This is a genomic window from Stenotrophomonas sp. SMYL8, from assembly GCF_036320065.1.
Taxonomy (GTDB): domain Bacteria; phylum Pseudomonadota; class Gammaproteobacteria; order Xanthomonadales; family Xanthomonadaceae; genus Stenotrophomonas; species Stenotrophomonas maltophilia_A.
This window is the reverse complement of the sequence record NZ_JAWIRR010000001.1, coordinates 222573-279549: the sequence shown is the minus strand read 5'-3', so window position 1 is coordinate 279549 and position 56977 is coordinate 222573. Positions and strand designations below refer to the sequence as shown.

At 66.1% G+C, this 56977-nt stretch carries 49 protein-coding genes; 18 read left to right on the top strand and 31 right to left on the bottom strand.

Annotated features, from left to right (window positions below; translation table 11 throughout):
- Positions 1-139 precede the first annotated feature (139 nt).
- Both V3B25_RS01420 and V3B25_RS01415 read left to right on the top strand, forming a co-directional pair.
- The gene (locus V3B25_RS01420; RefSeq protein WP_010486834.1) at positions 140-352 is read left to right on the top strand and encodes a hypothetical protein; all 213 of its coding nucleotides are present in this window, start codon (positions 140-142) and stop codon (positions 350-352) included.
- Positions 349-594 (top strand): hypothetical protein, encoded by a 246-nt coding sequence (locus tag V3B25_RS01415; RefSeq protein ID WP_049420905.1) that lies wholly within the window; start codon positions 349-351, stop codon positions 592-594. The genes V3B25_RS01420 and V3B25_RS01415 overlap by 4 nt, the downstream gene beginning before the upstream one ends.
- A gap of 149 nt (positions 595-743) precedes the next feature.
- Here the strand turns inward: V3B25_RS01415 and lpdA are convergent, their stop codons facing one another.
- The 6 genes from lpdA to purB all read right to left on the bottom strand — a co-directional run bounded on the left by lpdA (position 744) and on the right by purB (position 10888).
- On the bottom strand, positions 744-2180 hold the full coding sequence (lpdA, locus tag V3B25_RS01410) for a dihydrolipoyl dehydrogenase (protein WP_008264626.1): 1437 nt from the start codon (positions 2178-2180) through the stop codon (positions 744-746).
- Positions 2181-2243: 63 nt separating this feature from the next.
- Complete coding sequence (gene sucB / locus V3B25_RS01405; RefSeq protein WP_049420906.1) at positions 2244-3446, bottom strand: dihydrolipoyllysine-residue succinyltransferase; 1203 nt, start codon at positions 3444-3446, stop codon at positions 2244-2246.
- 40 nt (positions 3447-3486) lie between these two features.
- Entirely contained in the window at positions 3487-6318 is a 2832-nt protein-coding gene (locus tag V3B25_RS01400) for a 2-oxoglutarate dehydrogenase E1 component (RefSeq protein WP_032129626.1), read from the bottom strand.
- Between the two features lie 186 nt (positions 6319-6504).
- Positions 6505-7401, bottom strand: coding sequence for a GNAT family N-acetyltransferase (locus tag V3B25_RS01395; protein ID WP_049420908.1), 897 nt, complete (start codon positions 7399-7401; stop codon positions 6505-6507).
- A 9-nt stretch (positions 7402-7410) separates the two neighbouring features.
- Entirely contained in the window at positions 7411-8823 is a 1413-nt protein-coding gene (locus V3B25_RS01390) for a cupin domain-containing protein (RefSeq protein ID WP_329809879.1), read from the bottom strand.
- A 697-nt stretch (positions 8824-9520) separates the two neighbouring features.
- Positions 9521-10888: an adenylosuccinate lyase gene (gene purB / locus V3B25_RS01385; protein WP_110712836.1), complete on the bottom strand. Its 1368-nt coding sequence runs from the start codon at positions 10886-10888 to the stop codon at positions 9521-9523.
- 294 nt (positions 10889-11182) lie between these two features.
- Between purB and V3B25_RS01380 the strand changes: the two genes are divergently transcribed.
- The gene (locus tag V3B25_RS01380) at positions 11183-12610 is read left to right on the top strand and encodes a class II fumarate hydratase (protein ID WP_329809878.1); all 1428 of its coding nucleotides are present in this window, start codon (positions 11183-11185) and stop codon (positions 12608-12610) included.
- Positions 12611-12714: 104 nt separating this feature from the next.
- Here V3B25_RS01380 and V3B25_RS01375 read toward each other — a convergent pair whose 3' ends face one another.
- From V3B25_RS01375 to V3B25_RS01350, 6 genes are all read right to left on the bottom strand, one after another.
- A complete protein-coding gene (locus V3B25_RS01375; protein WP_125892130.1) occupies positions 12715-13140 on the bottom strand; it encodes a hypothetical protein in 426 nt (141 codons plus the stop codon).
- Positions 13141-13246: 106 nt separating this feature from the next.
- Positions 13247-13852 (bottom strand): hypothetical protein, encoded by a 606-nt coding sequence (locus V3B25_RS01370; protein WP_071227453.1) that lies wholly within the window; start codon positions 13850-13852, stop codon positions 13247-13249.
- 31 nt (positions 13853-13883) lie between these two features.
- The gene (locus V3B25_RS01365) at positions 13884-14771 is read right to left on the bottom strand and encodes a DUF4097 family beta strand repeat-containing protein (protein ID WP_329809877.1); all 888 of its coding nucleotides are present in this window, start codon (positions 14769-14771) and stop codon (positions 13884-13886) included.
- 25 nt (positions 14772-14796) lie between these two features.
- Complete coding sequence (locus V3B25_RS01360) at positions 14797-15825, bottom strand: ABC-2 transporter permease (RefSeq protein WP_329809876.1); 1029 nt, start codon at positions 15823-15825, stop codon at positions 14797-14799.
- Positions 15822-16697 carry an ABC transporter ATP-binding protein gene (locus V3B25_RS01355; RefSeq protein WP_032130455.1) on the bottom strand — a complete coding sequence of 292 codons (876 nt, stop codon included), beginning with the start codon at positions 16695-16697 and terminating at the stop codon, positions 15822-15824. The genes V3B25_RS01360 and V3B25_RS01355 overlap by 4 nt, the downstream gene beginning before the upstream one ends.
- Complete coding sequence (locus V3B25_RS01350; protein WP_006453095.1) at positions 16697-17056, bottom strand: GntR family transcriptional regulator; 360 nt, start codon at positions 17054-17056, stop codon at positions 16697-16699. The genes V3B25_RS01355 and V3B25_RS01350 overlap by 1 nt, the downstream gene beginning before the upstream one ends.
- 616 nt (positions 17057-17672) lie before the next feature.
- Between V3B25_RS01350 and V3B25_RS01345 the strand changes: the two genes are divergently transcribed.
- The 6 genes from V3B25_RS01345 (at position 17673) to V3B25_RS01320 (ending at position 23766) form a co-directional block, all read left to right on the top strand.
- Positions 17673-18260 carry a glutathione peroxidase gene (locus V3B25_RS01345; RefSeq protein WP_019337359.1) on the top strand — a complete coding sequence of 196 codons (588 nt, stop codon included), beginning with the start codon at positions 17673-17675 and terminating at the stop codon, positions 18258-18260.
- 96 nt (positions 18261-18356) lie between these two features.
- Positions 18357-19334, top strand: coding sequence for an FKBP-type peptidyl-prolyl cis-trans isomerase (locus tag V3B25_RS01340; RefSeq protein ID WP_019337358.1), 978 nt, complete (start codon positions 18357-18359; stop codon positions 19332-19334).
- A 23-nt stretch (positions 19335-19357) separates the two neighbouring features.
- Complete coding sequence (locus tag V3B25_RS01335; RefSeq protein ID WP_032127659.1) at positions 19358-20707, top strand: UDP-glucose/GDP-mannose dehydrogenase family protein; 1350 nt, start codon at positions 19358-19360, stop codon at positions 20705-20707.
- Positions 20700-20939: a SlyX family protein gene (locus tag V3B25_RS01330; protein ID WP_019660397.1), complete on the top strand. Its 240-nt coding sequence runs from the start codon at positions 20700-20702 to the stop codon at positions 20937-20939. Before V3B25_RS01335 ends, V3B25_RS01330 begins: the two co-directional genes overlap by 8 nt.
- Before the next feature lie 10 nt (positions 20940-20949).
- Positions 20950-21645, top strand: a complete 696-nt coding sequence (locus tag V3B25_RS01325) for a DUF2058 family protein (protein WP_049400226.1) — start codon at positions 20950-20952, stop codon at positions 21643-21645.
- Positions 21646-21693: 48 nt separating this feature from the next.
- On the top strand, positions 21694-23766 hold the full coding sequence (locus V3B25_RS01320) for an acyltransferase family protein (RefSeq protein ID WP_329809875.1): 2073 nt from the start codon (positions 21694-21696) through the stop codon (positions 23764-23766).
- Between the two features lie 212 nt (positions 23767-23978).
- On the opposite strand, the gene metH is transcribed toward V3B25_RS01320, so the two are convergent.
- The 3 genes from metH to V3B25_RS01305 are packed head-to-tail and all read right to left on the bottom strand — an operon-like array spanning position 23979 to position 28755.
- Positions 23979-26663 carry a methionine synthase gene (gene metH, locus V3B25_RS01315; RefSeq protein ID WP_049422066.1) on the bottom strand — a complete coding sequence of 895 codons (2685 nt, stop codon included), beginning with the start codon at positions 26661-26663 and terminating at the stop codon, positions 23979-23981.
- Positions 26664-26720: 57 nt separating this feature from the next.
- The gene (locus V3B25_RS01310; protein ID WP_049422067.1) at positions 26721-27812 is read right to left on the bottom strand and encodes a homocysteine S-methyltransferase family protein; all 1092 of its coding nucleotides are present in this window, start codon (positions 27810-27812) and stop codon (positions 26721-26723) included.
- A 13-nt stretch (positions 27813-27825) separates the two neighbouring features.
- Complete coding sequence (locus V3B25_RS01305; protein WP_032127664.1) at positions 27826-28755, bottom strand: metalloregulator ArsR/SmtB family transcription factor; 930 nt, start codon at positions 28753-28755, stop codon at positions 27826-27828.
- 153 nt (positions 28756-28908) lie between these two features.
- Here V3B25_RS01305 and V3B25_RS01300 point away from each other — a divergent pair, with 153 nt between their 5' ends.
- The gene (locus V3B25_RS01300; protein ID WP_049422068.1) at positions 28909-30057 is read left to right on the top strand and encodes an acyl-CoA dehydrogenase family protein; all 1149 of its coding nucleotides are present in this window, start codon (positions 28909-28911) and stop codon (positions 30055-30057) included.
- A 42-nt stretch (positions 30058-30099) separates the two neighbouring features.
- Here the strand turns inward: V3B25_RS01300 and V3B25_RS01295 are convergent, their stop codons facing one another.
- The 4 genes from V3B25_RS01295 to V3B25_RS01280 form a co-directional block, all read right to left on the bottom strand.
- Entirely contained in the window at positions 30100-31017 is a 918-nt protein-coding gene (locus V3B25_RS01295) for a hypothetical protein (protein WP_154352926.1), read from the bottom strand.
- A gap of 358 nt (positions 31018-31375) precedes the next feature.
- Positions 31376-34549, bottom strand: a complete 3174-nt coding sequence (locus tag V3B25_RS01290) for a multidrug efflux RND transporter permease subunit (protein WP_049400218.1) — start codon at positions 34547-34549, stop codon at positions 31376-31378.
- Between the two features lie 15 nt (positions 34550-34564).
- Complete coding sequence (locus V3B25_RS01285; protein WP_329809874.1) at positions 34565-35833, bottom strand: efflux RND transporter periplasmic adaptor subunit; 1269 nt, start codon at positions 35831-35833, stop codon at positions 34565-34567.
- On the bottom strand, positions 35833-36489 hold the full coding sequence (locus V3B25_RS01280; RefSeq protein ID WP_032127669.1) for a TetR/AcrR family transcriptional regulator: 657 nt from the start codon (positions 36487-36489) through the stop codon (positions 35833-35835). The genes V3B25_RS01285 and V3B25_RS01280 overlap by 1 nt, the downstream gene beginning before the upstream one ends.
- A 250-nt stretch (positions 36490-36739) precedes the next feature.
- Between V3B25_RS01280 and V3B25_RS01275 the strand changes: the two genes are divergently transcribed.
- The 3 genes from V3B25_RS01275 to V3B25_RS01265 all read left to right on the top strand — a co-directional run bounded on the left by V3B25_RS01275 (position 36740) and on the right by V3B25_RS01265 (position 43865).
- Positions 36740-41716, top strand: coding sequence for an NAD-glutamate dehydrogenase domain-containing protein (locus V3B25_RS01275; RefSeq protein WP_329809873.1), 4977 nt, complete (start codon positions 36740-36742; stop codon positions 41714-41716).
- Positions 41717-42099: 383 nt separating this feature from the next.
- The gene (locus V3B25_RS01270; RefSeq protein WP_329809872.1) at positions 42100-42873 is read left to right on the top strand and encodes an NAD kinase; all 774 of its coding nucleotides are present in this window, start codon (positions 42100-42102) and stop codon (positions 42871-42873) included.
- A 47-nt stretch (positions 42874-42920) separates the two neighbouring features.
- Positions 42921-43865 (top strand): 5'-nucleotidase, encoded by a 945-nt coding sequence (locus tag V3B25_RS01265; protein ID WP_005417414.1) that lies wholly within the window; start codon positions 42921-42923, stop codon positions 43863-43865.
- Between the two features lie 52 nt (positions 43866-43917).
- Here the strand turns inward: V3B25_RS01265 and V3B25_RS01260 are convergent, their stop codons facing one another.
- From V3B25_RS01260 to asnS, 12 genes are all read right to left on the bottom strand, one after another.
- Positions 43918-44469, bottom strand: coding sequence for a DUF2939 domain-containing protein (locus tag V3B25_RS01260; RefSeq protein WP_049422073.1), 552 nt, complete (start codon positions 44467-44469; stop codon positions 43918-43920).
- Positions 44470-44511: 42 nt separating this feature from the next.
- A complete protein-coding gene (locus tag V3B25_RS01255; protein ID WP_329809871.1) occupies positions 44512-45492 on the bottom strand; it encodes an aldo/keto reductase in 981 nt (326 codons plus the stop codon).
- The gene (locus V3B25_RS01250; RefSeq protein WP_329809870.1) at positions 45492-46178 is read right to left on the bottom strand and encodes a DUF2461 domain-containing protein; all 687 of its coding nucleotides are present in this window, start codon (positions 46176-46178) and stop codon (positions 45492-45494) included. Before V3B25_RS01250 ends, V3B25_RS01255 begins: the two co-directional genes overlap by 1 nt.
- Complete coding sequence (gene sbcB, locus V3B25_RS01245) at positions 46175-47614, bottom strand: exodeoxyribonuclease I (RefSeq protein ID WP_329809869.1); 1440 nt, start codon at positions 47612-47614, stop codon at positions 46175-46177. The genes V3B25_RS01250 and sbcB overlap by 4 nt, the downstream gene beginning before the upstream one ends.
- Positions 47614-48981, bottom strand: coding sequence for an NAD(P)/FAD-dependent oxidoreductase (locus tag V3B25_RS01240; protein WP_049422075.1), 1368 nt, complete (start codon positions 48979-48981; stop codon positions 47614-47616). Before V3B25_RS01240 ends, sbcB begins: the two co-directional genes overlap by 1 nt.
- Positions 48982-49012: 31 nt before the next feature.
- Positions 49013-50287, bottom strand: a complete 1275-nt coding sequence (kynU, locus tag V3B25_RS01235; RefSeq protein ID WP_032127677.1) for a kynureninase — start codon at positions 50285-50287, stop codon at positions 49013-49015.
- Between the two features lie 162 nt (positions 50288-50449).
- On the bottom strand, positions 50450-50971 hold the full coding sequence (locus V3B25_RS01230) for a 3-hydroxyanthranilate 3,4-dioxygenase (RefSeq protein WP_049422134.1): 522 nt from the start codon (positions 50969-50971) through the stop codon (positions 50450-50452).
- 19 nt (positions 50972-50990) lie between these two features.
- Positions 50991-51653, bottom strand: a complete 663-nt coding sequence (can, locus tag V3B25_RS01225) for a carbonate dehydratase (protein WP_014037740.1) — start codon at positions 51651-51653, stop codon at positions 50991-50993.
- 72 nt (positions 51654-51725) lie between these two features.
- The gene (locus V3B25_RS01220; protein WP_329809867.1) at positions 51726-52364 is read right to left on the bottom strand and encodes an FMN-binding negative transcriptional regulator; all 639 of its coding nucleotides are present in this window, start codon (positions 52362-52364) and stop codon (positions 51726-51728) included.
- Between the two features lie 6 nt (positions 52365-52370).
- Positions 52371-52685: a hypothetical protein gene (locus V3B25_RS01215; protein WP_014037738.1), complete on the bottom strand. Its 315-nt coding sequence runs from the start codon at positions 52683-52685 to the stop codon at positions 52371-52373.
- Positions 52686-52692: 7 nt separating this feature from the next.
- Entirely contained in the window at positions 52693-52992 is a 300-nt protein-coding gene (locus tag V3B25_RS01210) for a hypothetical protein (protein WP_005417403.1), read from the bottom strand.
- Between the two features lie 30 nt (positions 52993-53022).
- Positions 53023-54417 (bottom strand): asparagine--tRNA ligase, encoded by a 1395-nt coding sequence (gene asnS, locus V3B25_RS01205; RefSeq protein ID WP_197611390.1) that lies wholly within the window; start codon positions 54415-54417, stop codon positions 53023-53025.
- 128 nt (positions 54418-54545) lie between these two features.
- Here asnS and V3B25_RS01200 point away from each other — a divergent pair, with 128 nt between their 5' ends.
- From V3B25_RS01200 to rplI, 5 genes are all read left to right on the top strand, one after another.
- On the top strand, positions 54546-54884 hold the full coding sequence (locus V3B25_RS01200; protein WP_049422077.1) for an iron-sulfur cluster assembly accessory protein: 339 nt from the start codon (positions 54546-54548) through the stop codon (positions 54882-54884).
- Between the two features lie 78 nt (positions 54885-54962).
- A complete protein-coding gene (locus V3B25_RS01195; protein ID WP_049422078.1) occupies positions 54963-55505 on the top strand; it encodes a CbrC family protein in 543 nt (180 codons plus the stop codon).
- 161 nt (positions 55506-55666) lie between these two features.
- Complete coding sequence (gene rpsF, locus V3B25_RS01190; RefSeq protein WP_005410228.1) at positions 55667-56104, top strand: 30S ribosomal protein S6; 438 nt, start codon at positions 55667-55669, stop codon at positions 56102-56104.
- 11 nt (positions 56105-56115) lie between these two features.
- Positions 56116-56346, top strand: coding sequence for a 30S ribosomal protein S18 (gene rpsR, locus V3B25_RS01185; RefSeq protein ID WP_002804494.1), 231 nt, complete (start codon positions 56116-56118; stop codon positions 56344-56346).
- A 104-nt stretch (positions 56347-56450) separates the two neighbouring features.
- Positions 56451-56900, top strand: a complete 450-nt coding sequence (rplI, locus tag V3B25_RS01180; protein WP_005410227.1) for a 50S ribosomal protein L9 — start codon at positions 56451-56453, stop codon at positions 56898-56900.
- The last annotated feature ends 77 nt before the right edge of the window (positions 56901-56977 follow it).

Here is a 56977-nt window from a genome sequence, read left to right as displayed (position 1 = left end):
GGCAACCTGATCAATCTCCGGTTTCCCCACCACCGGTTTCATCGCCCCCAGCCCGGTTTCGTCGCAAACCGTTTGCCGGCGGTGGGGCGCGGCGCCAAGGTGTCCGAAGGCGGCAAGGTGCCGCCACAAGGAGACCGTGATGAAGACCCTGTTCGCGCTCGGTGTGTGGTGCCTGCTGTTCGTGCTGTGCTGGCCGCTGGCGATCCTCGCCCTGATCGCCTGGCCGTTCGTGTGGCTGCTGAGCCTGCCGTTCCGCCTGGTCGGCATCACCTTCTCGGCCCTGTTCGCGTTCCTGCGCGCGCTGTTCATGCTGCCGGCGCGCCTGCTCGGTGGCCGGGCGGTGGCTGCATGAGGACGGTGTTGCTGGTGGGTCTGGTCCTGCTTGCGGGTCCGGTACTGGCCACACCGGTGCCGCCGTCCGCATGGCTGGAACGCCAGCAGGCCGCCGCTGCCGATGAGGCGGATGCTGCAGCGGCCAAGGCGGTCAAACCCAAGGAGCGCTGCCGGGTGGTGAAGGAGTGGAAGGGCGGTGAAACCGTGGTCCAGCACCGCATCTGTGACGATCCGCCGAAGAAGCCGGCTGGAAAGGTGTAGCGCCGAGCCGATGCTCGGCTGCTTTTCCCGGGATAGCCGAGCGTGGGCTCGGCTCTACATCATCAACGCCAACAAAAAACCCCGCCGAGGCGGGGTTCTTTGTTTGCAGGCGCGTGCCGACCAACGGTCGGCACCTACCCGGATGCAGATCAGTTCGCCTTGTGGATGGCGCGCTTGCTGACCGCCATTGCTGCGTCGTGGATCACTTCCGACAGCGACGGGTGGGCGTGGCAGATGCGGGCCAGGTCATCGGCCGAGCCGCTGAACTCCATGGTCAGCACGCCTTCGTGCACCAGCTCGGAGACGTTGGCGCCGACCAGGTGCATGCCGAGGATGCGATCGGTTTCGGCATGGGCCAGGATCTTCACGAAGCCTGCCGGCTCGATCATCGCCACGGCGCGACCGTTGGCGGCGAACGGGAAGCTGCCAGCCTTGTACGGAATGCCTTCGGCCTTCAGCTGGGCTTCGGTCTTGCCGACCCAGGCCAGTTCCGGCTCGGTGTAGATGACCCACGGGATGGTGTCGAAGTTGACGTGGCCCGGCAGGCCGGCGATCAGCTCAGCCACCGCGATGCCTTCCTCGAAGCCCTTGTGCGCCAGCATCGGGCCGCGCACGCAGTCGCCGACCGCCCACACGCCGTTGACGCCGGTGTGGCAGTGCGCATCGACTTCGATCTGGCCGCGCTCGTTGATCTTGACGCCGGTGCCTTCGGCCAGCAGGCCCTTGGTGGCGGCGCGACGGCCAACGGCCACCAGCAGCTTGTCCACGGTCAGGGTCTTTTCGCCTTCGCTGTCGGTGTAGGTGACAACGACTTCCTTCTTCTTGCCCTTGCCGGTGATCTCGGTCTTGGAGACCTTGGCGCCGAGGCGGATGTCCAGGCCCTGCTTCTTGAATTCCTTGGCAGCGGTCTTGGCCACTTCGGCGTCGGCCACGGCCAGGAACTCCGGCAGTGCTTCCAGGATGGTGACTTCAGCGCCCAGGCGCTTCCACACGCTGCCCAGTTCCAGGCCGATCACACCGGCGCCGATCACCGCCAGGCGGTTCGGCACTTCGGTGAAGTCCAGGCCGCCGACGTTGTCGACGATGGTCTCGCCGTCGAACTTGGCGAACGGCAGTTCGATCGAATCCGAACCGGCCGCGATGATGACGTTGGTGCCCTTCAGCTCGACGATGGAACCGTCATGCTGGGTGACCTTGACCACGTTGCCCGGCTGCAGCTCGCCAAAACCATAATAGGCGGCCACCTTGTTGGCCTTGAACAGCATGCCGATGCCGCCGGTGAACTGCTTGACGATCTTGTCCTTGCGGCCAACCATCGCCTCGACGTCGATCTTGGCATCCTTGAAGCTGATGCCGTGGTCGCCAAAGATGTGGCCCATATTCCAGAACTGGCGCGAGGAATCCAGCAGCGCCTTGGACGGGATGCAGCCCACGCGCAGGCAGGTGCCGCCCAGTGCCGGCTTGCCGTCCTTGCCCAGCGCTGCGTCGATGCAGGCGGTCTTCAGGCCCAGCTGGGCCGCGCGGATGGCAGCGTGGTAACCGGCCGGGCCGGCACCGATGACGACGACGTCGAATTGTTCAGCCATTGAATTATTCCTTGATGCATTACCAGAACCCCTCCGCGCAGGCGCGGAGGGGCGGGAGGTGTCTTACAGGCCGAACAGCATGCGGCCCGGGTTTTCCAGCTGGTTCTTGATGTCCACCAGGAACTGCACCGAATCCTTGCCGTCGATGATGCGGTGGTCGTACGACAGCGCCAGGTACATCATCGGCGCGATCACGACCTGGCCGTTCTGGGCGATCGGACGTTCCTTGATGGCATGCATGCCCAGGATGGCGCTCTGCGGCGGGTTGATGATCGGGGTCGACAGCAGCGAACCGAAGGTGCCGCCGTTGGTCACGGTGAAGGTGCCGCCCTGCAGTTCTTCCAGGCCCAGCTTGCCGTCACGGGCCTTCTTGGCGTAGTCGGCGATGGTCTTCTCGATGTCGGCGAACGACATGCGCTCGACGTTGCGCAGGACCGGCGTGACCAGGCCCTTTTCGGTCGACACCGCGATCGAGATGTCCGAGTAGCCGTGGTAGATGATGTCGTCGCCGTCGATCGAGGCGTTGACCAGCGGGAAGCGCTGCAGCGCGTTGGCAGCGGCCTTCACGAAGAAGCTCATGAAGCCCAGCTTGATGCCGTGTGCCTTGACGAACTCGTCCTGCAGTTCCTTGCGCGCCGCCGAGACCTTGGACAGGTCGACTTCGTTGAAGGTGGTCAGCATGGCGGTGGAGTTCTTCGACTCCATCAGGCGCTCGGCGATGCGCTTGCGGATGCGGGTCATCGGCACGCGCTCTTCCGGACGTGCGCCACCGGCCTTGCCGGCGCCGCCGTTGCGGGCGAAGTTGACGATGTCTTCCTTGGTTACCGCGCCGCGACGGCCGGTGCCGTCGACGTCGGCCGGGTTCACGCCTTCAGTGATGGCGGTGAAGCGGGCGCCCGGCGGCAGCGCGTCGGCAGCCGACTTGGCAGCCGGGGCCGGGGCAGCGGCTGCGGCCGGCGCAGCGGCGGCCGGGGCCGCAGCGGCAGCCGGAGCGGCTTCAGCAGCCGGGGCCGGGGCAGCTGCGACGGCGCCTTCCTCGATGATCGCCACGACCTGGCTGGAGGTCACGGTCGAACCTTCGGCAAACTTGATTTCCTTGAGCACGCCGTCGACCGGCGACGGCACTTCCAGGACGACCTTGTCGGTTTCCAGGTCAAGCAGGTTTTCGTCGCGCTTGACGGCGTCGCCCACCTTCTTGTGCCAGGTGGCGATGGTGCCGTCGGCGACGGATTCGGGCAGTACCGGGGCTTTGACTTCGGTGGCCATTGCGGGAGCTTCCTGGTTTGTCTTCTAAATAGGGGGAGGATTATTCAGCGAACGTGTCGTTGAACGGGTTGACCAGTGCATCGGCGACCAGCTGCTGCTGTTCGCGGACATGGTCAGCCATGTGACCGGCAGCCGGCGAAGCCGAACGTGCGCGACCGGCGTAGTGCAGGTTCTGGCCATCGGCCAGGCAGAACTGCAGGTGGTGGCGGATCTGGTACCACGCACCCTGGTTCTGCGGTTCTTCCTGCGTCCACACCACGTCGGTGGCCTTGCCGTACTTCTTCAGTTCGGCAGCCAGCAGCGCACGCGGGAACGGGTACAGCTGCTCCACGCGGATGATCGCCACGTCGTCCTGGCCACGCTTGGTCTGGTCTTCCAGCAGGTCGTAGTAGACCTTGCCCGAGCACAGCACCACGCGCTTGACCTTCTTGGCGTCCGCGTTGGCGTCGCCGATCAGGTGCTGGAACTCGCCGTTGGCCAGTTCGTCCAGGGTCGATACGGCCAGCTTGTGGCGCAGCAGCGACTTCGGCGACATCACCACCAGCGGCTTGCGGGTAGTCAGGTGCTGCTGGCGACGCAGCATGTGGAAGGCCTGCGCCGGGGTCGACGGCACCACCACCAGCATGTTCTCCAGTGCGCACAGCTGCAGGAAGCGCTCCAGGCGCGCCGAGCTGTGTTCCGGGCCCTGACCTTCATAGCCATGCGGCAGCAGCAGGGTCAGGCCGGAGATGCGGCCCCACTTGGCTTCACCGGCGGCGATGAACTGGTCGATGACGACCTGGGCACCGTTGGCGAAGTCGCCGAACTGGCCTTCCCAGATGCACAGCGTGTTCGGATCGGTGGTGGAGAAGCCGTACTCGTAGGCCATCACCGCTTCTTCGCTCAGCAGCGAATCGATGACGGTGGCCTTCTCCGGCGAATCCACCAGCTGCCGCAGCGGCATGTAGTAGTTGTCGGTCTTCTGGTCGTGCAGGATCGCGTGGCGGTGCGTGAACGTACCGCGGCCCACGTCCTGGCCGACCAGGCGCAGGGCACTGCCTTCGTCGAGCAGGGTGGCGTAGGCCAGGTTCTCGGCAAAGCCCCAGTCGCCCGGGATCTCGCCAGCGGCCATCTTGCGGCGGTCGTCGTAGACCTTGGCCACGCGCGAGTGCAGCTGCACTTCGTCCGGAATGGTGTTGATCAGCTTGGCCAGCTCGACCAGCTTGTTCTTCTCGACCTTGGTCGAGATCGGGTCGGACAGCTTGCCTTCCAGCAGCTTCGGCCAATCGACGAACAGCGGGCTGGTCGGCGGGGTCTTCTCGACCTTGGCCAGCTCGGTGGTCACTTCACCGGCATCCAGCTTCTCGCGGTAAGCATCGACCATCGCCTTGCCGGCACCGGCGGCGATCACGCCCGCCTTTTCCAGCTGCTCGGCGTACATCTCGCGGGTGGTGGCGTGCTTGCGGATCACCTGGTACATCAGCGGCTGGGTGATCGCCGGTTCGTCGGCCTCGTTGTGGCCCCAGCGGCGGTAGCACATCAGGTCGATGACCACGTCCTTGGCGAACTTCTGGCGGAACTCGAAGGCCAGCTGCGCGGCGAACACAACGGCTTCCGGATCATCGCCGTTCACGTGCAGCACCGGGGCGGCGATCATCTTCGCCACGTCGGTGGCATAGCGCGTGGAACGCGTATCCAGCGGGTTGGAGGTGGTGAAGCCGACCTGGTTGTTGACCACGATGTGCACGGTGCCGCCGACGGCGAAGCCGCGGGCCTGCGACATCTGGAACAGTTCCATGACCACGCCCTGGCCGGAGAAGGCCGCGTCGCCGTGGATCAGGATGGGCATGACCTGCTTGCGCGCGGTGTCCTTGCGGCGCTCCTGGCGCGAACGCACGGAACCGGCCACGACCGGGTCGGCGATTTCCAGGTGCGACGGGTTGAACGCCAGCGCCAGGTGCACCGGGCCGCCGTCGGTAGCCACGTCGGCGGAGAAGCCCATGTGGTACTTCACGTCGCCGGCAGAAGCGTGCTCATCGTGCTCGAACTTGCCTTCGAACTCGTCGAACAGCTTGCGCGGGTTCTTGCCGAGGGTGTTGACCAGCACGTTCAGGCGGCCGCGGTGGGCCATGCCGATCACCACGTCCTTGACGCCATCCTTGCCGGCGCTGCGGATGATGGTGTCCATCATCGGGATCAGCGAGTCGCCGCCTTCCAGCGAGAAGCGCTTCTGGCCGACGTACTTGGTGTGCAGGTAGCGCTCCAGGCCTTCAGCTGCGGTCAGGCGCTCCAGGGTGCGGCGCTGGGTATCAGCGTCCAGCTGGTAGTTGCCACCGGCCAGTTCCAGCTTCTTGTAGATCCACTGGCGCTGCTCGACCTCGGAGATGTGCATGAACTCCGCACCGATCGAGCCGGTGTAGGTCGCCTTCAGGCGTGCCAGCAGGTCGCGCAGCTTCATGCGCGGCTGGCCACCGACGCCGCCGGTGCTGAACTCGCTGTTGAGGTCGCCATCGGACAGGCTGTGGAACGGCAGGCCCAGGTCCGGGGTGTTGACCGGTGCGGCCAGGCCCAGCGGATCGAGGCGGGCGTCCAGGTGGCCGCGCGAACGGTAGGCAGTGATCAGACGACCGACATTGCGCTCGCGCTCGTCGCCTGCACCATTGCCGGTACCGGCCTTCAGCGCATCCTTGGCCGCGTCCGCAATGTGGGAGATGACGGCCGAGTGCGGAATGTCACCTGCTTCACGGCCCTTGAAGCCGTCGAAGTAGGTTTTCCATTTGGGATCGACACTATCCGGGGAGACCAGGTACTGCTCGTACAGGTCCTCGACATAGGAGGCGTTGCCGCCGGCGAGTTGCGAAGATTGCGCAAACTGCTTCAGTTGATTGTCCACGATGGAGGGTGTTGATTCGCTTTGTGGGGTATGGCTTCAGAAGGACCCGGCAGGAAGATGAATAGCCCTGCGCGGGCGCGTTCAAACAGCCAAATTGTACCCCCAACCGGACACGAAGGGGCACCACCAGAGGTATCGCGCGTCCCCCGGTGCCGGTTCCAGACAGGTTGAGTCAGCCCGCTCCGCTCAGATGCCGAGCGCGCGCAGTTCGCTGCAATCACGCGAACGGTCCCAGACGCGCTGCAATTGCTGCTCGAACGGCTGCGAACGTGCCGGCAGCGCGATGCCGGCTTCGCCGTCGAGGCGATGGCCGATCAGACGAAAGTAGAAGTCGCCCGCATCGTTGAGCAGACAGGCCGAGGCCAGCGCACGGTCGACCGGGTCGGTGACCTCGCGGAACTGGATCACGCTGGGCAGGCGCTGGGCCAGCGCCAGCAGCGGCGCCCCGCTAGATGCGATCGCGGCGGCGTCGTGCACGATCACCCGCAGCTGCTTGTCGTGGCGGGCGGTGACGAAGCGGCGCAGGGCGGCCTGTATCGGGGGCGCATCGAGCAGCCCGGGGTCCAGCTGGCGGCTGTGCAGCCACAGCTGCCGACGGGCGCGGTGGATGATGGCCGTGGTGATGGCCACCGCCTCGGCGCGGCTGTCGATGGCGCTGGCCGCGCCCAGCCGGCGGCGCATCTGCTGGTGGCCGATGCCGGCCTCCTCGAACACCTCGCCTTCGGGCAGGAAACCCTGGCGGGCATAGAAGTCACGGGCGGGCAGCTGGGCGTGCAGATGCAGCTCGGCCAGGCCGAGCCGGCGCCCGGCCTCCACCAGTGCTTCCAGCAGGGCCCCGCCGACCCCGAGGCTGCGATGGCTGGCCAGCACCGCCATGCGGCCGATGCGGCCATCCGGGGCCAGCCGGCCCGTGCCGACCGGCTGGTTGTCACTGTCCAGCGCCAGCACATGGGCACTGACCGGGTCCAGCGCATCGCGTTCCAGCTCGGCGGCGATGCCCTGTTCCTGCACGAACACGCGTTGGCGCACCTCGTGGATGGCTGCGTGGGCATCGGCGTGGCTGACCTGCTGGACCCGGATCATGGCGATGGCTCAGGCCCGGCCGGCGCTGTCGTCTTCCTCGTCGTCCTCGAAGTTGACGATGACCTCGATGCCGTCGTCGTGCACGGTCACGGAGTGGACATCGTCGGACACCGCGTCAGCGTCGATCGCATCCACGCGGTCGCGGCCTTCGACGACCTCGCCGAGCACCATGGCATCCTCGCCGTCTTCCTCGTCTTCGGCCTCGTATACCTCGTTCGGGTCGATCAGCTGGAACACCCCGCCGACCAGCAGTTGCTGGACCACGGCACGGCCCTTGTCGGACAGGCCGCGATAGGCGGCGGCGTCGAGTTGCTCGGCACCGGCCAGGCGCTGCGCGTCCTTCACCGGCAGCGCGAAGTCCTGGCCGCTGACATACAGGCTGGCGCCACGCTTGGCCCGGCGCCAGGCCAGGCGAGCCCACGGGTGGCGCTGCAGCAGCAGGCCCGAGGCCAGGGCCTGGACCACTTCTTCCTGTGCCGGTGCGGCCTGGTGGGCCATCACTTCGCCGGCGGCGCGGTAGGTGGTGATGAAGCGGCCAAACCAGTCACCCAGCTTGTCCGGGTCGTTCATGCGGATGGCGTTGAGCGCGGTGATCACCCGCGCCATCGCCACTGTGTCGATTTCGTTCGGGTCGGCCGGCACCTTCAGGTCGGCATCCTGGTAGCGGATGTTCTCGTCGGCATCGGCGATCAGGGTGTCCAGGTAGTCGCTGATCAGCTCGGCCGAAGACGGCGCGCGCATGCCGAACGAGAATGTCAGGCAGGGATCTTCGGCGACGCCGTGGTGCGGCACGTTCGGCGGCAGGTACAGCATGTCGCCCGGCGCCAGCACCCAGTCGTGGGTCGGCTTGAACACCTTCAGCAGCTTCAGCTCCACGTCGGGGCGGAAGCCCAGCGGCGGCTGCTTGCCCTTGATCGATTCGCTGGCATCGATCTGCCAGCGGCGATGGCCATGGGCCTGCAGCAGGAACACGTCGTACTGGTCGACATGGGCGCCGACCGAGCCGCCGGTGGCGGCGAAGCTGATCATCACGTCATCCATGCGCCAACGCGGCAGGAAGCTGAAGTGCTCGATCAGGGCGCGTACGTCCGGGTCCCACTTGTCCACGTCCTGTACCAGCAGGGTCCAGTCGTGGTCGGGCAGGGCGGGGAACACGTCTTCCTGGAATGGACCGGTGCGCACGCGCCAGCCGTCCTGGGTCTTGTCGTGCTCGATCAGGCGTGCCAGCACGCCTTCCTCGCAGGCCAGCCCGGCCAGGTCTTCCGGCTGCACCGGGGTCTGGAAGTTGGGGAAGGCGTTGCGGATCAGCAGCGGGCGTTTCTGCCAGAAGTCGCGCAGGAAGGTGGCCGGCGCCATGCCCAGCGGCTGGCCGGGGCGGGCGGTGACTTCGATGAGGGGGGCGGAGGACTTGCGGGCAGCCATGGGGGAATCCTTGCAGCGGAAAGCGGGAGGGGCGGCGCGGCGGGCCGCCTGAGATCTCCATTGTCCGCCGTTCGCCGGGATTGCGCACGTGCGCGGGTTTGTCGCGGGGTGTCCGGCCAACGGCGGAGCCCCTCGTGGCGGGGTGGTTGGTCGCGCAAAGCGCCGGCTTCCTGGGCTGGGGCGGGGGGGGGGGGGGGGGGGGGGGGCGCGGGGCCCCCCCGGGGGGGGGGGGGGGGCGGCCCGGCGTCGCGCGGGGGGGGGGGCGCCCCGGCCCCCCCCCCCCGCCCCCCCCGCCCCCCCCCCCCCCCCCCCCCCCGGCCCCTGACAGTTTCCTGCGCGGCCCGCCACGGAATGGAAGAAGAAAAAGCAAGGCAAAAGCGGGTCGCGCGCTGCGCTTGCTCATCCCAAAACAAAAGAGGGACGCGGCGAAGCCGCGTCCCTCTTTCAAATTCCGTCCCGACAACCCCACGCTCTTCGATCCGTCACCGGAAATCTGTCAGAGGCGGGGCGGGAGGGGCCAGCGGGACCGTTGGCGCCATGGATGGCGCCATCGAGCCCCCATGGACGGGTTTACGGCGTGTCCCGCTGGCCCATCCCGTCCCGCCCAGCTAGCAGCAATCCAGAGCCGCTCTTGACGTTGCTGTTGCCGTTGCCTGCCGCAGGCAGCGCCCGCGGCCGCCGCCGCAAAGGAAACTCCTTAAATCTTCTTCGCCAGCGACTCGGCCAGGCCGGTGTAGCTGCCCGGGGTCATCTCCAGCAGGCGCTGCTTCGCATCCGCCGGCAGCTCCAGCCCCTGCACGAACGCGCGCATCGACTCGGCGGTGATGCCCTGGCCACGGGTCAGCGCCTTCAGCTGCTCGTACGGGTTCGGCAGGCCATGGCGGCGCATCACCGTCTGCACGGCCTCGGCCAGCACTTCCCAGGCCGCGTCCAGATCGGCATCCAGGCGCTGCGGGTTCACTTCCAGCTTGCCCAGGCCCTTGGCCAGCGAATCCAGCGCCACCTGGCTGTGGCCGAACGCGGTGCCCAGCGCACGCAGCACGGTGGAGTCAGTCAGGTCACGCTGCCAGCGGCTGATCGGCAGCTTCGCGCTGAAGTGCTCGAACAGCGCGTTGGCAATGCCGAAGTTGCCTTCCGCATTCTCGAAGTCGATCGGGTTGACCTTGTGCGGCATCGTCGACGAGCCGACTTCGCCTTCCTTCAGGCGCTGCTTGAAGTAGCCAAGCGAAACGTAGCCCCAGATGTCACGGGCCAGGTCGATCAGGATGATGTTGGCGCGGCGTGCGGCATCACCGATCTCGGCGATGTTGTCGTGCGGTTCGATCTGCGTGGTGTACGGGTTGAACACCAGGCCCAGGCCGGTCACGAAGCGCTCGGCGAAGGCCGGCCAGTCCACGTCAGGGTAGCTGGCGATGTGGGCGTTGTAGTTGCCCACCGCGCCGTTGATCTTGCCGGTCAGTTCGACCGCGGCGATCTGCCTGCGCTGGCGTTCCAGGCGGGCGACCACGTTGGCCAGTTCCTTGCCCAGGGTGGTCGGCGAGGCGGTCTGGCCGTGGGTGCGCGACAGCATCGGCTGGCCGGCCTGGGCGTGGGCCAGGCTGCGCAGGCTGTTGGCGATGCCGTCCAGGGTCGGCAGCAGCACCTCGCGGCGCGCCTGTTCCAGCATCAGGCCGTAGCTGAGGTTGTTGATGTCTTCGCTGGTGCAGGCGAAATGCACGAATTCCAGCGCCGGGGCCAGCTCGGCGTCGTCCTTCAGCTGTTCCTTGATGAAGTACTCCACCGCCTTGACGTCATGGTTGGTGGTGCGTTCGATCTCCTTCACGCGCGCGGCCTGGGCCGGGCTGAAGCTGGCGGCCAGGGCGCGCAGGCGGGCGACGGCGGCGTCGGAGAACGGGGCCAGTTCGACGATGCCCGGCTCGGCGGCCAGGGCCAGCAGCCACTCCACTTCGACCGTGATGCGGGCCTTGATCAGGCCGTACTCGGAGAAGATCGGGCGCAGGGCGTCGACCTTGCCGGCATAGCGGCCATCGAGCGGGGACAGGGCGAGCAGGGCGGAATCGGACATGTCGGCAGGGCTGGGGCGATCGGCGGGGGCCATATTCTACGACGTGCCGGTGAGGTAGTGCCGGCCGCTGGCCGGCAACCACGCCCGGCCCATGATTCCATGGATTGCTGGCCAGCGGCCGGCACTACCCCTTGCGCGTGCAGATCGGCCGTGCAGACGGAACGATCTGGCCCGTCCTCGTCATCCCACGCTGCGGGCAAGGGAGTATCGTTGGCGCAGCCGCCAGCCCGGGAAGCGACACCCTGCCAGCCGCCGCTTCCCTTTCCCCAACTGAAGTAGTGCGGAGTTGATGCAATGAGCAAAGCTGCAAGCAAGGGTTTCAGAATCGAACACGACAGCATGGGCGAGCTGCAGGTGCCTGCGGACGCCCTGTGGGGCGCCCAGACCCAGCGTGCCGTGCAGAACTTCCCGGTGTCGGGCCAGCGCATGCCGCGCGGTTTCATCCGTGCCCTGGGCCTGGTCAAGGGCGCCGCCGCGGGCGTCAACGCAGAACTGGGCCACCTGCCGAAGAACGTGGCCAAGGCCATCCAGACCGCTGCCGCCGAAGTGGCCGCCGGCAACTGGGACGCGCAGTTCCCGATCGATGTCTACCAGACGGGTTCTGGCACGTCGTCGAACATGAATGCCAATGAGGTCATCGCCACCCTGGCCAACCGTGCCGGCAAGGCGGGCAAGACCAGTGTGCACCCCAATGACCACGTCAACCAGGGCCAGAGCTCCAACGACGTGATTCCGACCGCGCTGCGCGTGTCGGCGGTACTGGCCGCGCATGAGCAGCTGCTGCCGGCGCTGGTGCACCTGCGCAAGACCCTGGACAAGAAGGGCCGCAGCCTGCGCAACGTGGTCAAGACCGGCCGCACCCACCTGATGGATGCGATGCCGCTGACCTTCGAGCAGGAATTCGGCGCATGGTCGGCGCAGCTGGCCTCGGCCCAGGAGCGCATCGAAGACAGCCTCAAGCGCGTGCGCCGGCTGCCGCTGGGTGGCACCGCCATCGGCACCGGCATCAATGCCGATCCGCGCTTCGGTGCACAGGTGGCCAAGGCACTGAAGCAGCAGACCGGTTTCAAGTTCGACAGTGCCGAGAACAAGTTCGAAGGCCTGGCCGCACAGGACGACGCGGTGGAGCTTTCCGGTCAGCTCAATGCGCTGGCGGTGGCGCTGATCAAGATCGCCAACGACCTGCGTTGGATGAACGCCGGTCCGCTGGCCGGGCTGGGCGAGATCGAACTGCCGGCGCTGCAGCCGGGCAGCTCGATCATGCCGGGCAAGGTCAACCCGGTGATTCCGGAAGCGACGGTGATGGCCTGTGCACAGGTGATCGGTCACCACACTGCGATCACCGTGGCCGGGCAGACCGGCAACTTCCAGCTCAACGTCACCCTGCCGCTGATCGCAGTGAACCTGCTCGATGGCATCGGCCTGCTGGCCAACGTGTCCACCCTGCTGGCCGACAGTGCGATTGCCGGGCTGAAGGTGCGCGAGGACCGCGTTGCCGAGGCGCTGGCGCGCAACCCGATCCTGGTTACCGCCCTCAACCCGATCATCGGCTACGAGAAGGCTGCGGCGATTGCCAAGCGTGCGTACAAGGAACAGCGCCCGGTGCTGGATGTGGCGCTGGAGGACAGTGGACTGGAGGAGGCCGAGCTGCGTCGCCTGCTGGACCCGACCGCGCTGACCGCCGGTGGCATCCAGGCCGGTGGCGGCGGCGCCGGCGGTTGATCGGCCGGTTGTAGAGTCGAGCCATGCTCGACTGTTGTTCCGGAGTCGAGCATGGCTCGACTCTACAGAAAGCAGAAACGCCGCCCTTTGGGCGGCGTTTTTTTTCAGCGACGGTCGGCGACGATGTTGCCGAAGGTGTCGGTGTAATCCTTGAACTCCGGGATGCGCTGGATCAGGTCCGCCGGAATCACGTCCATGCCCTCCGGCGGCTGGATCTTCACCGGCTGCATGTTGGGATCGGCCGGTGCGGCCACCAGGGTGTTCTGGCGCAGCACCTGCAGCTTGCCGAACATGGTCTGCAGCATCTGTTTCTGCCCGTCGTCCAGCGGAATCTGGATCTCGTCCATCTTCATCGTGCCGTCGGCGAGGATGATGATGTTCGGCGCGGGCGGGCGACGCACGGTGACCATGCCTTCGCTGACGGAAATCTTGGGCTTGCCACGCTCGGCGCGGTGGTTGCGGTACTCCTGGTCACAGCCGGCCAGGCCGAGGCAGAGCAGGGCGGTCAACAGCAGAAACAGCTTCTTCATGACATTCGGTTCGGGGGCGTCCGGGGCCGCCATTGTAAGCCGGGCGGCGCACTACGGCCGGCAGCCGGACGCCGCTGCCGGCCGGGTGCGCTGATCTGTCACAGGCCTAGCGCTGGACCACGGTGTCCTTGCCGCAGTCGTCCACGTCGCTCTGGTCCATGGTCGCGTAGGGCTTGAATGCCGGCAGTTCACGTGCGAGCGCCTGCTGGCTGGCCAGCATCGCCGGAAGGCGGTCGCAGATGCGCTTGGCCTGGGCTTCGATCTTCTCGGCTTCGGCATTGATGCGCTTTTCGACACCTTCGCTGTCGCCACTGAAAATGCCCTTCAGCGCTTCGCCGGCAGCACTGGCACCCAGTTTGGCGCCGGCCAGGCCGACATCCATGCCGTCCATCGCGATGGCGACCACGTGGCCGCGGTAGTCCTGCAGATGACGGCGCTGGATATCGTTGGCGGCGATCTCCTTGCCCGCGATCAGCAGGCGGCCATCCGGCGTGATCTCCGCACGCGGCTGCTTGTCCGCCGAGATCTTGATGTTGCCCTGGGCGATATCCTTGCGGGCATCGTCCATCGCGTTCCTGACGGTCTCGCCGACGCCGCCTGTGGCTTCGGCCACACTCTTGCCAACGGTCTTGTCGGGTGCTGACGACGTGCCGCCGCAGGCGATCAGCGGCAGGGACAGCAGCACAGTGGGCAACAGGCGCAACAGGTTCATGGTGTTCCCCTGGTAGTGTCTGGAAGAGGGTTTACTTGCTGCGCGGCAGAGTGACCCGGCCGCTGACGTTGCGATGATCGACGTCACCGCTGCCGCTGTGGTCGACGGTCAGGGTGCCGCGCACGCCGTCGACGTTGATGTCGCCCGAGCCGTGGCTGCGGACATGCACATTGCCGCCGATGTCGGCCAGATCGACCCCGCCGGAGCCGACCACGCCCACTTCAACGCTGCCCTGCACGCGCTTGAACTCGATATCACCCGAGCCCACGGTATCCAGCCGCGCGTTGCCACGCACATCGCTGATCTTCAGGTCACCGGAGCCGACGGTACCGGTGCTGGCATCGCCGCTGATGTTGCGTACGGTGACGTCGCCGGAACCCAGCGACAGCAGATTCAGGGAGCTGCCGCCATCGATGTTGAGGTCGCCCGAACCCACTGCAGCGTGGATGCTGCCGCGGGTACCGCGGACCACGGCATCACCGGAACCCACGTCCACGCTCAGCGACTGTGCGTTCTCCACGCTGGCATCGCCCGAGCCGATCTTGAACTGCAGCGGCATGTTGTCCGGCACGCTGCCACGGATATCCAGCCAGGCGTAGCTGTTGCCCAGGCTGATGCCGCTTTGGCGGCCGTCGCGGCGCAGGCTCACCACCAGCTTGTCGCCGACCTTGCGCTGCTCCAGCACCAGCTGGTCCAGCCATTCCTGGCTGGACGCGCAGGCGCGGCCGTCCAGCTGGCCGCCGCCAGCGCTGGCGACCACCTTCAGGTCATGCTGATTGACCTCGAACACCATCGTCCTGGCACCAGCCACGTCCAGCTTCAGTGCGCGGGCGGCAGTGAACTTGCAGTTCGGAGCATCGGCGGCCAGCGCCGACAACGGCAACAGCAACAACGCAGAACAGGCGAGCAAAGAACGCATGGGTGGTGCCTCCGGATGGATGGGATCAGATCTCGCCGGCGCGCTTGCGCAGGCGGATGGCAAGGAAGATGAACACTGCACCGACGACGGCGCCGATCCACAGCTCCGGCATCGCCAGCGACTTCAGCTGCGAGGCGGGGGACATCAGGCTGACGACCGAGTCCAGATCGCGGCGCGATGCTTCGTCGGCGCCGAGGCGATACAGCAGGTCCATGCCGGGCACGCCGCCCAGCAGCAGGCGGCCGACGATGTTCTGCCAGAACCAGCCGGTGGTCAGGCCGAACAGCGGCATCATCTTGGTGGAGCTGACAATGATGCCGGCAAACAGCGGCAACATTACCGCCCACAGGAACGGCTTGCTCCTGGCCCATGCCGAGCACAGCAGCAGCCAGCCGGCGGTGGGCAGGGCCCACAGGGCATAGACCGGAATCCAGGCCAGGTGTCCAGCGGCCAGGGTCAGCGGGCTGGCCGGGCCCCAGATCAGGGTCATCGGGCTGCCACCGTGCAGCAGCGCGACGGCACTGATGATCAGCATGAAGCCGAACATGGTGAGGATGCCGGCGATGACCGTGATCAATGGTGCCACGATCAGTGCGCTGATCACCTTGGACAGCACGGTCTGCGTGTCCGACAGCGGCAACGACTTCCAGAACAGGATGCTGCGGTCACGGCGATCGTCGTAGAGGGCGCCCAGGCAGTAGAAGAACACGACGAAGGCCAGCACCACGAACGGCCAGCTTGAACTGAGTACCAGAGTCAGGTCCAGGCCGTTGCCAAGATCAGCAAGGTCCTTGGCACTGATGTCACGGGTGAGCAGGGCCAGGTTCAGGCCGTTGATGTTCACGTTCTCGCCATCGATGTGCAGGCCGCCGTCGCGTGCTGCACGGTTCAGCGCGAACAGGCCGAAGGCAATGCCGGCGATGCTCATCACCAGTGAGATCAGGCCCGCGATCAACGGGGCATACAGGAAGCCGCCGCGGTTCTCCCAGTACTCGCGCTTGAGCAGCCAGCGCAGGGTGCCGATCGGGCTGATGGGGTGGTTGACGGCATTCATGCGTAGGTCCCCTTCATGATGGCGACGAACAGGTCGGCCAGGCCCGGGATGCGGGTCTCGCCGAGAGAGGAAAGCTGGGTGCGCGGCACGCCATCGAACAGCATCACGGTCTTGCCGAACGCCAGGCTGCGCTCGTCGATCGGCTTCAGGGCGCGCGCGGTGTCCAGCTGGTCGGCATTGACCAGCAGCTCGGTATAGCGCTGGCCGACGTCGTCCATTTCCGCGTCGAGCACGATGCGGCCATCGCGGATGAACATCACGTCGCTGAGGATGTGCTCGATCTCCTCCACCTGGTGGGTGGTGACGATGATGGTTTTCTGTTCGTCGAAGTAGTCTTCCAGCAGGCGCTGGTAGAACTCCTTGCGGTACAGGATGTCCAGGCCGAGGGTCGGCTCGTCCAGCACCAGGATGCGGGCATCGATGGCCATCACCAGCGCCAGGTGCAGCTGCACGATCATGCCCTTGGACAGCTCGCGCACGCGCTGCTTCGGCTGCAGCTTGGTGTTGGCCAGGAAGCGCTCGCAGCGGGCGCGGTCGAAGCGCGGGTGGACGCCGGCCACGAAATCGATCGCCTCGCGCACCTTCAGCCAGCGCGGCAGCACGGCGACGTCGGCGATGAAGCAGATGTCGTTCATCAGTTCGTCGCGGTGCAGTCGCGGGTCGCGGCCGAGCACGCTCAGTTCACCCTCCACCGAGGTCAGCCCAAGAATGGCCTTCAGCGCGGTGGTCTTGCCGGCGCCATTGGGCCCGATCAGGCCGACGATGCGCCCGCTTGGAATGCTGAAACTGGCGTTGTCGAGGGCGACCGTGGTCTTGTAGGCCTTGCGCAGGCCTCGGGCGGTGATGACCGACTCACTTGCAGTGCTATTCATCAGACTTTCCCCTGGGGCAGCAATTCGTCGAGGCTCAGGCCCAGGCGCTGGATGCGCTCCAGAACCGCCGGCCATTCTTCGTTGAGGAAACGGTCGCGCTCGCTGCTGCGCAGCTGCGTGGCCGCCTGCTCGGTCATGAACATGCCCAGGCCGCGGCGCTTCTCGACCAGGCCTTCGTCGGCCAGCTCCTGGTAAGCGCGCGAAACGGTGATGGGGTTGAGTTGATAGTCGGCGGCCACCTGGCGCACCGAAGGCAGGGCATCGCCCGGCTTGAGGATTCCGTCGAGCATCATGGCGATCACGCGCTCCTTCAACTGACGGTAGATGGGAGCGCCGTCGCTCCACTGGATGTCGCTCATATTCAGCTCCGTGGGGTCAGCGGCTGGGCGAACGAGAAATACGGCATGGACAGCGCGCTGTGCAGCCGACGCGGGGGAGGGGGGGAGGAGGAGGGGGCGTTCCCTGCGGGGGAGAGAGTCGCGTCCTGCGCACTTTCAGCAGCGGCGGAAACAGGGGCGGTGGGCGTGGCCCACCAGGCCAGCACGAGCAGGGTCGAAACAGCGACGGCCGCGGGTGCGGTGAAGTTGCGACGGATCCGGACGTTCATGGCTTCCCCCTGTCTCAGGTGACTGGTGTTGTATGCAGCTATAACACCGGCACGCCTACGTGCAACCCCTTGCCGTCCCCAACTGATGGCAGGGGTGGTCAGATTGCTGAAACATCCCTTTAGTCGATTGATTTAAAAGGGAAATGAATCTTCTGCAAGGGGCTTTTCGGGGCGGCCTTCCATTCAGTGATGTCCATGCTATGTCATCACTGCGCCTTCGATGGCGCCCGGGCAGCACATTCGCCACGCCGCGCAAAGCCCCGGATGGACCTGTGCCATCAGGGGCTCCAGAGCCCGGTGCTATAGTTCGGCCGATTCCCGGCCAGCACTGGCCGGGCCTTGTGAATGGCTACCGCGGACCGCCTCTGATGCCCCTGCCGACCGTTTCCCCGTGCCGCCTGCGCGGCCTGTCCCTGCTGGCCCTGATGGTGGCCGGCGCCGCCGGTTCCGCCAGTGCGCTGGCGGCCGACCTGCTCGATCTGGAATACCGGCCGTTGGCCAGCAAGCAGCAGGTGAATCTGCAGCAGCGCTATCACGGGCAGGTGCTGCTGGTGGTCAACACCGCCAGCAAGTGTGGCTACACGCCGCAGTACGAAGGGCTGGAGGCGCTGCAGAAGCGCTATGCAGGCCGCGGTTTTGCGGTGCTGGGCTTTCCTTCCAATGACTTCAAGGGCCAGGAACCGGGTGACGAGAAGCAGATCCAGGACTTCTGCACCCTGACCTACGGCGTCAAGTTCCCGATGTTCGAGAAGGTGCATGTGGTCGGCACGCAGGCCACGCCGCTGTACCAGCGGTTGACCGCAGCGACCGGCGTTGCGCCGGCCTGGAACTTCCACAAGTACCTCGTGGGCCGCGATGGCAAGGTCATTGCCCAGTTCGCCAGCAAGGTGACGCCGGACGATCCGCAGCTGACCGCGGCCATCGACAAGGCGCTGGCAGCAGCTGCCACGCATTGATATCCAGCACGCATGCCTCGACATCGACGGCATGCGTGCGACAATGTTTCTTTTCGCGCCGACGTCGGCGCCCAGACACTTCCAGGAATGCAGCGAATGAAGATGGGAATGCGCGGCGCCGCGGCGTCGGTTCTGATTCTGGCGATGGGCACTTCGGGTGTCGCTCTGTCGCAACAACCGGCTGCCCCCGCAGCCGCCAAGGAGACCGCAACCTTGAATTCCCCCAAGCAGAAGCTCGGCTACGCCATCGGCCTTGATGTCGCCAAGTCGTTCACCCCGATCGCCGATGAGATCGATGTGGCCGCCCTGCGCACCGCCGTTGAGCGTTCGTTCGAGGGCCTGCAGCCGCAGATCACCCAGGAACAGGCCAAGGCCACCGATGCCGCCCTGCGCCAGGTCGTGATGGCCCGCAGCGGCCAGCAGGTGCCGGGCGTGGCACCGGGCTCGCAGCCGCCGAAGGTCGACCGCGTCAAGGTGTCGCAGATGATCGGCTCCTACTCGGTGGGTCCGTCGCTGGCGCAGCTGAAGGACGATATCGATGTCGCCTCGTTGTTTGACGCAATCAGCACCGGCCTGACCAAGGGCCAGCCGAAGATGACGGAAGCTGACGCGACCGCCACCATCCAGGCCTTCATGGGTGCCAAGCAGGCTGAAATGCAGGCCAAGGCCGCCCAGGCTGCGCAGACCAACCGCACGGAAGGCAACGCATTCCTGGCCAAGAACAAGACCCAGCCGGGCGTGGTGACCACCTCGTCGGGCCTGCAGTACCAGGTGATCCGCCCGGGTAGCGGCGAGCGCCCGCTGCCGAGCAGCAAGGTGCGCGTGAACTACGAAGGCAAGCTGCTCAACGGCACCGTGTTCGACAGTTCCTACGGGCGCCAGCCGGCCGAGTTCGGTCTGGACCAGGTGATCAAGGGCTGGACCGAAGGCGTCGCGCTGATGCCGGTCGGTTCGAAGTATCGCTTCTGGATCCCGGGCGAACTCGCCTACGGTGAGAACGGCACCCCGGGCGGCCCGATCGGCCCGAACGCGACTCTGACGTTCGACGTCGAGCTGCTGGGCGTTCTGCCGTAAGTCATTCAGGAGCGAATACGGATATGCGCGTTGCGATTTTTGGTACCGGCTACGTTGGACTGGTGACCGGTACCTGCCTGGCCGATGTTGGTCATCAGGTGGTCTGTGTCGATATCGACCAGGCCAAGGTGGATGGCCTCAACCAGGGCATCATCCCGATCTATGAACCCGGCCTGGAGCCGATGGTGAAGGCCAACCATGCCGCAGCGCGGCTGGCGTTCACCACGGATGCCGCGGCCGCCATCGATCACGGCCAGGTGGTGTTCATCGCCGTTGGTACGCCGCCGGACGAGGATGGCAGTGCCGATCTTCAATACGTGCTTGCCGTAGCCCGAACCATTGGTCGGCACATGAGTGTGCCGACCGTGGTGGTGAACAAGTCGACGGTGCCGGTCGGCACCGCCGACAAGGTGCGTGCCGCCATTGCCGAAGAGCTGGCCGCGCGTGGCGCGGACATCGCCTTCGACGTGGTGTCCAACCCGGAATTCCTGAAGGAAGGCGATGCGGTTGCGGACTGCATGCGCCCGGACCGCATCATCATCGGTGCGGCGAACGAAGAGTCGGTGGCGGTGATGCGTCGCCTGTACGCGCCGTTCAACCGCAACCACGACCGCGTGGTGGAAATGGACGTGCGTTCGGCCGAACTGACCAAGTACGCCGCCAATGCGATGCTGGCGACCAAGATTTCGTTCATGAATGAAATCGCCAACATCGCTGAACGCGTCGGTGCCGATGTCGAGCAGGTCCGCCAGGGCATTGGTTCGGATCCACGCATCGGCTGGCACTTCATCTATCCGGGTGCCGGTTACGGCGGCTCGTGCTTCCCCAAAGATGTGCAGGCATTGGCCCGTACCGCCCAGCAGTATGGCCTTGAGCCGAAGCTGCTCAATGCGGTTGAAGCGGTCAACGATGCGCAGAAGGGCCATCTGTTTGCCCTCATCCAGCGTCATTACGACAAGGGCGAGGACGAGGGCGTGCGTGGAAAGACCTTCGCCGTATGGGGTCTGGCCTTCAAGCCGAACACCGACGACATGCGTGAGGCCTCCAGCCGTCGACTGCTGGCGCAGCTGTGGGAAGGCGGTGCGACGGTGCGTGCCTACGATCCGGAGGCGATGCACGAGTCGCAGCGTATCTTCGGCGAACGCGATGACCTGGTGTTCTGCAACAGTGCCGATGAAGCGCTGCAGGGTGCCGACGCGCTGGTGGTGGTCACCGAGTGGAAGCAGTTCCGCAGCCCCGACTTCCAGAAGCTGCGCGAGCAGCTGAAGGATGCGGCGGTGTTCGACGGCCGCAACCTGTATGAGCCGGGCGAAGTGGAAGCCGCAGGTCTTGCGTACTACGGCATTGGCCGGGGGCGCTCGCTGCATGTCTGATCTGCCCACTGAACGCGAGCAGGCGCTGGAAGCGCGCCTGGTCGAGCTGGAAATGCGCGTGTCCTTCCAGGAACAGGCGCTGGCCGAGCTGAGCGACGCGCTGGCTGATGCCCGCATGCAGGGCATGCGCAACGCCGATGTGCTGCGCGTGCTGCTGGAAGACCTGGGCAAGGTCCGCAACGCACTGAATTCTTCCGATCCGGCGAGCGAACCGCCGCCGCCGCACTACTGATCCGAATCCTATGAGCGATACCCTCCGCGACCAGCTGATGGGCCTGGGCTTCAAGCCCGCGCCCAAGCCCGAGCGCAAGAATGATGGCCCCCGCCGTGATGGCCGCCCGCAGGGCAAGGGTGGCAACGGCAACGGCAACGGCAATGGAAAGCCGCAGGGCGCAGGCAAGGGCGAGCACAAGCCCGGTGAGCGTCGTGGGCAGGGCCATGGCGCGGGCAAGCCCGGCGGGCATGCGCGCGGTGGCCAGAGCCAGCAGGGCCCGCGCAAGCCGCGCAGCACCGAAGAGATGGATCTGGCCAAGGCCTATGCCATCCGGGCGCAGCGGGAGAAGGAAGAGCGCATCGAGACCGAGCGCCTGAAGCAGGAAGAAGCACGCGTGCGCCGCGAGGCGAAGGCCAAGCTGGAAGAACTGCTGAAGGACAAGAGCCTCAACGCCGAGGCAGCGGACATCGCCCGCCACTTCCCGTATGGCGGCAAGATCAAGCGCATCTATGTGACCGCCGAACAGCTGACCGCGCTCAATGCCGGTGAGCTGGGTGTGGTCCAGCTCAATGGCCGCTACCTGCTGGTAACGGCCGACGTGCTGGCACAGTCCGAGGCGGTGTTCGCCGCCTCGGTGGCGCTGAAGGTCGATCCGAATGCGCCGGCCGAGGAAGATCCGTACGCGGACCCGCAGTACCAGGTGCCGGACGACCTGGTCTGGTAAAGGCGCAACCACCGCGGACGGCACTGCCCCCGCGGTTGGGGGGAAGGGATGACCGCTGATCCAAGCCGTGGCTACGTGCCGCACATTGACGGCCTGCGCGCGATTGCCGTGCTGGCCGTCATCGTGTTCCACCTGGACCCGGCATGGTTGCCGGGCGGGTTCACCGGCGTAGACGTGTTCTTCGTCATTTCCGGGTTCGTGGTCAGCGCGTCGGTGCACCGGCTGCCGCCGTTGTCGCTGTGGCAGTCGATGCTGCGCTTCTATTCGCGCCGCATCCGCCGCATCGCACCTGCGCTGATCAGCTGCCTGCTGTTGACCGCCGTCGGCAGCGTGCTGTTCATTCCCGAGTCCTGGCTCAGCGAGGCCAGTGACAAGACCGGGCTGATGGCATTCTTCGGCTTCAGCAACTGGGTGCTGGCGCTGATCGGCAACGACTATTTCGCGCCCAAGGCCGAATTCAATCCCTATACCCATACCTGGTCGCTGGGCGTGGAGGAACAGTTCTACCTGTTGTTCCCGCTGCTGTTCCTGGCCTGGGCGCGCGGCGCGCGCGGGCGCTGGATCAGCCTTGGCCTGTTTGCCGTGGTCAGCGCGGCGTCGCTGCTGCATGCGGCGGTGCTGGGCCTGCGCGAGGCGCCGCCATCGTGGGCGTTCTACGCCACCACTACGCGGCTGTGGCAACTGGGTGTTGGCGTACTGCTGTTCCAGCTGCTGCATGTTCGCCAGCCAGTGGATGCGGTGACGACGATTGCACTGAAGCGTGCTGCGCCCGTGTTCTCGCTGCTCGCGATGGTGGCGCTGGCCTTGCTGTGCTGGGCATTGTGGACCGCACGGGCCGGACGTTCGCCGTGGCCTGATGGCCTGCTGCCGACCTTTGCGGCGGCAGGCCTGCTGTGGGCGCTGCATCATCATCCCCGGTCCTGGGTGGCACGCCTGTTGGCCAGCAGGCCGATGCGCTCCATCGGCCTGCTGTCGTACTCGCTGTATCTGTGGCACTGGCCGGTATTCGTGCTGATGCGCTGGACCGTGGGCCTGCAGACACCCCTGCAGATGAGCGCTGCGATGGCGCTGGTGCTGCTGCTGTCGTGGTTGTCGTGGCGCTGGGTGGAGCAACCGTTCCGGGGCCCCTTGGCGCAGCGTCTGCGCCCGGGTCGCTGGGTGCTGGCGGGTGCGGCTGTGCTGCTGGTCGCGGCCGGCACCCAGACGCTGCTGTACCTGCAGGCACCGCGGGTATCACTGAGCACGGTCAGTCGGCATCCCGGCGACTGGTATCCCAACGGCAAGAGCGTGGCAGGCGACTATCCCGACTGCAGCCTGGTGACCACCAAGCGACGCTTCGAAGGTGGCAGCATGCGGACCTATGCGCGTGGTGACTGCGATCGGCCGGCGCCTGCCGGTGCGCCGAAGCAGGTGTTCGTTGCTGGCGATTCGCATGCAATGGCCTACATCGAGCTGCTGCAGCGGCTGGCGCTTGAGAGCGGCTCGGAGGTGATTCTCTACGGTCGTGGTGGATGCCCGCAGGTGAGCCTGCAGAAGTGGCGCGGCGCGGGTGCCGGTTGCAGTGATTTCGACGCAGCGATGCTCGCCGATGTCGCGCAGCGTGCGCAGCCAGGTGATGCCGTGGTGCTGGTGTCGCTGCGGATACCGCGCTTGTCTGATCAGTTCGTATTGTTCGATGCGCAGGCGCAGCTGGCGGGCGAGCTGACCCCGGAAGCCACTGCAGGACGCGAAGCCGAAGTGGCCGAGGCGATCACCCAGTGGAAACCGTTGGCCGAGCGCGGTGTGCGAATTGTGCTGGAGGCGCCCAAACCGGTGCTGCCGGCGCCGCCGTATCGCTGCTCTGACCGCTTCAATTCACGCAACGAGGTCTGCCGCAACGGCCTGGACAGCACGCGTGAGGCGATGGAAACGCTGCGTGCGCCGATGCTGGGCAGCCTGCAGCAGGTGGTCGATGGCCTGCCAGGGGGGGGGCTGTGGGATCCGATGCCGGTGCTGTGTGATGACGTGCTGTGCCCGGCGCAGCGCGATGGCCGGCCGTTGTTCTTCGATGGCGATCACCTCAGCGCGCATGGCAACCGTGTGCTGCTGCCGTCGCTGCAGCAGGTACTGCTGCAGCAGTAGGACCGCGCCGGCGTCAGGCCTTGAAGCGGCTCCGGCGTGCGCGGATCAGTGGCAGGCTCGGTGCGAAGAAGCACAGCAGTGCGCCGACCAGGGCAAACGACACCGGACGAGAAACCGTCAAAGCCCAGCGCAATGATGAAGCGAAAAGGGGACGGAGGGGATTAAGTCGTTTTGGGCACAAACGACTTAATCCCCTCCGTCCCCCTTTTGTGTCATTCGGGGTCGTAGTCGAGGTTGGAGGCCAGCCAGCGCTCGGCCTGGGCGCGGTCCACGCCCTTGCGGCGGGCGTAGTCGCTGACCTGCTCGCGGCTGAGGCGGCCGACCACGAAGTACTGGCTCTGCGGATGGCTGAAGTAGTAGCCCGAAACGGCCGCCGTAGGCAGCATCGCGAAGCTCTCGGTCAGTTCCATGCTGGCGTTGGCTTCGGCCTGCAGCAGGTCGAACAGGCGTCGCTTTTCGCTGTGCTCCGGGCAGGCGGGGTAACCCGGTGCCGGGCGGATGCCACGGTACTCCTCGTCGATCAGCGCCTCGTTGTCCAGCGTCTCGGCGTGCTCATGGCCCCAGAATTCGGTACGCACGCGCTGGTGCAGGCGCTCGGCCAGCGCTTCGGCGAAGCGATCGGCGAGGGCCTTCAGCAGAATCGCGTTGTAGTCATCGTGGTCGGCTTCGAAGCGCGCTACGTGCGCGTCGATGCCGATGCCGGCAGTGACGGCGAAGGCGCCGATCCAATCCTGCTTGCCGCTGTCGGCCGGGGCGATGAAATCGGCCAGGCAGAAATCCGGGCGCTCGGCCGGCTTGTCCACCTGCTGGCGCAGGAAGTGCAGGGTGGTCTCGCCCTGCGGGTGCTGCACGCGCACGTCGTCGCCGATGCTGTTGGCCGGCCACAGGCCGAACACGGCCTTGGCGGTCAGCCATTTCTCGCTGACGATGCGCTCGAGCATCGCGCGGGCGTCCCTGTACAGATCGCTGGCCTGGGTGCCGACGATTTCGTCGGTGAGGATGGCCGGGAACTTGCCGGCCAGCTCCCAGGCCTGGAAGAACGGCGTCCAGTCGATGTAGTCGACCAGTTCGGCCAGCGGGTAGTCGTCAAATACGTGCAGGCCGGGCTGGTTCGGTGCCGGCGGCGTGTAGGTGTCCCAGCCGCCCTGGAATTTCTGCCCCCGCGCGTGTTCCAGCGAAACCAGGCGCTTGGCATCGCCACGGTTGCGATGGCGCGCGCGGATCTCGGCATAGTCGGCCTCGTTGGCGGCTACGAAGGCCTCGCGCAGGTCACGCGAGATCAGCGACTGGGCCACGCCGACCGCGCGCGAGGCGTCCTTCACCCACACCGTGGGCGCCTTGTAATGTGGGTCGATCTTCAGCGCGGTGTGCGCGCGCGAGGTGGTCGCTCCACCGATCAGCAGCGGCAGGTCGAAGCCCTGGCGCTGCATCTCCCGGGCCACGTGGCTCATCTCTTCCAGTGATGGAGTGATCAGGCCGGACAGGCCGATCAGGTCGGCGTTGTGCTCGCGCGCGGCATCGAGGATCTTCTGCGCCGGCACCATCACGCCAAGGTCGACCACCTCGAAGTTGTTGCAGGCCAGGACTACGCCGACGATGTTCTTGCCGATGTCATGCACATCCCCCTTCACCGTAGCCATGATGATCTTGCCGTTGCTCTTGGCGGTGTCGCCACTGCGCGCCTTCTCGGCCTCGATGTAGGGCAGCAGGTAGGCCACGGCCTTCTTCATCACGCGCGCGGATTTCACCACCTGCGGCAGGAACATCTTGCCGGCGCCGAACAGGTCGCCGACCACGTTCATGCCATCCATCAACGGACCTTCGATCACGTCCAGAGGACGGCTGGAGGACTGCCGGGCCAGTTCGGTGTCTTCTTCCACGAAGGCATCCAGGCCGTGCACCAGCGCGTGCGCCAGGCGCTGCGCCACCGGCTTCTCGCGCCAGGCGAGGTCTTCGGTCTTCACCGCGCCCTTCTTGCCCTTGTAGCGCTCGGCGATTTCCAGCAGGCGCTCGGTGGCATCGCTGCGGCGGTTGAGGATTACATCCTCCACGCGCTCGCGCAGTTCCGGTTCCAGTTCGTCGTAGATCGGCATGGCGCCGGCGTTGACGATGCCCATGTCCATGCCGGCGGCAATGGCGTGGTACAGGAACACCGAGTGGATGGCCTGGCGCACCGTTTCGTTGCCGCGGAACGAGAACGAGACGTTGGAAACACCGCCGGACACATGGCAGTGCGGCAGCGTCTGCTTGATGATGCGGGTGGCTTCGATGAAGTCCACCGCATAGTTGTCGTGCTCTTCGATGCCGGTGGCGACGGCGAAGATGTTCGGGTCGAAGATGATGTCCTGCGGTGGGAATCCGATCTCGTCGACCAGGATGCGGTAGGCGCGGGTGCAGATCTCGACCTTGCGTGCGCAGGTGTCAGCCTGGCCGCTTTCGTCGAATGCCATCACCACCGCGGCCGCGCCATAGCGCAGGACCTTGCGTGCGTGCTCGCGGAACAGCGCCTCGCCTTCCTTCAGCGAGATCGAATTGACCACGCTCTTGCCCTGCAGGCACTTCAGGCCGGCCTCGATCACGCTCCACTTGGAGGAGTCGACCATCACCGGAATACGGGCGATGTCCGGCTCGGACATGATCAGGTTGAGGTAGCGGGTCATCGCCGCTTCCGAATCAATCAGGCCCTCGTCCATGTTGACGTCGAGGATCTGCGCGCCGCTGGCCACCTGCTGGCGGGCCACGTCCACCGCTTCTTCGTAGCGGCCTTCCTTGATGAGCTTGCGGAACTGCGCGCTGCCGGTGACGTTGGTGCGCTCGCCGACGTTGATGAACAGCAGGTCCGGAGTGATGACCAGAGGTTCCAGGCCGGACAGGCGGGTAGGGCGGACAGGCGTCATGGCAGGCGTCAGCTCAACAGCAATAGGGTGGGAAGTGCGGAACGGTGGCGGCGACATTCATGCGGCCTGCTCCTGGACACCGGGCAGGGCGCGCGGCGGCAGCCCGGCCACGGCCTCGGCGATTGCGCGGATGTGGTCAGGGGTGGAGCCACAGCAGCCACCGACCAGGTTCAACAGGCCATCCTCGGCGAAACCGCGCAGGGTGCTGGCCATGTCCTCGGGCGTCTCGTCGTACTCGCCGAAGGCATTGGGCAGGCCTGCATTGGGGTGTGCGCTGACGTAGCAGTCGGCGACCTGCGAAAGGGTTTCCACGTGCGGGCGCATCGCATCGGCACCCAGTGCGCAGTTCAGGCCGATCGACAATGGGCGCGCATGCGCGAGCGACGCGTGGAAGGCCTCGGCGGTCTGCCCGGACAGCGTGCGCCCAGAGGCATCGGTGATGGTGCCGGAGATCATCACCGGCAACCTTGCGCCGCGTGCATCGAAGGCCTCCTCCAGTGCATACAGCGCGGCCTTGGCATTGAGCGTGTCGAAGATGGTCTCGACCATGATGGTGTCGGCGCCGCCGTCGATCAGGCCGTCAATGGCTTCGCGGTACGTGTCGCGAAGCTCGTCGAAGCTGGTGTTGCGAAAGCCCGGATCGTTGACATCGGGACTGATCGAGGCGGTGCGGCTGGTCGGGCCGATCACCCCGATCACGAAGCGTGGCTTGCCTGGTGTGGTTGCGGCTACTGTATCGCAGCAGGTGCGTGCCACCGCTGCGCCAGCCTTGTTCAATTCGTACACCAGGTGTTCGAGGTGGTAGTCGGCCTGGCTGACCGACGTGGCGTTGAACGTGTTGGTCTCGACCAGATCCGCGCCCGCTTCCAGGTAGGCGGTATGGATGTCGGCGACGATCTGCGGCCGGGTCAGCAGCAGCAGATCGTTGTTGCCCTTCAGGTCATGCCCTTCCTGCACGGCGTGGTCGCAAGCGGGGCCATGCACATGATCGTAGCCACCGGCGAAGCGCTCGCCACGATAGTCGTCTTCCTGCAGGCCATGGCGCTGGATCATGGTGCCCATCGCGCCGTCGATGATCAGGATCCGCTCGCGCAGGGCGTCGAGCAGGGCGTTGGCACGATCAGGATGCAACCAGGGCAGGGCAGGCATGGCGATCTCGGGCTCAGGGCTTGTTGGCGATCAGTGAAATCACTTCGAAGTGCGGCGGACGCTTTTCGCGGGTGACCGTCTCCAGGCTGGATACCTGCAGGCCGGCCTTGTCGACGAACCTGCGCAGCTCCTTGTCGCTGAAGCCGAGGTTGACGTGGCCGTAGGCCTCCACCGCCGCCTTGTGCTCGTGGCGGGCCAGGCTGCACAGCAGCAGGCGGCCGCCGGAGCGCAGCACGCGCGCGGCTTCGGTCACCGCCTGCGCCGGTTTGCTGGCGTAGGTCAGCGCATGCATCAGCACCACCAGGTCGAAGCTGCCGTCCTTGAACGGCAGCGCATGCATGTCGCCCTCGCGCACTTCCACATTGGGCAGGCGGCGCAGGCGCTCGCTAGCGGCGGCAACCACGCGCGCGCTGGTATCGATGCAGATGTAGCGCTTGGCATGCGGGGCGACGAGTTCGGCCAGCACGCCGTCTCCGGAGGCGATGTCCAGCACGTCGCCGGTCTCCAGCAGCGGCAGCGCCGTGCGCGCCAGCGCCTCCCAGGTGCGGCCCGGAGAGTAGTGGCGCTCCATGTCGCCGGCCACGCTGTCGGCCCAGTTCTGGTCGGAGGCACGGTGGGCCAGCACGGCGGCGACACGTTCAGCGTCCTGCCGCAGCAACGGGTCGTCGCTTCCATTGCTCAAGGCATGCCACAATGCACGCTGCGCCGGGTCCAGCTGGGCCTCGTCGAAGCGGTAATAGGCCGACACGCCCGCACGGCGGTCGCGGACCAGGCCGGCTTCCTTCAGGCGCGCGAGGTGGGTGGACACCCGCGGCTGTGCCAGCCGGGTGATCGCCGACAGTTCGGCCACGGTCAGCTCTTCCTGCTCCAGCAGCGCCAGCAGGCGTACGCGGGTCGCATCGGCGAACACCTTGAGGCGGGTCGACCAATCTTCCAGATCCATAAATATCTACCTATCGCGATATAGAGATATATTCGCTGAGAAGGCCTGCCGCGGTCAAGTCGCTGGCGTACGGAAACCGGCGGGCCCCGGTACAATCGAGGCACCTGGGCGCGCGGTGCGCGGCCCATAACTTCATGTACCCGGGAGGGTGTTGTGGATTTCAGCTTTACTGAAGAGCAGTTGATGCTGCAGGACGTGGCGCGGCGCATCGCGCAGGAAAAGATCGCCCCCAGCGCGGAGCACCATGACCGCACCGGCGAGTTCCCGCTGGACAACATCCGCCTGCTGGGTGAAAACGGCCTGATGGGCATCGAAGTGCCGACCGAATACGGTGGCGCGGGCATGGACCCGGTGGCGTACGTGTTGGCGATGGTGGAGGTCGCCGCCGCCGACGCAGCCCATTCGACCATCATGTCGGTCAACAACTCGCTGTTCTGCAACGGCATCCTCACCCACGGTACCGAGGAACAGAAGCAGACCTACGTGCGTGCCATCGCCGAAGGCGAGGCCATCGGCGCGTTCGCGCTGACCGAGCCGCAGTCCGGTTCGGACGCCACGGCCATGCGTTGCCGCGCAGTGAAGCAGGCCGATGGCACCTTCGTCATCAACGGCAAGAAGAGCTGGATCACCTCCGGCCCGGTGGCCAAGTACATCGTGCTGTTCGCAATGAGCGAGCCGGACAAGGGCGCGCGCGGCATCACCGCCTTCATCATCGATACCGACAAGGCGGGCTTCGGTCGCGGCAAGACGGAGCCGAAGCTCGGCATCCGCGCTTCGGCCACCTGCGAGATCGAGTTCAACGACTACGTGGCGCAGGCTGAAGACGTGCTGGGCCAGGAAGGCGAGGGCTTCAAGATCGCCATGAGCGTGCTCGATGCTGGCCGCATCGGTATCGCCTCGCAGGCCATCGGCATCGCCCGTGCCGCCTATGAAGCGACCCTGGAGTACGTGAAGGAGCGCAAGGCGTTCGGCGCGGCCATCGGTACCTTCCAGATGACCCAGGCCAAGATCGCCGACATGAAGTGCAAGCTGGACGCGGCGCTGCTGCTGACCCTGCGCGCGGCGTGGGTGAAGGGCCAGGGCAAGCGCTTCAGCACGGAAGCAGCGGTGGCCAAGCTGACCGCCTCGGAAGCGGCGATGTGGATCACCCACCAGGCCGTGCAGATTCATGGCGGCATGGGGTATTCGAAGGAAATGCCGCTGGAGCGCTACTTCCGTGATGCCAAGATCACCGAGATCTACGAGGGCACCTCGGAAATCCAGCGCCTGGTGATCGCCCGCAACGAGACCGGGCTGCGCTGATGGACGCGACGGGGCGATTGCCGCCCCGTTTCTTTTGTACGATCAACGTGGCAATCGGCAAACAATATCCTTTCCATTCCATTCACAGACGATCTGAAGTGATTCCTGTGGCATTCCCGGATGCATGGTCACGCCATAGAGCCGGGCCGAGTCCACCCATCGTTCGAGCTCGTCGTGATCGTCAAAGCGATAGCTGCCGATGAAGTTCCGGGCCAAATCCGGATCGGTTGCCGCACCATCCGGAATCTTGTTGCCCTTGGCGTCAAGGCTTTCACCTTGCACATAGCGGGCTCTATCAACCGCAGAAGGCGTGATGACCAGCGTGGTTTTTGAACCATCGCGCCATGTGATCCGATAGATGGCGCTGTCAATGCCGATGGTCTTGCTGACGAAGCTCAGTCCGATCGACGAAAGGAACGTCGCCATGCTGTTCCAGGCGGCCGACGAAGTCGTTGCGCCTGTGAACGCCTTGCCAATATCACCTTCCAGTCTTGATCGCTCAGTGGCCATCTGAACGACATCGTAGGCGTTGAGGCTCTTGTGCTCTTCCGGAAAGCTTATGCCGTTGGCGAATTGCGGATCATCTGGATGCACCTCGTACTGGATTCCTCTTCCGGCCCACTGCCGCGGCGCGAACTGTACGGTTGGCACGTTGTTGTCGAGCATGCCCATGATTCGATTGAAGGATGCGTTGATTGGCCTGGGAATCTGCGCCCTTGTTGCGCGGTAGCGACGTAGCTCGCGATCGTATTCCACATCGAAACCATGAATCCGGCGCTGCTGGAAGTCGGCGACGATGGTGGGCCCCGTGCCCGAGGAAAGTGCCAATGCGCGCGGGTCACGACAGTTGTCGCAGACGAGGACGCCCTTGGCGCGGGCTTCCTGGATACTGCCGGCTGCAAACAACGTGCTGAGCAGCAGAGCGGTGCGGCTGAAGAATCGTAGAGCTTTTCCATCCATGATTTGTCTCCTGGGACGGCATCGGATCGATTGCCGTAGAAACATCTGGATAGCAACGATCAGGACGTATCGGACCTCTGCGCGGCCAGAAATCCAACGTTGGGGTTGTCTGCGAACCCGGGAGACGCCTTGAGCGCGAGTGTGGCGTTCGATCCCATACGGTGCAGCGGTCCGGTGTTCGCAATGTGGGCTGGATGCGACCTGCCTCCGGCGCCACCATTGGCACCGTGGTTGCACTGCTGCGCTGACACGTGGCACTGCAAAGCGCCAACCAAGGTCGGCGACTACCGGCTTCATGGCACGAATGAAAAAGGCCCCGGATCGCTCCGGGGCCTTTTCGTTTCAACTCACCGCCGGATCAACGATCCGGGCGGTGCGCGGCTTCCGCGTCGCGCTGGCGCTCCATGAATTCCTTGGAGGACTCATCCAGCTTGTCACCCAGCATGCGGCGCACGACCACGAAGAACACCGGGATCATCAGCAGGCCGAGCAGGGTGGCGAACAGCATGCCGCCGATCACGCCGGTGCCGATGGCGTGGCGGGAGTTGGCGCCGGCGCCGGTGGAGATCGCCATCGGGATCACGCCCATGATGAACGCGAACGAGGTCATCAGGATCGGTCGGAAACGCAGGCGTGCCGCCTCGATGGTGGCATCGCGCAGGGTTTTGCCTGCTGCGCGCTGCTCCACCGCGAACTCCACGATCAGGATCGCGTTCTTGGCGGCCAGGCCGATCACGGTGATCAGGCCGATCTTGAAGAACAGATCGTTCGGCAGGCCACGCAGCATCGACAGGCCGAGGGCGCCAAGCACGCCAAGCGGCACCACCAACAGCACCGCCACCGGGATCGACCAGCTTTCATACAACGCGGCCAGGCACAGGAACACCACCACGATCGACAGCACCAGCAGCAGCGTCGCCGCGTTGCCGGCCAGGATTTCCTGGTAGGACATGCCCGACCAGTCGTAGCCGAAGCCAGCCGGCAGATCGTCGTTGACGATGCCTTCCATGGTCTGCATCGCCTCACCCGAGCTGGTGCCCGGTGCCTGCGAGCCGACGATGTTGATCGCCGAGTAGCCGTTGTAGCGGCTCAGCGACGGCGGTGCCGACACCCATTCGGACTTGACCACCGTATTGAGCGGGATCATCGCATTGGTGCCGTCGGCATTCGTGGTCAGGCTGGAGGGGCTGTAGAAGCTCTTCAGCGACTCCTGGCCGGTGCGGTACGGACCATCGGCCTGCATGGTCACGCGCTTGATGCGGCCTTCGTAGAAGAAGTCGTTCACGTACACCGGGGCCAGCATCAGCTGGATGGTGCTGTACACGTCCGACACCGACATGCCCATCGACTGCGCCTGCACGCGGTCGACATGCAGCTGCAGCTGCGGGGCGTTTTCCAGGCCGTTCGGGCGTACGCCCACCAGATGGTCGGGCTTCTGCGCAGCCTGGCCAAGCAGGATGTTGCGCGCCTGGGTCAGCTGCTCGTAGCCGGCACCGCTGCGGTCCTGCAGCCACATGTCGAAGCCGCCGAACTGGCCGAGGCCCTGCACGGTGGGCAGGTTGACCACGAAGATCTGCGCTTCCTTGATGCCGTAGAACGCGCCGTTCATGTTCTGGATGAACTCGGGCGCGGTGAACTTGCGTTCCTCCCACGGTTTCAGGCGGATGAAGCCCATGCCCACGTTCTCGCCGGAACCGACGAAGCTGAAACCGGCCACCTGCAGCATGCCTTCATAGCCATCCTGCTTTTCCAGGATGCCACGCATCTGCGCGAACACTTCGTTGGTCTGGCCCTTGGTCGAGCCCGGCGGCAACTGCACGATCGCCAGCGCATAGCCCTGGTCTTCTTCCGGCAGGAAGCTGCCCGGCATGCGGGTGAACAGGAAGCCGCACAGTGCGGTCAGCACCACGAACAGGATCATCCAGCGCGGTGCATGGCGCACCGCCGAAGTGATGTGCCCCACATAGGTATGGCTGATCTTGTCGTAGTACTTGTTGAAGGTGCGGTAGATGATGTTCGGGTTGTCGTTGTGCGTCGGCTTGAGGAAGGTCGCGCACAGCGCCGGGGTGAAGCCCAGAGCCAGGAACGCCGAGAACGCCATCGAGATGGCGATGGTCAGCGCGAACTGCTTGTAGATCTCACCGGCGGCGCCGCCCTGCAGGGCGGACGGGATGAACACCGCGGCCAGTACGACGGTGATCGCCACCACCGCGCCGGTGATCTGGGTCATCGCCTTCTGCGTGGCCGGCTTCGGCGCCAGGCCTTCCTCGGTCATGATGCGTTCGACGTTCTCGATCACCACGATCGCGTCATCGACCACGATGCCGATCGCCAGCACCATCGCGAACAGGGTCAGCTGGTTGATCGTGAAGCCGATCATCCACATGCCCAGGAAGGTGCCGAGCAGGGCCACCGGGATGACCAGGGTCGGGATCAGGGTGGCGCGGAAGTTCTGCAGGAAGATCAGCATCACCAGGAACACCAGGAACACTGCTTCAAACAGTGTCTTGACCACTTCCTGGATGGAGATCTTGACGAAGGTGGTGCTGTCGTACGGCGAGAACCAGGTCACCCCGGACGGGAAGCTGGGCTGCAGCTCGTCCATCTTGGCGCGCACCGCATCGGCCACGTTCAGGGCGTTGGCGCCCGGCAGCAGCTGGATGGCGAAGGCACCGGTCGGCTTGCCGTTGTACTGGGTGTCGAAACCGTAGTTGTTGGCACCGAAGGCAACGCGGGCGATGTCCTTCATCAGCACCCGCGAACCGTCCGGATTTGCCCGCAGGATGATGTTCTCGAACTCCTGCGGCGAACTGAAGCGGCCTTCAGCCGAGACCGTGGCGGTGAAGTGCTGGCCTTCCGGCGACGGGTCCGAACCCAGCGCACCGGCGGCGAACTGCACGTTCTGCGCGCGCACCGCCGCCAGCACCTGGCTGGCCGACAGGCCATAACCCTGCATCTTCTCCGGGTTGAGCCAGATGTTCATGGCGTACTCGGAACCGAACTGCTGGGTGCTGCCGACGCCGGGAATACGCGAGACCTGGTCGAGCACGCGCGAGCCGACGATGTCGTTCAGGGCGTCACGGTTGATGGCCGGCGTATCGGACTGCAGCGCGATCACCATCAGGAAGCCGGCGTTGGCCTTGGCCACCACCACGCCCTGCTGGGTCACTTCCGAAGGCAGGCGTGGCGTGGCCAGCGAGACCTTGTTCTGCACCTGCACCTGGGCGATGTCCGGATCGGTACCGGTCTCGAAGGTCAGGGTGATCTGCGCGCGGCCGTTGGAGGCGGACGATGAGCTGAAGTACAGCAGGTGATCGATACCGGTCAGCTGCTGCTCGATCACCTGGGTGACCGACTTCTCCGTGGTGTCCGCACTGGCACCCGGGTAGGTCGCCGAGACGGTGACCTGCGGCGGGGCGATGTTGGGATAGGACTCCACACCCAGGTTGAGGATCGCGATCACGCCGCTGAGCGAGATCAGGATCGCAACCACCCAGGCGAAGACTGGATGTTCGATGAAAAATTTAGGCATGACGGAAGGTTCCCGTTACTGCTTGTTCGAATCGGTGGCGGCCGGCTTGGCCGCATCGGCCTGCTCGGGCTTGGCCGCGTCGGCCGGTGCCTTGGCTGCGGCCGGTGCTGCGCCCGCCGGAGCGGCGCCGCCTGCGGCAGGCTTGCCGTTGGCGTCCTGCCCCGGGGTCCACGGCTTGGCGACTGCCGGTGCACCTTCCTTGACCTTCTGCACGCCGGCCACGATCACCTTGTCACCGGCGGCCAGACCGTCGCTGACCAGCCAGTTGCCGTTCTGCGCGCCATCGGTCTTCACGTTCTTGCGCACGACCTTGCCGTCGGCACCGACCACCATCACGTAGCCGCCGGTGGTGTCGCGCAGCAGCGCCTGCTGCGGCACCAGGTAGGCGTTGTTGCGCTCGCCGAGGTTGGCCTGGAAGCTGACGAAGGCGCCGGGCAGCAGGATCTGCTGCGGGTTCGGCAGCAGCGCGCGCAGCGACACCGCGCCGGTGGCCGGGTCGACCGTGGTCGAGGAGAAGTCCAGCGTGCCCGGCTCGCTGTAGGTGCTGCCGTCGGCCAGCTTGACGTTGACCGTGGCCTTGCCGTCACCGGACAGCGCCAGCGCACCCTTGGCCTGCTGCGCGCGCAGCTGGGTCAACTCGTCCACGCTCAGCGAGAAGTTCACGTACAGCGGGTCGAGCTGGTCAACGGTGGTCAGCAGGGTCACATCGCCCTGGCCGACCAGCGCGCCTTCGGTGACCTGCTGCTTGTTGGCCACACCGCTGATCGGCGCGGTCACTTCGGTATAACCCAGGCTGATGCGCGAAGAGGTCACCGCCGCTTCGGCCTGCTTGACCGCGGCCAGCGCGGTGCGCTCGGCCGATTCGGCGTTGTCCAGGTCGGATTTGGAGACGAACTGCTGCGGCGCCAGCGAACGCGCGCGGTCCGCGGCCACCTTGGCATTGGCGTAGGTGGCGCGGGCCGAGGCCAGCTGGGCCTCGGAGGCATTGAGCGAAGCACGCAGCGGCGCCGGGTCGATCAGGAACAGGGGCTGGCCCTGCTTGACCTGCGAGCCTTCCTGGTAGACGCGCTTGAGCAGTACGCCCGGCACGCGCGCGCGCACGTCGGCGCTGCGGAACGGCGACAGGCGGCCGACCAGCTCACGCTGCAGCGGCAGGGTCTGCGGCTTGGCGTCGATCACGCCCACCTCCGGCGGCGGGGGCGTCTGCTGTTCCGGCTTCTTGCAGGCAGCCAGCGCGACAGCAACGGCGCACGTCAAGGCAAGGGTGCGGAGTGGGGCGGTCATCAGGAGGAACTCCGGGGTTGGTTTGAAGACGGGGCCGCCGACGGCTGAGGCGCGAAGGCGCGCAGGAAGCTGTCGACGGAGAACTCTGCCCAGCGCCGACGCAGCTGCGCGTCATCACGATGGGGGGTATGGAAACGCTGTTTGTCGAAATCCTGACCGGCGATCATGCTCAGCAGCAGTTCGGCCATGAAGTGCGGGTCGTCATGCCGGAGCTGGCCACGCATGCAAACGGTTTCAATCCATTCAGCAAGATGAAGCGTCAGCGCGCCGGCGCCATGCCGGTACAGCGTACGCGCCTCTTCGGGAAACTGGGCCGCGTCGGCGGCGATCAGCCGACAGGCCTGTCCTACGTGCGGTTGGTTGAAATGCTCCAGGAAGTCGGTGGCGAACTGGAGCAGGCTGGCACGCAGGTCGTCAGTGCGGAGTGCACGAACCATGGCTCCGGTAGCGTGGCCGACATGGCGCTGCATCACCCGGCGCAGCAGTTCCTGCTTGTTGCCGTAGCGCGAGTACAGGGTCTGCTTGGAGCAGCCGGCATGCTGGGCCACCGCGTCCATGCTCATCTGCATGCCCTGCTGGGCCAGCAGCTCGCGCACGGCATCGAACACGCGCTCATCGCGTGCGTCGAGGGCAACGGGGAGGTAGGCCGGGTTCACGCGGTGGACTATACCGTCCAGTTCAGGATTGTGGAATCGAATCGGCGTCGCCGCGTGTGTCTTCCGGTAACACGCTTTGCCGATCCTGTCGGCAGTGCTGAAGCGCGCGCCAGCACCATACCGGTGCGAACTGAATAGGCGTCTAAACCGCAGCAAACCCGAATCTGGTTATTCCGTCCTGCAGCAAGGCCTTTTCGTGCGGTAGGGCTACAATTTCATTTTCCCAACTGAGCAAGCGCATCGCTCTGCCATGAAACCGCAAAAAACCGCAGCCAAGACCGTGAAAAACAAGACCAAACCAGCAGAGTCGGAGGTCGCAGTGACCGCTGGTTTCTCCCTGGAGCCGGTGTACACGGCATTGCGCAAGCGTTACCCCGCGGCCGCACAGGCCGAAGCGGTGGCCTTCGCCACTGACTTCTACAAGCGCATGGAGTCGGACGAGTTCCCGCACCACAGCGCTGAAGAGTGGGCCGCTCTCGCGGCTGAGACGCTGGAATTCGCCCGTGCCCGCAAGGCCGGCAAGGCCAACGTCCGCGTGTTCAATCCGACCGCGAAGGCCAACGGTTGGGAATCGCCGCACACCGTGCTGCAGATCGTCAACGACGACATGCCGTTCCTGGTCGACACCGTCACCATGTCGCTGGCCGAACAGGGCGTGGGCGTCCACGTGCTGGGCCACCCGGTGCTGCGCTTCACCCGCGACAAGGCCGGCAAGCTGGTCAAGGTCGGCGAGGGTGATGCCGAGTCGGTGATGCTGCTGGAGATCGACCGCCAGCCGGCCGAAGCCATGGCGGGCATCGAGCAGGCCATCAGCAAGGCACTGGACGAAGTGCGTGCGATCGTGCGCGACTGGCAGCCGATGAAGGACAAGGCGCTGGCGCTGGCCGACGACCTGGGCAGCCGCCAGCTGCCGGTCGACGACGCGTCGCGCAAGGAAGCACAGGAATTCCTGCGCTGGGCCGCCGACAACCACTTCACCTTCTTCGGCTACCGCGAGTACCGCGTCGAGAAGCAGGGCAAGGAAGAGGTGCTGGCGCCGCTGAACGACACCGGCCTGGGCCTGATGCGCGGCAAGGACAAGTCCGCCGCCCGTCCGGTCAAGACCCTGGCCGCGCAGGGCCTGAACACCACGTCCGGGCTGAAGGACGCGCTGATCCTGACCAAGACCAATGCCCGTTCGCGCGTGCACCGCGCCGGCTACATGGACTACATCGGCGTGCTGGAATTCGACGCCAGGGGCAAGATCATCGGCGAGCAGCGCTTCCTCGGCCTGTTCACCTCCAGCGCCTACAACCGTCGCCCGTGGGAAATCCCGCTGGTGCGCCAGCGCCACGAGCACGTGATGAAGCAGTCGGGCCTGGCCTCGGCCAGCCACAGCGGCAAGGCCCTGCGCCACATCCTGGAAACCCTGCCGCGCGAAGAACTGTTCCAGTCCAGCGAGGACGAACTGTTCCGCACTGCCATGGGCGTGCTGGGCCTGCAGGAGCGCGTGCGCAGCCGCCTGTTCCTGCGCCGCGACAAGTACAGCCGTTTCATCTCCGCGCTGGTCTACCTGCCGCGTGAGCGCTTCAACACCGACGTGCGCCTGCGCATCGAAGCGATGCTGAAGGACGCGCTGCACGGCGAGTACGTCGACAGCTCGGTGGTACTGGGCGAATCGCCGCTGGCCCAGGTGCACCTGATCGTGCGCCCGAAGCCGGGCGAAATGCTGGACGTCGATACCGCCGAACTGGAGCAGAAGCTGGCCCAGGTGCTGCGCAACTGGCAGGACGACCTGCGCGAAGCGCTGGTGACCCGCCACGGCGAAACCGAAGGCCTGCGCATTGCTGCCCGTATCGGCAAGGCACTGCCAGCCGGCTACATCGAAGACAACAGCACCGCCGTTGCCGCCAACGATGTCAGCCAGCTCGACGCCCTGACCGGCCCGGACGACCTGCGCCTGAGCCTGCAGGCGGTGCCGCGTGAATCTGGTGATGGCCTGCGCCTGAAGCTGTATCGCCAGCTGGATGACATCCCGCTGTCGGACGCGCTGCCGATGATGGAAAACATGGGCCTGCGCGTGATCGCCGAGCGTCCGTACCGCCTGTCGGTCGACAACGCGCCGGTGTACGTGCAGGACTTCGAGGTCGAGTCGACCGCCGGCGCGATCGATGCCGCCAGCGTCGATGAAGCCTTCGGCGAGACCTTCGCCCGCGTCTGGCACGGCGATGCCGAGAACGACGGCTTCAACCGCCTGGTGCTGGCCGCTGGCCTGCACTGGCGCCAGGTCGCCATGCTGCGTGGCTACTGCAAGTACCTGCTGCAGACTGGCGTGCCGTTCTCGCAGGCCTACGTGGAAGGCACCTTCGCGCGCTACCCGCTGCTGGCCCGCCTGCTGGTCGAGCTGTTCGAAGCCCGCTTCGATCCGGCTACCGGCCATGAGAGCAAGGACGATATCGCCGCCGGCCAGGCCCAGCTGAAGGCCCACTTCGATGTGCTGGCTGCTGGCGACGACGCCACCCTGAAGGTGCTCAAGACCGTGGTCGACGCCCGCAAGGGTGACCGCGACGCGCAGATGCAGGCCGCGCGCGATGCGCTGCTGAAGCTGATGGACCGCGTGTCCAGCCTGGACGAAGACCGCATCCTGCGCTCGTTCATGGGCGTGATCGACGCGACCCTGCGTACCAGCTACTACCAGACCGATGCCAACGGCCAGCACGGCCATGTCATCAGCTTCAAGTTCGATTCGGCGCTGGTGCCGGACCTGCCGAAGCCGCGCCCGTACCGCGAAATCTTCGTCTACGGCCCGCGCGTGGAAGGTACCCACCTGCGCTTCGGCGCGGTCGCCCGTGGTGGCCTGCGCTGGTCGGACCGTCGCGAAGACTTCCGTACCGAAGTGCTGGGCCTGGTCAAGGCGCAGATGGTCAAGAACACCGTCATCGTGCCGGTCGGCGCGAAGGGCGGCTTCTTCGCCAAGACCCCGCCGGTGAACGGCGACCGCGACGCGATCTTCGCCAACGGCGTGGCCTGCTACAAGCTGTTCATCCAGGGCCTGCTGGACATCACCGACAACATCGTCAACAACAAGATCGTGCCGCCGGTGGATGTCGTGCGCCACGACATGGACGATCCGTACCTGGTGGTGGCTGCCGACAAGGGCACCGCGACCTTCTCCGACATTGCCAACGGCCTGGCCATCGCGCACGGCTTCTGGATGGGCGATGCGTTCGCCTCCGGTGGTTCGGTGGGTTACGACCACAAGGGCATGGGCATCACCGCACGCGGTGCGTGGGAGTCGGTCAAGCGCCACTTCCGTGCGCTGGGCCGTGACAGCCAGAGCCAGGACTTCACCGCGGTCGGCGTCGGCGACATGTCCGGCGACGTGTTCGGCAACGGCATGCTGCTGTCGCGCCACATCCGCCTGGTAGCTGCGTTCGATCACCGCCACATCTTCCTGGACCCGAACCCGGATGCAGCCACCACGTTCGTCGAACGTGAGCGCCTGTTCACCGTGCCGCGTTCGAGCTGGGCGGACTACGATGCCAAGCTGATCAGCAAGGGCGGCGGCGTGTACCCGCGCAGCCTGAAGTCGATCGAGATCACCCCGCAGGTGCGTGAAGTGCTGGGCCTGGACGAGAACGTCAAGGCGCTGTCGCCGAACGACCTGATGAGCGCGATCCTGAAGGCACCGGTCGACCTGCTGTGGAATGGTGGCATCGGTACCTACGTCAAGGCCGCCAGCGAGCAGCACAGCGATGTCGGCGACCGCGCCAACAACGCGCTGCGCGTGAACGGTGGCGAGCTGCGCTGCAAGGTGGTGGGCGAGGGCGGCAACCTGGGCATGACCCAGCTGGGCCGCATCGAAGCTGCCCAGGCAGGCGTGCTGCTCAACACCGACTTCATCGACAACTCGGCCGGTGTCGACACCTCCGACCACGAAGTCAACATCAAGATCCTGCTCAACGATGTGGTGCGGGCCAAGAAGCTGACCGTCGAGCAGCGCAACAAGCTGCTGGCTTCGATGACCGATGAAGTCGCCGAGCTGGTGCTCAACGACAACTACCGCCAGAACCAGGCGCTGAGCCTGATGGAGCGGATGGCGGTCAAGCGCCTGGGTTCCAAGCAGCACTTCATCCGTACCCTGGAGCAGCAGGGCCTGCTTGATCGCCAGATCGAGTTCCTGCCGTCCGATGCCGAGCTGTCGCAGCGCAAGGCACGCGGCCAGGGCCTGACCCGTCCGGAGCTGTCGGTGCTGCTGTCCTACTCCAAGCTGGTGGCGTTCGCCCAGCTGCTGGATTCGGACATTCCGGAAGATCCGTATCTGTCCAAGGAGCTGCAGCGCTACTTCCCGACCCCGCTGCAGAAGAAGTACGCCGACGCAATGGAGCGTCACCGCCTGAAGCGCGAAATCATCGCCACGGCCGTGACCAACCAGACCATCAACCGCATGGGCGCCACCTTCCTGATGCGCATGCAGGAAGACACCGGCCGTTCCATCGCCGAGGTCGCCAAGGCCTACACCATCAGCCGTGAAACGCTGGATGCGCGCGCGCTGTGGGCACAGATCGATGCCCTCGACGGCAAGGTGCCGGAGTCGGTGCAGATCGATGCACTGGAAGTGATCTGGAAGCTGCAGCGCTCGTTCGTGCGCTGGCTGCTGTCGCGCCCGGGCGCGATGCCGGGCATCACCGAAGCGGTCAACCGCTACCAGGGTCCGTTCAACGACATCCGCGTTGCTTCGGGTGTGCTGCCGGATTCGCAGCGTCCGACCTACGAAGCCCTGGTGGCCGAGTGGAAGGAAAAGGGCCTGCCGTCCGCGCTGGCACAGCAGCTGGCCGAACTGCACTTCCTGGAGCCGGCGTTCGACATCATCGAACTGGCCCGTACCCGCAAGCTGAAGCCGGTGGACGTGTCCAAGGTCCACTTCCGCCTGGGCGATGCCCTGCAGCTGCCGTGGCTGTTCGAGCAGGTCGACGCGCTGGAGGTCAATGGCCGTTGGCACGCCGTGGCACGTGGCGTGCTGCGTGACGAACTGGCGGCCAACCACCGCAACCTGGCGGGCCAGGTGCTGGGCACCAAGGGCAGCAGTGCTGAAGCCAAGGTGGCGGCCTGGATGGGCCGCGACGACAACAGCCTGCGCTTCACCCTGGCGATGCTGGCCGAACTGGCCGAGCAGAAGACCCTGGACTACCCGACCGTCTCGGTCGCGGTCCAGCGACTGGGCCAGCTGGCCGCGCATGGTGCGTAAGCGCATTCGCGCTGACGCCCCACGGTTTGCTCTGCAAACCGTGGGCCCCATGCCAACCATGCTCCCAGACCCCCGCGCCGTTGGCGCGCCCCCCTGACTCAGGGGGGCTCCTGATCTGCAGCAGTTGGAGGAACGGCCCCGCGAAAGCGGGGCCGTTCTGTTTCTGCCTGTTTTTCTGCGATCACTGACCCGACGCCGGCCGTCGACCTGTCAGGTGGATGACCGGCATATCCGCCGGGACCGTGAGCGCCATGGATGGCGCGATCGAGCCCCCAGGGACGGGTTTACGGCGTGTCCCGGCGGATATGCCGGTCATCCGCCCCGCGCGGTCCACCCCCCGGCGCTCGGTTATGCTCTTCACCAGTCCCCCCCCGGATCCACCGATGAGCGACACCCCCCGCATCGCTTTCCTGGCCAGCACCACCGAGCCCGCGCAGATGGCCCGCGCCGCGATGGTCTCGCGCTATGGCGATCACGCGCCGGAGCAGGCGGACGTGCTGTGCCCGCTGGGCGGCGACGGTTTCATGCTGCAGACCCTGCATCGGCACGGGCACCTGGGAAAGCCGGTGTTCGGCATGAAACTGGGCACCGTCGGCTTCCTGATGAACCAGTACCGCGGCGACGACGACGTGCAGGCCCGCATTGCCAGTGCCGAACCGGCCAACCTGCGCCCGCTGGAAATGGTGGCGCTGACCGAGTCGGGCACCAGTACCGGTTCGCTGGCCTACAACGATGTGTCGCTGCTGCGCCAGACCCGGCAGGCGGCGCATATCGGCATCGACCTCAACGGCCAGGAACGTGTCGCCGAACTGATCGGAGACGGCGTGCTGGTGGCCACCCCGGCCGGCAGCACCGCCTACAACTATTCCGCGCACGGACCGGTGCTGCCGCTGGGCTCGCACACCATCGCGCTGACGCCGTTGGCCCCGTACCGGCCGCGACGCTGGCGCGGGGCGATTCTCAAGGCCGACACCGAAGTGCGTTTCCGCGTGCTCGATCCGTACAAGCGCCCGGTCAGCGTCACAGCGGATTCGCACGAGACCCGCGACGTGGTCGAGGTGACCATCCGCGAGTCGAAGGACCGCCGCGTGACCCTGCTGTTCGACCCGGAGCACAACCTGGAAGACCGGATCCTGAGCGAACAGTTCGTTTTTTGACGACAATAGGCGGCCGGCCGCGCCGACCGCTTGAAGGACCCCCACCGATGGGCGACAACTCCCCCCGTTTGCTGACCGTCGCGGTGACCTCGCGCGCCTTGTTCGACCTCGAGGAAAGCCATGCGCTGTTCGAGAGCGATGGCGTGGCGGCCTATGCCGAATTCCAGCGCCAGCACGAGGACGATATCCTCGGGCCCGGCGTGGCCTTCCCGGTGGTGCGCAAGTTGCTGGCGCTGAATCAGGGCGCCAGCCCGGAGAACCCGCGGGTCGAGGTGATCCTGCTGTCGCGCAATTCGGCCGATACCGGCCTGCGCATCTTCAATTCGATCCAGCACTACGGCCTGGGCATCATCCGCGCAACGTTCACCGCCGGCGAGCCGACCTGGCCGTACGTGAAGCCATTCGGCACCGACCTGTTCCTGTCGGCCAACCCCGAATCGGTGCGCAGCGCGCTGCGCCATGGCATCGCGGCGGCGACCATCCTGCCCAAGCCGCCGGGCGAAACCGCCGCCGCGGCGGCCGACCAGATCGATACCGGTCGCCCGGCCGGTCAGCTGCGCATCGCCTTCGACGGTGACGCGGTGATCTTCGGTGACGAAAGTGAGCGCATTTCGCGCGAGCAGGGCGTGGAAGCCTTTGGCCGCCACGAGCGCGAACGCGCCCGCGAGCCGCTCAGCGGCGGTCCGTTCCGTGGCTTCCTGTCGGCGCTGCACACGCTGCAGGAAGTGTTCCCGGCCGGTGACAGCGCACCGATCCGTACCGCGCTGGTGACTGCGCGTTCGGCGCCGGCGCACGAGCGGGTGATCCGCACCCTGCGCGAGTGGGGCGTGCGCCTGGACGAGGCGCTGTTCCTCGGTGGCCGCCACAAGGGCCCGTTCCTGCAGGCGTTCGGCGCCGACATCTTCTTCGATGATTCGCAGCACAACATCGACAGCGCCCGCGAGCATGTGGCCGCCGGCCACGTACCGCATGGCGTTGCCAACGAAGGATAGGGTCTGGTAGTCGCCAACCTTGGTTGGCATTGCCGTCAGGCCATGGGTCCGGTCAAGGGCTGCCCGACATCCCCAGCTGCAGGTCCACCACCTTCCAGCGCAGGCCCTGCGGTTCCAGCACCACCTTCATTGGCGGCTGGCCGGGGCCGCGATCGACATCGATCACGAAGCGGTCCAGCGCTTCGAAATGATGTTCGGCATGCTTCAGCGGCCGCGCGGGTTCGGTCGCGCCGAAGGCATCGCCGCCCTGCAGTTCATTGCGGCCGCGCTTCCACAGCACGTGACCCTGCAGCATCGCGCCGATCCCGGTCGGGGTCACCATGGTGTCCACCGCGGCACCACCAAGCTGGTCGCCCAGCCCGTACAGCAGGGCACCGAACGGGCTGGCCGCCACATCCGGGCCGGCTTGGCGCACCAGATAGTCATTGAGCTGCGCGCGCAGGCTGCTGCGCACGCGCGGGAAATCGACGTAACGCTCCAGGCGCGCGGTGTCGCGTTGCTCAACGGCCTTGGACAGGCCATTGACGGTCATGTACGGGCCGCCGAACCACCAGGCGGCCAAGGCCAGGACCAACAGCCCAACGAGTGCGGTGAGTTTCTTCATGCCGCCCAGACTGCCGCAACCGCAGCAGCATGGGGTGAAGACTCAATGACTGGGAGATCCGCGGCCATCACCGAAGGCGTCCACCAGCTGCTGGCGTTCGGCTGCGGTCAGTGCCTCAAGCCGCGTTGCCAGTACTTCTTCCAGGCTGGCGGTGCGGGTGGTACCCAGGATGCCACTGGCCACGCCGGGATGGCCCAGGGCGTAGGCAAACGCGGTCTGGGCGGGGCGCTGGCTGCGGATGGCGGCCAGCGTCTTCCGCATGTTGCGTGCGCTGTGCATCAGTGTGCGGCTGCTCGGTTTTAGCCAAGCCCTGGCCAGGTACCAGGCATCCGCCGGTCGTGGCAGGCGCGGGCGTGGTGGCAGCAGATGGCCCTGCGCCAGCACGGTGCCGGCCAGTACGCCGATGCCCACTGCGTGCAACTGGTCGATGAGGGGTTCACGGTCCTGCTGCAGGGCGTTGTAGTCCAGAAGCACCACGTCGAACAGCGTCGGATGGTCGATCATCCAGCGCAGGGTCGATGCCGTGTGCGTATTGATGCCGGTGTGCAGGATCAGCCCGCGTTCGCGCAGGCGTTGCAGCGCGGCCAGCAGGTCATCGTTGATGTCGTGCTGGCTGGCACCGTGCAGCTGGTAGATATCCAGGTAATCCAGGCCGAGGTTGCGCAGCGAGGCCTCGCAGCTGGCAGTGATGGCTGCCGGCGAGAAATTGCGTTGCTCGGCGCCGCTGACGCCGGCCTGGCCGGTCAGTGTGCCGCCCTTGCTGGAAATCACCAGCGACTCGCGCGGGTATCGCTTCAGCAACGGGCGCAGGATGCGGCCCAGCCGCGGCTCGGCGTGGAAACCGGAATAGTTGTGGCCGGTGTCCAACAGGTTCACGCCCTGTGCCAGTGCATGCTTGACCACGTGCGCGGCCGACTGTTCCGGGAAGCGGCGATGCCCCCAGAAGCCGGAGCAGCCCAGGCCCACCGGCGAAACCGCCAGGCCGGTGCGGCCCAGCGTGCGGCGTTGCTGTGCCAACGGCATCAGAATTCCAGGTCCAGCGCCGCGCACAGGTAGTCGACGAACGGGCCGAGCGCGGCCAGGTCCTTGCCCAGTGTGGACAGCAGGCGCGGGCCGGTCATGGTGGCGTCGTCCAGCGAGCGCCACATCACCCAGTTGCGGTGCTTGAGGTCGTCGATGAATTCGAAGTCGGCCGGGAAGCCGCGCGGCGGACGCACCAGCTTCTCGCTCTCTTCGAAGTTGAAGCGCTTGCGCAGGGCCGTTGCATGCGCTGCGGCCTTCCAGCTGCCCGGGTTGTCGAGGATGAAGTGGCGCACGCGGCGCTGGGTCTCCGGTTCCGGATGCCACAGGCCGGCACCGACGAAGCTCTCGCCCGGCTGCAGGTGCACGTAGAACGAGGGCGCGGCCACCTCGCGGCGGCGCTCATGGAACAGGCGTGCACCCTGCCAGGTCTTGTACGGGGATTTGTCGTTGGAGAAGCGCGCGTCGCGATGGATGCGGAACAGCGAGCCGCCGACGCCGCGGGTATCGGCGCGGAAGTGGTCGCTGACCTCGGCCAGCGCCGGCTGCAGGTCGCCCAGCAGGCGCAGGAACGGCTGCCGCACGTGGTCTTCGTACTGCTGGCGGTGGTCGTTGAACCACGCCTTGTCGTTATGCCGCGCCAGGCTGCGCAGGAACTTGAAGCTGGCGTCCGAGAAATAGGTACTCACAAGGTCTCCTGCAGGTGCTGGCCCCAGTCGCGCAGCGATTGCAGCAGGGCCTGGCGCCGTGCATCGTCGGGCGCTTCAGCGGCCAGTGCATCGAGCTGCTGCTGGTACTGGGGCAGGTTGAGTTCGCCCAGCCCGCCGTCTCCGAGCAGGCGCTGGCGGCGGTAATCCTGCCAGCGCTGGCGTTCAGCCGGCGCGAGGCTGTCGGGATGATTGCGCGCGCGGTAGCGGAACAGCAGCTCCGGCAGGCGCGGGTCGCGGAAGCGGCCTTTCAGGGCGGCCAGCTGCTCCGGCGCGGTGGTGCGTGCCAGCGCAAGCAGCGGCTTGTCGCCATTGCCGAGGAAGCCGTCGTAGAGCGAGGCATCGACATCGGCCACGGTGGCGGCGCGGGGCTGGTTGTAGACCTGCCGGGCCTTCTCGGCCAGCTGCGGGGCGAACGCGCGCAGGCGTTCCACCTTGGCCTCGATCGCGGCCACGTCCAGGCCGAGGCGCGCGTGGTCATCGGCGCGCAGGTGGTTCCAGGCGATCAGCGCGGGCACCTTGTTCAGGTGCACTTCCTTCAGCGGCACCCGCGCCACGCCTTCGGGCAGCTCGCTGGCGCGCATGTACAGGCGCTGTGCGATCACCTCGGCCGGCAGTTCCAGCAGATCGTCGATCTCGCCTTCCAGGTCGAACACGATCACCCGGTTGTTGATGGTCGGGTGCGCAGCCAGCGGCAGCACCGGGGCCGCGCACAGGCGACTGGCCGGGTAGCGCATGGAAATGTGCAGTACCGGCTTCATCGCGGCCACGTCCAGCAGGCTGCCGACGAAGCGTTTGTCACGCAGCTTCAGCGCGTACTCCCACAGCCGTGGCTGCGACTGCTTGAACAGGCGTGCCATGCCGATGGTGGCGCGTACGTCGGACAGCGCTTCGTGCGCATCGCCTTCGCGCACGTTGTTGGCCTCGGCCAGGTGCTCGAGCTTGAACGAGGTGGCGCCATCCTCGCGCAGCGGCCACTGGATGCCGTCCGGGCGCATCGCGCGCATCAGCCGCAGCATGTCCAGCAGGTCCCAGCGCGAATTGCCGTTGCGCCACTCGCGTTCGTACGGGTCGTGGAAGTTGCGGAACAGGCCGTAGCGGACGAACTCATCGTCGAAGCGCAGCGTGTTGTAGCCCAGCGCACAGGTGCCGGGGCGCGACAGCTGCTCGTTGATGCGATCGAAGGCCTCGGCCTCGCTGATGCCCTCGGCCAGTGCCTGCTGCGGGGTGATGCCGGTGACCAGCGTGGCCATCGGCGAGGGCAGCAGGTCATCGGCCGGGCGCACGAAGAAGCTGACCGGCGTGTCGATTTCGTTGAGATCGGCGTCGGTACGGATCGCGGCGTACTGCGAGATGCGCGTGCGCCGCGGGTCCTGGCCGAAGGTTTCCAGGTCGTAGAACAGGAAGCTGTCAGCCATCAGTGCGCCCCCTCCAGGACCGGTAGCTGGGCGTGGATCTGTGCTTCCAGTGCGGTCCAGTCGATGTTGTCCAGTGAATCGTGACCGGCGGTGGCGGCCACCAGCATGTCGCGCTGCAGTTCGGTGCGGCGCAGCGCCTCGGCATAGGGCGTGTGCAGGAAGGTGACCATCGTGTAGTGCGGTACGAAACGGGTCGGCCAGCGCCGCTGCAGTTCCTGCTCCAGTTCGCGCTGCAGCAGGAACGCGGGATCGGCCACGCGGTCGCGCATCTCCAGGTAGTTCTCCAGCGCCATCTGCTGGATTGCGCGCGCATTTGGCTTGCGCTCGGCTTCGAACGCGGCGAACGCGCCTTCCAGATCATCGGCCTCCATCAGGTGACGGGCCAGCGCAACGCAGTCCTCGAACGCGCAGTTCATACCCTGGCCATGGAACGGCACCATCGCATGCGCGGCATCGCCGATCAGCACGGCGCGGCCCTGCTGGTGCCAGCGTTCCAGAGTGAGCGTGCCAAGCAGGCCCGGCGGATGCTGCTCCCAGTCCGCGCGCAGGTTCGGGATCAACGGCAGGGTGTCGGCGAACTCGCGCGCGAACAGCGCCTCGGCCTGTGTGCCGGTGTTGACGGTGGCGAAGCTGGGATCGCCCTGGTTGGGGAGGAACAGCGTGACGGTGAAGGTGCCTTCATGGTTGGGCAGGGCGATGCACATGTAGTGGCCACGCGGCCAGATGTGCAGTGCATTGCGCTCGATGCGGAAGCTGCCATCGGCAGCCGGCGGGATCTCCAGCTCCTTGTAGGAGTGGTCGAGGAAGGCGATGTCCTCACCCAGCGGCGCGCGCCGGTTCATCGCCGCACGCAGTGCCGAACCGGCACCGTCGGCACCGATCAGGGTGTCGAAACGGATGTCGTGCGGGCTGTCGTCACGGTCATCGATGAAGCGTGCGTAACCCGCATCGAAATCGACGGTGTGCAGGCGGCGATGGAAGTGCACGGTGGCGCCGGCCTGTTCGGCCAGCTCCAGCAGCGTGGTGTTCAGGTCGCTGCGGTGGATCGACCAGATCACTTCGCTGTCGTCGCGGCCATAGCGCTGCAGCTGCGGTTCGCCCTCGCGCGGGTGCACCATGCGCCCGCGCATCATCACCGCGCGCGCCATCACCTCGTCTTCCACGCCCGCCTGACGCAGTGCGTTGCGCCCACGCTCGGCCAACGCCAGGTTGATCGAGCGGCCGCTCTCGTAGTCGGCCACGCGTGGATCGCCGCGGCGTTCGTACAAGGTGATGCGCCAGCCCTGGCGTGACAGCAGGATGGCCAGCAGGGACCCGGCAAGGCCGGCACCGATAATGCTCAACGAGCGGGAAGCGTGTGCGATCAACGAACTGTCCAGCAGTAGGGGAGGGGCCGGCTTAGAGGCCGGCCCAGGCTTCCACTTCCTCGACGAAGTGGTGCACGTCCAGGTAGCGGTTGTAGAGCGGCGTGGGCGAGATGCGGATCACGTCGGGTTCGCGCCAGTCGCCGAGCACGCCGATGCCGCGCAGATGCTCGAACAGCGCACGGCCGCGCTCGCGGCCACCGATCACGCGCAGCGACAACTGGCAGCCACGGCGCTGCGGCTCGGCCGGGGTGATGATGTCCAGCACGCCGGACAGGCGCGCACGGACCAGTGCTTCGAGCATGCCGGTCAGTGCCAGCGACTTGCTGCGCAGCGCCTCCATGCCGGCGCGCTCGAACAGGTCCAGCGAGGCGCGCAGCGGCGCCAGGCCGAGGATTGGCGGATTGCTCAGCTGCCAGCCTTCGGCACCGATGGCCGGCGTGAACTGCGGTGCCATCTGGAAGCGGGTGGATTCCTCATGGCCCCACCAGCCGGCAAAGCGCGGCAGGCTGGTGTCGCGGTGATGGCGCTCGTGGACGAAGGCGCCGGCAACCGCGCCCGGGCCGCTGTTGAGGTACTTGTAGTGGCACCACACGGCGAAATCAGGGGCCACGTCATGCAGGCGCAGCGGCAGGTTGCCGACCGAGTGTGCCAGGTCGAAGCCGATACGCGCGCCCTGCAGGCGTGCGGCGCGGGTGATCGCATCGAGGTCGAAGGCCTGGCCGGTGCGGTACTGCACGCCGGGCCACAGCACCAGCGCCAGGCGTGAACCGTGCTCGGCGATGGCATGCTCGATCGCGGTCAGTGAAATCGTGCCGTTGGCCTCGTCCGGCTGCACTTCCACCAGGCACTCGGCCGGGTCGAAACCATGGAAGCGGATCTGTGCTTCCACCGCGTGGCGATCGGTCGGGAATGCGCCGGCTTCCATCAGGATCACCGGGCGCTCGGCCGTGGGCCGGTAGAAGCTGACCATCATCAGGTGCAGGTTCACGCTCAGCGTGTTCATTGCAACTACCTCGCTGGGCAGCGCACCGACCACGCGGGCCAGCTGCGCGCTCACCAGGCGGTGGTAGGACAGCCACTGCGTCGGGCCGGTGAAGTGGCCTTCCACCGCCAGCTCGCCCCACTGCTTCATCACTTCCTGCACGGCCGCCTGCGCGCCACGCGGCTGCAGGCCCAGCGAGTTGCCGACGAAGTAGGTCTGCTCGCCGCCGCCATGGCGCGGAATCAGGAATTCATTGCGCAGCGGGCGCAGCGGATCGGCGGCGTCCAGGGCAATGGCGTGGGTGCGGCTGAGCAGGTCGGACATGGTCGGGCAACAGGCTGCAACGGGACCGCCAGTGTAGCGCCTGGGCCAGGGCCCGGTAGCAGCCGACCCTGCACCAGCGCCGCATGACCCGGTTGTCGCCAACCTTGGTTGGCGCACGTACAAGCAAGCGCCCACCAAGGTGGGCAACTACCGTTCGATGGCTCAGCCTGCCGCTGGCGCCGGCAGCGGGTCCACGTGCCCGCACTCGCTGCAGGTACGCAGTTCCAGGCTGGCGTGATAGCGCGCAAACACCTTGGGCAGGTCGGTTTCGATGTTCTGCAGCGGGAAATACTCTTCGTGCAGCTTGTGGTTGCAGCGCTCGCAGTGCCAGATCACGCCGTCCATCTCGTGCGGCAGGCGCTTGCGCTCGACCACCAGACCGATACCACCGGGCGGGCGCCGCGGCGAGTGCGGAACCTTTGCCGGCAGCAGGAAGATCTCGCCGGCGCGGATCGGAATGTCGCGCACCGCGCCGTCTTCCTGCACCTTCAGCACCATCTCGCCTTCGAGCTGGTAGAACCACTCCGGGCCTTCGTCGTAGTGGAAGTCGGTACGCGAGTTCGGCCCGCCCACCACCATCACGATGAAATCGCCGTTGTCGATCATCTTGTTGCCCACCGGCGGCTTCAGCAGGTGGCGGTTCTCTTCGATCCAGGCGTGCAGGTTGATCGGCGAAGCGAGCATGGTGGTCATCCGTGGGGGATCAGTCGCGCTTGCCCTTGCGCGGGACGTAGGACAGGGCCTTTTCATAGGCCGGCTGCAGCTCTTCCTGCGAACCGACGTCGATGCCCATCTCGCGCACGCGTCCGTCCTTCAGGCTGTAGACCCAGCCGTGCACCATCAGCTTCTGGCCGCGGGCCCAGGCGTCCTGCACGATGGTCGAGCGGCACAGGTTGGCCACCTGCTCGATCACGTTCAGTTCGCACAGGCGCGCGTGCTTGAGCTCGTCGGTCTCGATCGCATCGAGGATGCCGGTGTGCTTCTGCATCACGTCACCGACGTGGCGCAACCAGTTGTCGGCCAGGCCAACGCGGGTGTTGTGCAGGCAGGCATGCACGCCGCCGCAGCCATAGTGGCCAACGATCAGGATGTGCTTGACCTTCAGCTGGTCCACCGCGTACTGCACCACGCTCAGGCAGTTCAGGTCGGTGTGGGCGACCACGTTGGCAACGTTGCGGTGCACGAACACTTCGCCCGGGGCCATGCCGATGATCTGGTTGGCCGGCACGCGCGAATCGGAACAGCCGATCCACAGGTACTCGGGGTGCTGCTGCTTGGCGAGCTGGTGGAAGAACTCGGGGTCTTCCTTCTCGATCCGGTCGGCCCAGTCGCGGTTGTTCTGCAGCAGCTTGTGGATGTCTTTCATGTTCGGGTCCCTGGCGTCGGGTGGGGGCTCGCCGCAGCCGTCCGGCTGCGTCGTCGCGGGAATCTGGGGCGTTCAGTCGCTGCGGGCGGCCTGTTCGCGGTGCCAGCGCATCCACTGCGCCAACTCGGTGGAAGCGGGGGTGCCCAGTTGTTCCAGTTCGGCGATCACCGCGCGCTGGTTCGCATCGGGATGGTTCTGGCTCAGCTTGAGCTTCAGCTGCACCTGTTCGACCTGGAAACGGAAGCCGACGATGGCGCGCAGCTCCGGGCCATGCTCGGCACGCGTGGGATCGAAATGCCAGGCCTGTCCGACACTGGCTTCGAAGCGGTCGCTGATCGCGCCGACCAGTTCGGCCAGCGCCTCGGTATCGTCGAAGGTCTGCAGCTGGCCACGCAGCTCGGCGGCGGCGTAGTTCCAGGTGGGTACCCGCGCAGCGGGCTCCTTGTCCGGATACCAGCTGGCCGAGACGTAGCCATGCGGACCATCGATCAGTACCTTGGCCGCGCCGCGGTGGCGCGACTGCGGGTTGGCGCGCGCCCAGTGGCCGCGCAGTTCGATCTGGTCGCCGTCACGCCGGTACAGCACCGGCATCCGGGTCAGCTCCGGCAGGCCATCGCTGCCGGGCGTAAGCACGGTAACGAACGGGTCGCGCGCCAGCAGGCGGTCCAGCCAGAGCAGGTCGGTCTCGGCGAAGGCGCGCGGGGTGAACATGCAGGGTCAGGCGCGCCCGCCCAGCGACTGGATCATGCGGCCGCGCAGGCCCTCATCGCTGTCGGCCTGCGGCGGCTGCACTTCGTGCAGGCTGAAGCCGCGCACCAGCGCGTCTTCCTCGTCCAGGCCGTCGTACTCGACGAATTCGGCGTCGAACAGCTGCGAACGGGCGGTGTCTTCGCTGTCATAGCTCAGCGTGTTGCCATCGCTGTCGAGCACCTCGGCGGTGCCGGCCGGGCGAACGCGCAGGCGCGCCCAGATCAGGGTGTTGCCGAGGCTGGCCAGCCACCAGCTGTCGCGCGAGGCGGAAATGTCATTCATGGAGGTATTACCAGAGCGAGGCCAGCCAGAGCAGGGCGGCCATGCCCAGTCCGGCCAGCAGGGTCAGCAGCGATACCCAGGCCGGCGTCGCCAGCCCGGACAGCGAGCGGTCCGGCTGCTGGCGATAGTCACGGCGCAGCAGCCAGGCCAGGGCATCGGGCTTGAGGAAGGCACCGCTGCCGAAGCGCTCGGCGAGCGCCGGATGGCGATCGCGTACGTGCACCAGGGTCAGCGGCCAGAAGATCACGAAGGCACTGAACCCGGCCACTGCGACGCCGACGAAACAGAGGGCGAAGAACAGGGTCATGGGAGCGGTACCTCCGTGGTCGTGTGGGGCTTAGAAGTCCGCGCTGCCCGGGGCGCGCGGGTAGGGGATCGCATCGCGGATGTTGGACAGCCCGCAGACGTACACCACCAGGCGTTCGAAGCCCAGGCCGAAGCCGGCGTGCGGCACCGAACCATAGCGGCGGAAGTCGCGATACCAGCTGTAGTGCTCACGATCCAGGCCGAACTGGGCCATGCGCGCGTCCAGCACGTCCAAGCGCTCTTCGCGCTGGCTGCCGCCGATGATCTCGCCGATGCCCGGGGCCAGCACGTCCATTGCGGCAACGGTCTTGCCGTCGTCGTTCAGGCGCATGTAGAAGGCCTTGATGTGCTCCGGATAGTTGGTCACCACCACCGGGCGGCCGACGTGTTCTTCGGTCAGCCAGCGCTCGTGCTCGGTCTGCAGGTCCAGGCCCCATTCAACCGGGAAGTCGAACTTCCTGCCGGACTTCTGCAGCAGGCTGACCGCATCGGTGTAGTCGATGCGCTCGAACGGCGCATTGATGAAGTCTTCCAGCTTGGTGATCGCGTTCTTGTCCACGCGCTCGGCGATGAAGGCCAGGTCGTCGCCACGCTCGTTCAGCACCGCGCGGAACAGGTACTTCAGGAACTCTTCGGCCAGGCGCGCGTCTTCGGCCAGGTCGGCGAAGGCGATTTCCGGTTCGATCATCCAGAACTCCGCCAGATGGCGGGTGGTGTGGCTGTTTTCGGCGCGGAAGGTCGGGCCGAAGGTGTAGACCTTGCTCAGCGCCAGGCAGTATGCCTCGACGTTCAGCTGGCCGGACACGGTCAGGAAGGTTTCCTTGCCGAAGAAGTCGCGGCTGAAATCGATCGCGCCCTTCTCGTCACGCGGCAGGTTCACCATGTCCAGGGTGGACACGCGGAACATCTGGCCGGCGCCCTCGGCATCGGAGGTGGTGATGATCGGCGTGCTGATCCAGTTGAAGCCGTTCTCGTGGAAGAAACGGTGCACGGCCTGGGCCAGGCAGTTGCGGATGCGGGTGACCGCGCCGAACAGGTTGGTGCGCGGGCGCAGGTGCGCCACTTCGCGCAGGAACTCCGGCGACATCGGCTTGGGCTGGATCGGGTAGGTGAGCGGGTCTTCGACCCAGCCGACCACTTCCAGCGTGCTGGCCTGGATCTCGAACGACTGGCCCTTGCCCTGCGACTTCACCAGGGTGCCGGTGGCGATGACCGAGCAGCCGCTGGTCAGGCGCTTGATCTCGTCGAAGTTGGCCAGGCTGTCGCCGGCCACGACCTGGATCGGCGCGAAGCAGGAGCCGTCGCTCACATTCACGAAGGCCAGATTCGCTGAACCGCGCACCGTGCGCACCCATCCGCGTACCGTGACTTCGCCGCCTTCCGGGATCTTCCCGGCAAGCGCATGTTCAACGCTGACCACCGTCATGACTTGAATCCTCTGCTGATCGACTCGATCTGTGAACACGGGAGTTTACCGGTTGCAGCGTTCTGCTTGCGAGGCATTTTTCGTGGCAACGGCTCCTTATAATGTCCCCGTACATATGGAGTAGCCCCATGGCCGTCAGCCTGACCCCCATTGCCTTCGAGCGCGTGCAGCGCTTTGTCGCCCAGACCCCCGGCGCGCTGGGCCTGCGTTTCGGCGTGACCAAGACCGGTTGCTCGGGCTGGGGTCACATCACCGACCTGGCCCGCGACGAGCGCGAGGGCGACACCGTGTTCGTCCAGGACGGCGTGAAGATCTACGTCGACGCCAAGAGCCTGGCGCTGGTGGACGGCACCGTGATCGACTTCGGCAAGCACGGCCTGAGCGAAACGTTCACGTTCAGCAACCCGAACGCCACCGCCGAGTGTGGCTGCGGCGAGAGCTTCACCACCGACGCCGACAAGGCCTGAGGGCTGGTTCTGGCGTCCGCCGGGCATGGCCGGGCGCTGGTAGATGCCGACCTTGGTCGGCAGGGAAGGGATCCACGGATGGAACGACCGCTTTTCATTTATCACCCCAACGCCTACGCCCTCTCCTTCGAAGAGGTCGACGGGGTCTGCGACTGCTGCGGTCAGCCGCGCACACTGCGCTACCGGGGGCCGTTCTACTCCGTTCTGGGCCCCGATTACCTGTGCCCCTGGTGTATCGCCAATGGCAGGGCAGCGGCCAGTTACGAGGGTGAATTCACCGGCTGGAGCGATATCGAAGGGGTATCCCCGGATCCGGCCGATCCGCCGCCGACCATCGCCCGTGAGCTGCTGCTGGAGATCTGCGAGCGCACCCCGGGCTACTCGTCCTGGCAGCAGTCGGTCTGGCTCAGCCATTGTGAGCGGCCCTGCGCCTTCCTCGGTTACGCCGGTAGCGAGGACCTCCAGCCCATCCTAGACGAGGTCCGGCCCGACGTGGTCGAGGTCAATCCGCGCGACGCCGACTGGGTGCTTGAACACCTGAGCCGGGACGGGGAGATGATTGGCTGCCTGTTCCAGTGCCTGGAATGCGGCCAGCACCGCCTTCATGTGGATCTGGGGTAGCCAGGTTCAGGTTGCCCTGTGGCCCGCCGGTTGCCCGGCCACCCCATCTGCGCCATAATGCGCGGCTTCCTGCCTTCCTGGCGGGAATCCTTGCCCCACCGCGGTATCAACGGCGGGGGGCTGTCCGGCCGCAAGGCCACATCCGAAAGGTAGAAAAAAACATGAGTCGTCATTACGAAATCGTGTTCATGGTCCACCCGGACCAGAGCGAGCAGGTCCCGGCCATGATCGAGCGCTACAAGTCGCTGGTCGAGAACGGCAACGGCACCATCCACCGTCTGGAAGACTGGGGCCGCCGCCAGCTGGCGTACCCGATCCAGAACCTGGTGAAGGCCCACTACGTGCTGATGAACATCGAAGCCGACCAGGCCGTTCTGAACGAACTGACCGAGAGCTTCCGCTTCAACGACGCCGTGCTGCGCAACCTGGTCATCAAGCGTGACGAGGCTGACACCGAGCAGTCGCTGATCATGAAGAGCAAGGACGAGAAGGGTGACAAGCCGGAGCGCGGTGAGCGCCGTCGTCGTGACGACGAAGAAGGCGAGTCCAACAACACCGCTGACAACGAAGCCGGCGACGACGCCGCTTCCGCCGCCTAAGGAGCCTTCCCATGTCCAAGTTCTTCCGTCGCCGCAAGTTCTGCAAGTTCACTGCTGAAGGTGTGAAGGAGATCGACTACAAGGATCTCAACACCCTGCGCCAGTACCTGACCGAGAACGGCAAGATCGTGCCGAGCCGCGTCACCGGTACCAAGTCGAAGTACCAGCGCCAGCTGGCGACCGCCGTCAAGCGCGCTCGCTTCCTGGCCCTGATCCCGTACACCGACAACCACGACGTCTGATGCCAGCGGGGCGGCCCGGCGCCGCCCCCGCTGTGCCAGCTATTCGGACAGCCTTTGTTGCGGGGCATCGCCTCGCTAACGAATAACTTATCTGGAGCAATACCATGCAGCTGATCCTCCTGCAGAAAGTCACCAACCTCGGCAACCTGGGCGACCTGGTCGACGTGAAGCCGGGCTACGGCCGTAACTTCCTCGTGCCGCAGGGCAAGGCCGTGCCGGCCACCGAGAGCAACAAGGCCGAGTTCGAAGCCAAGCGCGCCGAATACGAAGCCAAGGCCCAGGCCATCCACGCCGACGCTGAAGGCCGCAAGGCCAAGCTGGAAGGCGCGAGCGTGACCATCGCCGCCAACGCTTCGACCGAAGGCAAGCTGTACGGCTCGGTTGGCCCGCGCGACATCGCCGAGGCCTTCACCGCCGCCGGCCTGCCGCTGGAAAAGAGCGAAGTCATCCTGGGCGAAGGCGCCTTCCGCAACATCGGCGAATACGACGTGCTGGTCCACCTGCACGCCGACGTCGAGACCACCGTCAAGGTCGTCGTCGTCGCCGAAGCCTGATCCCACGCCGCAAGGCCTGGCATCACCGCAGAACGGGCGCCCGCAAGGGTGCCCGTTTTGTTTTATGGCTCCGTTTC

Excerpts from the sequence above, each read along its gene's own strand:
- V3B25_RS01420 (WP_010486834.1), top strand. The coding sequence starts at position 140 with ATGAAGACCCTGTTCGCGCTCGGTGTGTGGTGCCTGCTGTTCGTGCTG.
- V3B25_RS01415 (WP_049420905.1), top strand. The coding sequence starts at position 349 with ATGAGGACGGTGTTGCTGGTGGGTCTGGTCCTGCTTGCGGGTCCGGTA.
- lpdA (WP_008264626.1), bottom strand. The coding sequence starts at position 2,180 with ATGGCTGAACAATTCGACGTCGTCGTCATCGGTGCCGGCCCGGCCGGT.
- sucB (WP_049420906.1), bottom strand. The coding sequence starts at position 3,446 with ATGGCCACCGAAGTCAAAGCCCCGGTACTGCCCGAATCCGTCGCCGAC.
- V3B25_RS01395 (WP_049420908.1), bottom strand. The coding sequence starts at position 7,401 with ATGATCCGGGTCCAGCAGGTCAGCCACGCCGATGCCCACGCAGCCATC.
- V3B25_RS01390 (WP_329809879.1), bottom strand. The coding sequence starts at position 8,823 with ATGGCTGCCCGCAAGTCCTCCGCCCCCCTCATCGAAGTCACCGCCCGC.
- purB (WP_110712836.1), bottom strand. The coding sequence starts at position 10,888 with ATGTCCGATTCCGCCCTGCTCGCCCTGTCCCCGCTCGATGGCCGCTAT.
- V3B25_RS01380 (WP_329809878.1), top strand. The coding sequence starts at position 11,183 with ATGAGCAAAGCTGCAAGCAAGGGTTTCAGAATCGAACACGACAGCATG.
- V3B25_RS01375 (WP_125892130.1), bottom strand. The coding sequence starts at position 13,140 with ATGAAGAAGCTGTTTCTGCTGTTGACCGCCCTGCTCTGCCTCGGCCTG.
- V3B25_RS01370 (WP_071227453.1), bottom strand. The coding sequence starts at position 13,852 with ATGAACCTGTTGCGCCTGTTGCCCACTGTGCTGCTGTCCCTGCCGCTG.
- V3B25_RS01365 (WP_329809877.1), bottom strand. The coding sequence starts at position 14,771 with ATGCGTTCTTTGCTCGCCTGTTCTGCGTTGTTGCTGTTGCCGTTGTCG.
- V3B25_RS01360 (WP_329809876.1), bottom strand. The coding sequence starts at position 15,825 with ATGAATGCCGTCAACCACCCCATCAGCCCGATCGGCACCCTGCGCTGG.
- V3B25_RS01355 (WP_032130455.1), bottom strand. The coding sequence starts at position 16,697 with ATGAATAGCACTGCAAGTGAGTCGGTCATCACCGCCCGAGGCCTGCGC.
- V3B25_RS01350 (WP_006453095.1), bottom strand. The coding sequence starts at position 17,056 with ATGAGCGACATCCAGTGGAGCGACGGCGCTCCCATCTACCGTCAGTTG.
- V3B25_RS01345 (WP_019337359.1), top strand. The coding sequence starts at position 17,673 with ATGCCCCTGCCGACCGTTTCCCCGTGCCGCCTGCGCGGCCTGTCCCTG.
- V3B25_RS01340 (WP_019337358.1), top strand. The coding sequence starts at position 18,357 with ATGAAGATGGGAATGCGCGGCGCCGCGGCGTCGGTTCTGATTCTGGCG.
- V3B25_RS01335 (WP_032127659.1), top strand. The coding sequence starts at position 19,358 with ATGCGCGTTGCGATTTTTGGTACCGGCTACGTTGGACTGGTGACCGGT.
- V3B25_RS01330 (WP_019660397.1), top strand. The coding sequence starts at position 20,700 with ATGTCTGATCTGCCCACTGAACGCGAGCAGGCGCTGGAAGCGCGCCTG.
- V3B25_RS01325 (WP_049400226.1), top strand. The coding sequence starts at position 20,950 with ATGAGCGATACCCTCCGCGACCAGCTGATGGGCCTGGGCTTCAAGCCC.
- V3B25_RS01320 (WP_329809875.1), top strand. The coding sequence starts at position 21,694 with ATGACCGCTGATCCAAGCCGTGGCTACGTGCCGCACATTGACGGCCTG.
- metH (WP_049422066.1), bottom strand. The coding sequence starts at position 26,663 with ATGACGCCTGTCCGCCCTACCCGCCTGTCCGGCCTGGAACCTCTGGTC.
- V3B25_RS01310 (WP_049422067.1), bottom strand. The coding sequence starts at position 27,812 with ATGCCTGCCCTGCCCTGGTTGCATCCTGATCGTGCCAACGCCCTGCTC.
- V3B25_RS01305 (WP_032127664.1), bottom strand. The coding sequence starts at position 28,755 with ATGGATCTGGAAGATTGGTCGACCCGCCTCAAGGTGTTCGCCGATGCG.
- V3B25_RS01295 (WP_154352926.1), bottom strand. The coding sequence starts at position 31,017 with ATGGATGGAAAAGCTCTACGATTCTTCAGCCGCACCGCTCTGCTGCTC.
- V3B25_RS01290 (WP_049400218.1), bottom strand. The coding sequence starts at position 34,549 with ATGCCTAAATTTTTCATCGAACATCCAGTCTTCGCCTGGGTGGTTGCG.
- V3B25_RS01285 (WP_329809874.1), bottom strand. The coding sequence starts at position 35,833 with ATGACCGCCCCACTCCGCACCCTTGCCTTGACGTGCGCCGTTGCTGTC.
- V3B25_RS01275 (WP_329809873.1), top strand. The coding sequence starts at position 36,740 with ATGAAACCGCAAAAAACCGCAGCCAAGACCGTGAAAAACAAGACCAAA.
- V3B25_RS01270 (WP_329809872.1), top strand. The coding sequence starts at position 42,100 with ATGAGCGACACCCCCCGCATCGCTTTCCTGGCCAGCACCACCGAGCCC.
- V3B25_RS01265 (WP_005417414.1), top strand. The coding sequence starts at position 42,921 with ATGGGCGACAACTCCCCCCGTTTGCTGACCGTCGCGGTGACCTCGCGC.
- V3B25_RS01260 (WP_049422073.1), bottom strand. The coding sequence starts at position 44,469 with ATGAAGAAACTCACCGCACTCGTTGGGCTGTTGGTCCTGGCCTTGGCC.
- V3B25_RS01255 (WP_329809871.1), bottom strand. The coding sequence starts at position 45,492 with ATGCCGTTGGCACAGCAACGCCGCACGCTGGGCCGCACCGGCCTGGCG.
- sbcB (WP_329809869.1), bottom strand. The coding sequence starts at position 47,614 with ATGGCTGACAGCTTCCTGTTCTACGACCTGGAAACCTTCGGCCAGGAC.
- kynU (WP_032127677.1), bottom strand. The coding sequence starts at position 50,287 with ATGTCCGACCTGCTCAGCCGCACCCACGCCATTGCCCTGGACGCCGCC.
- V3B25_RS01230 (WP_049422134.1), bottom strand. The coding sequence starts at position 50,971 with ATGCTCGCTTCGCCGATCAACCTGCACGCCTGGATCGAAGAGAACCGC.
- can (WP_014037740.1), bottom strand. The coding sequence starts at position 51,653 with ATGAAAGACATCCACAAGCTGCTGCAGAACAACCGCGACTGGGCCGAC.
- V3B25_RS01220 (WP_329809867.1), bottom strand. The coding sequence starts at position 52,364 with ATGTTCACCCCGCGCGCCTTCGCCGAGACCGACCTGCTCTGGCTGGAC.
- V3B25_RS01215 (WP_014037738.1), bottom strand. The coding sequence starts at position 52,685 with ATGAATGACATTTCCGCCTCGCGCGACAGCTGGTGGCTGGCCAGCCTC.
- V3B25_RS01210 (WP_005417403.1), bottom strand. The coding sequence starts at position 52,992 with ATGACCCTGTTCTTCGCCCTCTGTTTCGTCGGCGTCGCAGTGGCCGGG.
- asnS (WP_197611390.1), bottom strand. The coding sequence starts at position 54,417 with ATGACGGTGGTCAGCGTTGAACATGCGCTTGCCGGGAAGATCCCGGAA.
- V3B25_RS01200 (WP_049422077.1), top strand. The coding sequence starts at position 54,546 with ATGGCCGTCAGCCTGACCCCCATTGCCTTCGAGCGCGTGCAGCGCTTT.
- V3B25_RS01195 (WP_049422078.1), top strand. The coding sequence starts at position 54,963 with ATGGAACGACCGCTTTTCATTTATCACCCCAACGCCTACGCCCTCTCC.
- rpsF (WP_005410228.1), top strand. The coding sequence starts at position 55,667 with ATGAGTCGTCATTACGAAATCGTGTTCATGGTCCACCCGGACCAGAGC.
- rpsR (WP_002804494.1), top strand. The coding sequence starts at position 56,116 with ATGTCCAAGTTCTTCCGTCGCCGCAAGTTCTGCAAGTTCACTGCTGAA.
- rplI (WP_005410227.1), top strand. The coding sequence starts at position 56,451 with ATGCAGCTGATCCTCCTGCAGAAAGTCACCAACCTCGGCAACCTGGGC.